Source organism: Acetivibrio mesophilus (assembly GCF_004102745.1).
Taxonomy (GTDB): Bacteria; Bacillota; Clostridia; order Acetivibrionales; family Acetivibrionaceae; genus Hungateiclostridium; species Hungateiclostridium mesophilum.
In genome coordinates this window covers 1-57671 of the sequence record NZ_RLII01000012.1, presented here as the reverse complement: position 1 = coordinate 57671, position 57671 = coordinate 1, and the positions used below count along the sequence as shown (strand labels likewise).

At 38.2% G+C, this 57671-nt stretch carries 57 protein-coding genes and 2 riboswitches (1 of these 59 running past the window's edge); of the genes, 52 read left to right on the top strand and 5 right to left on the bottom strand.

All coding sequences use genetic code 11. The features are described from left to right. The 38 genes from EFD62_RS10280 to EFD62_RS10095 all read left to right on the top strand — a co-directional run. On the top strand, window positions 1–173 hold the 3' portion of the coding sequence (locus tag EFD62_RS10280) for a thioesterase family protein (RefSeq protein ID WP_069195550.1). Its footprint begins 232 nt before the window's first position; the window shows 173 of its 405 coding nt (coding positions 233–405); the start codon falls outside the window, past its left edge; it ends in the stop codon at window positions 171–173. A gap of 102 nt (window positions 174–275) precedes the next feature. Beyond that, window positions 276–381, top strand: a riboswitch (SAM riboswitch). A 124-nt stretch (window positions 382–505) separates the two neighbouring features. Further along, a complete protein-coding gene (metK, locus tag EFD62_RS10275) occupies window positions 506–1699 on the top strand; it encodes a methionine adenosyltransferase (RefSeq protein WP_069195551.1) in 1194 nt (397 codons plus the stop codon). A gap of 231 nt (window positions 1700–1930) precedes the next feature. After that, window positions 1931–2335 (top strand): hypothetical protein, encoded by a 405-nt coding sequence (locus tag EFD62_RS10270; RefSeq protein ID WP_069195552.1) that lies wholly within the window; start codon window positions 1931–1933, stop codon window positions 2333–2335. A 104-nt stretch (window positions 2336–2439) separates the two neighbouring features. Beyond that, window positions 2440–4659: an SF1B family DNA helicase RecD2 gene (gene recD2, locus EFD62_RS10265; protein ID WP_128706071.1), complete on the top strand. Its 2220-nt coding sequence runs from the start codon at window positions 2440–2442 to the stop codon at window positions 4657–4659. Then, the gene (locus EFD62_RS10260; protein ID WP_235832631.1) at window positions 4635–5330 is read left to right on the top strand and encodes a ComF family protein; all 696 of its coding nucleotides are present in this window, start codon (window positions 4635–4637) and stop codon (window positions 5328–5330) included. Before recD2 ends, EFD62_RS10260 begins: the two co-directional genes overlap by 25 nt. 110 nt (window positions 5331–5440) lie before the next feature. Continuing rightward, window positions 5441–5875 (top strand): MerR family transcriptional regulator, encoded by a 435-nt coding sequence (locus tag EFD62_RS10255; protein ID WP_128706080.1) that lies wholly within the window; start codon window positions 5441–5443, stop codon window positions 5873–5875. 228 nt (window positions 5876–6103) lie between these two features. Then, a complete protein-coding gene (gene flgM, locus EFD62_RS10250; RefSeq protein WP_069195555.1) occupies window positions 6104–6391 on the top strand; it encodes a flagellar biosynthesis anti-sigma factor FlgM in 288 nt (95 codons plus the stop codon). Between the two features lie 125 nt (window positions 6392–6516). Further along, window positions 6517–7017 (top strand): flagellar protein FlgN, encoded by a 501-nt coding sequence (locus EFD62_RS10245; protein ID WP_069195556.1) that lies wholly within the window; start codon window positions 6517–6519, stop codon window positions 7015–7017. Between the two features lie 19 nt (window positions 7018–7036). Next, on the top strand, window positions 7037–8506 hold the full coding sequence (gene flgK, locus EFD62_RS10240) for a flagellar hook-associated protein FlgK (RefSeq protein ID WP_083225224.1): 1470 nt from the start codon (window positions 7037–7039) through the stop codon (window positions 8504–8506). Window positions 8507–8512: 6 nt separating this feature from the next. Beyond that, complete coding sequence (gene flgK, locus EFD62_RS10235) at window positions 8513–10072, top strand: flagellar hook-associated protein FlgK (RefSeq protein ID WP_069195558.1); 1560 nt, start codon at window positions 8513–8515, stop codon at window positions 10070–10072. Between the two features lie 39 nt (window positions 10073–10111). Beyond that, window positions 10112–11023 carry a flagellar hook-associated protein FlgL gene (gene flgL, locus EFD62_RS10230; RefSeq protein WP_128706070.1) on the top strand — a complete coding sequence of 304 codons (912 nt, stop codon included), beginning with the start codon at window positions 10112–10114 and terminating at the stop codon, window positions 11021–11023. A 51-nt stretch (window positions 11024–11074) separates the two neighbouring features. Next, entirely contained in the window at window positions 11075–11653 is a 579-nt protein-coding gene (locus EFD62_RS10225; RefSeq protein WP_069195560.1) for a DUF6470 family protein, read from the top strand. 27 nt (window positions 11654–11680) lie between these two features. Continuing rightward, window positions 11681–12160: a flagellar assembly protein FliW gene (fliW, locus tag EFD62_RS10220; protein ID WP_069195561.1), complete on the top strand. Its 480-nt coding sequence runs from the start codon at window positions 11681–11683 to the stop codon at window positions 12158–12160. After that, window positions 12132–12347, top strand: a complete 216-nt coding sequence (gene csrA / locus EFD62_RS10215) for a carbon storage regulator CsrA (protein WP_069195562.1) — start codon at window positions 12132–12134, stop codon at window positions 12345–12347. The genes fliW and csrA overlap by 29 nt, the downstream gene beginning before the upstream one ends. Window positions 12348–12616: 269 nt before the next feature. Then, window positions 12617–13438, top strand: a complete 822-nt coding sequence (locus tag EFD62_RS10210) for a flagellin N-terminal helical domain-containing protein (protein WP_069195564.1) — start codon at window positions 12617–12619, stop codon at window positions 13436–13438. Window positions 13439–13533: 95 nt separating this feature from the next. Next, window positions 13534–14352: a flagellin N-terminal helical domain-containing protein gene (locus EFD62_RS10205; protein ID WP_069195565.1), complete on the top strand. Its 819-nt coding sequence runs from the start codon at window positions 13534–13536 to the stop codon at window positions 14350–14352. Between the two features lie 93 nt (window positions 14353–14445). Beyond that, window positions 14446–16371: a motility associated factor glycosyltransferase family protein gene (locus EFD62_RS10200; RefSeq protein ID WP_128706069.1), complete on the top strand. Its 1926-nt coding sequence runs from the start codon at window positions 14446–14448 to the stop codon at window positions 16369–16371. Further along, window positions 16353–16736: a hypothetical protein gene (locus tag EFD62_RS10195; RefSeq protein ID WP_069195567.1), complete on the top strand. Its 384-nt coding sequence runs from the start codon at window positions 16353–16355 to the stop codon at window positions 16734–16736. The genes EFD62_RS10200 and EFD62_RS10195 overlap by 19 nt, the downstream gene beginning before the upstream one ends. Beyond that, entirely contained in the window at window positions 16717–18123 is a 1407-nt protein-coding gene (locus EFD62_RS10190) for a motility associated factor glycosyltransferase family protein (protein WP_128706068.1), read from the top strand. The genes EFD62_RS10195 and EFD62_RS10190 overlap by 20 nt, the downstream gene beginning before the upstream one ends. After that, window positions 18116–19114: a UDP-N-acetylglucosamine 4,6-dehydratase family protein gene (locus EFD62_RS10185; RefSeq protein ID WP_069195569.1), complete on the top strand. Its 999-nt coding sequence runs from the start codon at window positions 18116–18118 to the stop codon at window positions 19112–19114. Before EFD62_RS10190 ends, EFD62_RS10185 begins: the two co-directional genes overlap by 8 nt. A gap of 34 nt (window positions 19115–19148) precedes the next feature. Then, window positions 19149–20546: a B12-binding domain-containing radical SAM protein gene (locus EFD62_RS10180; RefSeq protein ID WP_162302509.1), complete on the top strand. Its 1398-nt coding sequence runs from the start codon at window positions 19149–19151 to the stop codon at window positions 20544–20546. 16 nt (window positions 20547–20562) lie between these two features. Beyond that, window positions 20563–21207: a pseudaminic acid biosynthesis-associated methylase gene (locus EFD62_RS10175; protein ID WP_128706066.1), complete on the top strand. Its 645-nt coding sequence runs from the start codon at window positions 20563–20565 to the stop codon at window positions 21205–21207. Between the two features lie 30 nt (window positions 21208–21237). Beyond that, window positions 21238–21978 carry a cytidylyltransferase domain-containing protein gene (locus tag EFD62_RS10170; RefSeq protein WP_069195572.1) on the top strand — a complete coding sequence of 247 codons (741 nt, stop codon included), beginning with the start codon at window positions 21238–21240 and terminating at the stop codon, window positions 21976–21978. 25 nt (window positions 21979–22003) lie between these two features. Next, window positions 22004–22861: a class I SAM-dependent methyltransferase gene (locus EFD62_RS10165; protein ID WP_128706065.1), complete on the top strand. Its 858-nt coding sequence runs from the start codon at window positions 22004–22006 to the stop codon at window positions 22859–22861. Between the two features lie 56 nt (window positions 22862–22917). After that, window positions 22918–23418 (top strand): hypothetical protein, encoded by a 501-nt coding sequence (locus EFD62_RS10160; RefSeq protein WP_235832630.1) that lies wholly within the window; start codon window positions 22918–22920, stop codon window positions 23416–23418. A 270-nt stretch (window positions 23419–23688) separates the two neighbouring features. After that, complete coding sequence (gene pseI / locus EFD62_RS10155) at window positions 23689–24741, top strand: pseudaminic acid synthase (protein WP_128706064.1); 1053 nt, start codon at window positions 23689–23691, stop codon at window positions 24739–24741. Continuing rightward, window positions 24723–25334, top strand: a complete 612-nt coding sequence (pseH, locus tag EFD62_RS10150; protein ID WP_069195576.1) for a UDP-4-amino-4,6-dideoxy-N-acetyl-beta-L-altrosamine N-acetyltransferase — start codon at window positions 24723–24725, stop codon at window positions 25332–25334. The genes pseI and pseH overlap by 19 nt, the downstream gene beginning before the upstream one ends. A gap of 5 nt (window positions 25335–25339) precedes the next feature. Further along, on the top strand, window positions 25340–25555 hold the full coding sequence (locus tag EFD62_RS10145; RefSeq protein ID WP_069195577.1) for an acyl carrier protein: 216 nt from the start codon (window positions 25340–25342) through the stop codon (window positions 25553–25555). Further along, window positions 25552–27207 (top strand): HAD-IIIC family phosphatase, encoded by a 1656-nt coding sequence (locus EFD62_RS10140; protein WP_407921090.1) that lies wholly within the window; start codon window positions 25552–25554, stop codon window positions 27205–27207. The genes EFD62_RS10145 and EFD62_RS10140 overlap by 4 nt, the downstream gene beginning before the upstream one ends. Continuing rightward, the gene (locus EFD62_RS10135; RefSeq protein ID WP_069195579.1) at window positions 27204–27608 is read left to right on the top strand and encodes a VOC family protein; all 405 of its coding nucleotides are present in this window, start codon (window positions 27204–27206) and stop codon (window positions 27606–27608) included. The genes EFD62_RS10140 and EFD62_RS10135 overlap by 4 nt, the downstream gene beginning before the upstream one ends. 112 nt (window positions 27609–27720) lie before the next feature. Next, window positions 27721–28785, top strand: coding sequence for a UDP-2,4-diacetamido-2,4,6-trideoxy-beta-L-altropyranose hydrolase (gene pseG / locus EFD62_RS10130; protein WP_069195580.1), 1065 nt, complete (start codon window positions 27721–27723; stop codon window positions 28783–28785). Between the two features lie 64 nt (window positions 28786–28849). Further along, window positions 28850–30013 (top strand): UDP-4-amino-4,6-dideoxy-N-acetyl-beta-L-altrosamine transaminase, encoded by a 1164-nt coding sequence (pseC, locus tag EFD62_RS10125; protein ID WP_069195581.1) that lies wholly within the window; start codon window positions 28850–28852, stop codon window positions 30011–30013. A 15-nt stretch (window positions 30014–30028) separates the two neighbouring features. Next, entirely contained in the window at window positions 30029–30973 is a 945-nt protein-coding gene (locus EFD62_RS10120; RefSeq protein ID WP_069195582.1) for a dTDP-glucose 4,6-dehydratase, read from the top strand. Window positions 30974–31036: 63 nt separating this feature from the next. Then, window positions 31037–31435: a flagellar protein FlaG gene (locus tag EFD62_RS10115; RefSeq protein ID WP_069195583.1), complete on the top strand. Its 399-nt coding sequence runs from the start codon at window positions 31037–31039 to the stop codon at window positions 31433–31435. Between the two features lie 5 nt (window positions 31436–31440). After that, window positions 31441–33960: a flagellar filament capping protein FliD gene (fliD, locus tag EFD62_RS10110; RefSeq protein ID WP_069195584.1), complete on the top strand. Its 2520-nt coding sequence runs from the start codon at window positions 31441–31443 to the stop codon at window positions 33958–33960. Between the two features lie 60 nt (window positions 33961–34020). Next, window positions 34021–34425, top strand: a complete 405-nt coding sequence (gene fliS, locus EFD62_RS10105; RefSeq protein ID WP_069195585.1) for a flagellar export chaperone FliS — start codon at window positions 34021–34023, stop codon at window positions 34423–34425. A gap of 11 nt (window positions 34426–34436) precedes the next feature. Further along, complete coding sequence (locus tag EFD62_RS10100) at window positions 34437–34925, top strand: flagellar protein FlgN (RefSeq protein WP_069195586.1); 489 nt, start codon at window positions 34437–34439, stop codon at window positions 34923–34925. A gap of 105 nt (window positions 34926–35030) precedes the next feature. Continuing rightward, a riboswitch (M-box (ykoK) riboswitch) is annotated at window positions 35031–35197 on the top strand. Between the two features lie 192 nt (window positions 35198–35389). Beyond that, complete coding sequence (locus EFD62_RS10095; protein ID WP_069195587.1) at window positions 35390–36343, top strand: magnesium transporter CorA family protein; 954 nt, start codon at window positions 35390–35392, stop codon at window positions 36341–36343. A gap of 6 nt (window positions 36344–36349) precedes the next feature. Here EFD62_RS10095 and EFD62_RS10090 read toward each other — a convergent pair whose 3' ends face one another. Beyond that, window positions 36350–37282 carry an alpha/beta hydrolase gene (locus EFD62_RS10090; RefSeq protein ID WP_128706063.1) on the bottom strand — a complete coding sequence of 311 codons (933 nt, stop codon included), beginning with the start codon at window positions 37280–37282 and terminating at the stop codon, window positions 36350–36352. Window positions 37283–37642: 360 nt separating this feature from the next. Between EFD62_RS10090 and EFD62_RS10085 the strand changes: the two genes are divergently transcribed. The 5 genes from EFD62_RS10085 (at window position 37643) to leuB (ending at window position 42259) form a co-directional block, all read left to right on the top strand. Then, entirely contained in the window at window positions 37643–38275 is a 633-nt protein-coding gene (locus tag EFD62_RS10085) for a DUF2179 domain-containing protein (RefSeq protein WP_069195589.1), read from the top strand. Between the two features lie 45 nt (window positions 38276–38320). Then, window positions 38321–39220, top strand: a complete 900-nt coding sequence (locus EFD62_RS10080) for an AraC family transcriptional regulator (protein WP_069195590.1) — start codon at window positions 38321–38323, stop codon at window positions 39218–39220. Between the two features lie 137 nt (window positions 39221–39357). After that, the gene (gene leuC, locus EFD62_RS10075) at window positions 39358–40617 is read left to right on the top strand and encodes a 3-isopropylmalate dehydratase large subunit (protein WP_128706062.1); all 1260 of its coding nucleotides are present in this window, start codon (window positions 39358–39360) and stop codon (window positions 40615–40617) included. Window positions 40618–40671: 54 nt separating this feature from the next. Then, window positions 40672–41175 carry a 3-isopropylmalate dehydratase small subunit gene (gene leuD / locus EFD62_RS10070; protein ID WP_069195592.1) on the top strand — a complete coding sequence of 168 codons (504 nt, stop codon included), beginning with the start codon at window positions 40672–40674 and terminating at the stop codon, window positions 41173–41175. Between the two features lies 1 nt (window position 41176). Then, window positions 41177–42259 (top strand): 3-isopropylmalate dehydrogenase, encoded by a 1083-nt coding sequence (gene leuB / locus EFD62_RS10065; RefSeq protein ID WP_069195593.1) that lies wholly within the window; start codon window positions 41177–41179, stop codon window positions 42257–42259. A 94-nt stretch (window positions 42260–42353) separates the two neighbouring features. On the opposite strand, the gene EFD62_RS10060 is transcribed toward leuB, so the two are convergent. After that, the gene (locus EFD62_RS10060) at window positions 42354–42998 is read right to left on the bottom strand and encodes a LexA family protein (protein ID WP_235832629.1); all 645 of its coding nucleotides are present in this window, start codon (window positions 42996–42998) and stop codon (window positions 42354–42356) included. Window positions 42999–43315: 317 nt separating this feature from the next. Between EFD62_RS10060 and iadA the strand changes: the two genes are divergently transcribed. The 6 genes from iadA to EFD62_RS10030 all read left to right on the top strand — a co-directional run bounded on the left by iadA (window position 43316) and on the right by EFD62_RS10030 (window position 49952). After that, window positions 43316–44482, top strand: a complete 1167-nt coding sequence (iadA, locus tag EFD62_RS10055; RefSeq protein ID WP_128706061.1) for a beta-aspartyl-peptidase — start codon at window positions 43316–43318, stop codon at window positions 44480–44482. A gap of 36 nt (window positions 44483–44518) precedes the next feature. Then, window positions 44519–44815: a hypothetical protein gene (locus tag EFD62_RS10050; RefSeq protein ID WP_069195595.1), complete on the top strand. Its 297-nt coding sequence runs from the start codon at window positions 44519–44521 to the stop codon at window positions 44813–44815. A gap of 108 nt (window positions 44816–44923) precedes the next feature. Continuing rightward, window positions 44924–45745, top strand: coding sequence for a cyanophycinase (locus tag EFD62_RS10045; protein WP_128706060.1), 822 nt, complete (start codon window positions 44924–44926; stop codon window positions 45743–45745). 27 nt (window positions 45746–45772) lie between these two features. After that, window positions 45773–48421, top strand: coding sequence for a cyanophycin synthetase (gene cphA / locus EFD62_RS10040; protein ID WP_069195597.1), 2649 nt, complete (start codon window positions 45773–45775; stop codon window positions 48419–48421). A gap of 102 nt (window positions 48422–48523) precedes the next feature. Continuing rightward, window positions 48524–49087, top strand: coding sequence for a GTP cyclohydrolase I FolE (gene folE / locus EFD62_RS10035; RefSeq protein ID WP_069195598.1), 564 nt, complete (start codon window positions 48524–48526; stop codon window positions 49085–49087). Between the two features lie 127 nt (window positions 49088–49214). Beyond that, complete coding sequence (locus EFD62_RS10030; RefSeq protein ID WP_069195599.1) at window positions 49215–49952, top strand: DUF3784 domain-containing protein; 738 nt, start codon at window positions 49215–49217, stop codon at window positions 49950–49952. A gap of 113 nt (window positions 49953–50065) precedes the next feature. On the opposite strand, the gene EFD62_RS10025 is transcribed toward EFD62_RS10030, so the two are convergent. From EFD62_RS10025 to EFD62_RS10015, 3 genes are read right to left on the bottom strand one after another with little or no spacing between them, the layout of a single operon-like run. Then, on the bottom strand, window positions 50066–50713 hold the full coding sequence (locus EFD62_RS10025; RefSeq protein ID WP_069195600.1) for a response regulator transcription factor: 648 nt from the start codon (window positions 50711–50713) through the stop codon (window positions 50066–50068). Beyond that, complete coding sequence (locus tag EFD62_RS10020; RefSeq protein WP_069195601.1) at window positions 50691–52319, bottom strand: sensor histidine kinase; 1629 nt, start codon at window positions 52317–52319, stop codon at window positions 50691–50693. The genes EFD62_RS10025 and EFD62_RS10020 overlap by 23 nt, the downstream gene beginning before the upstream one ends. A 55-nt stretch (window positions 52320–52374) precedes the next feature. After that, the gene (locus EFD62_RS10015) at window positions 52375–54015 is read right to left on the bottom strand and encodes a peptide ABC transporter substrate-binding protein (protein ID WP_069195602.1); all 1641 of its coding nucleotides are present in this window, start codon (window positions 54013–54015) and stop codon (window positions 52375–52377) included. 696 nt (window positions 54016–54711) lie between these two features. Here EFD62_RS10015 and EFD62_RS10010 point away from each other — a divergent pair. From EFD62_RS10010 to EFD62_RS10000, 3 genes are all read left to right on the top strand, one after another. Further along, window positions 54712–56202 (top strand): Ig-like domain-containing protein, encoded by a 1491-nt coding sequence (locus EFD62_RS10010; RefSeq protein ID WP_069195603.1) that lies wholly within the window; start codon window positions 54712–54714, stop codon window positions 56200–56202. A 388-nt stretch (window positions 56203–56590) separates the two neighbouring features. After that, window positions 56591–57154, top strand: coding sequence for a hypothetical protein (locus EFD62_RS10005; RefSeq protein ID WP_069195604.1), 564 nt, complete (start codon window positions 56591–56593; stop codon window positions 57152–57154). A 53-nt stretch (window positions 57155–57207) separates the two neighbouring features. Further along, window positions 57208–57591, top strand: a complete 384-nt coding sequence (locus EFD62_RS10000) for a hypothetical protein (RefSeq protein WP_128706059.1) — start codon at window positions 57208–57210, stop codon at window positions 57589–57591. Window positions 57592–57671 lie beyond the last annotated feature (80 nt).

Sequence of the window (57671 nt, the reverse complement as noted above, 5' to 3'; positions counted from 1 at the left end):
GAATGAAGGTAAAGGCTTCTGCAGAGTTAATAGCTGTTGAAGGAAGGAAGCTTACCTTTAAGGTGGAAGCTTTTGACGGTGTCGAAAAAATCGGAGAGGGATCTCATGAGAGGTATATAGTAATATCTCAAAATTTCAGGGACAAGGTATATAAAAAATCCGATAGTATTTAGTGTAAAATCTTAGGGGAAAATTTATATTAAGAAAAAATTTCATATTTATTGACTAAATATCAGGTATATGATACATTATACTATGACAAAATAATACAGGTAACCTTATCAAGAGAGGTGGAGGGAATGGGCCCTATGAAACCCGGCAACCGGCTTAACTGTATCGGTGCCAATTCCTACAGGAAGTACAAGTCCTGACAGATGAGGATAAGAATAGAATCCTCTTTTTGTAAAAGAGGTTTTTTTATGTATTTTGTTGGATTATAGATAAGTTTCAGTAAGGCTTTGTTGACTTAACTGTAAGGGAAAAAATTAATAAGGAGGTAACCTAAATGGCAAGAAAACTATTTACATCGGAATCTGTTACAGAGGGACATCCCGATAAAATATGCGATCAGATCTCCGATGCCGTTTTGGACGAAATTTTTTCACAGGATCCTATGGCAAGAGTAGCATGTGAGACTTCTGTTACTACAGGCCTTGTTTTGGTAGCCGGTGAAATAACAACGCAGTGTTATGTTGATATACCGAAGATTGTAAGAAATACAATTCGAGAAATAGGTTATGATAGAGCAAAGTATGGATTTGACTGTGATACGTGTGCAGTTCTGACTTCAATTGACGAGCAGTCTCCTGATATAGCTATGGGAGTTGATAAGGCCCTTGAAGCAAAGACAGGAGAAATGAGCGATGAGCAGATTGAAGCTATAGGAGCGGGCGATCAGGGAATGATGTTCGGCTTTGCATGCGACGAGACGCCGGAACTCATGCCAATGCCTATTTCATTGGCCCATAAGCTTGCCATGAGGTTAAGTGTCGTTAGGAAAAACGGAACATTGAATTACTTAAGACCTGACGGAAAGTCCCAAGTTACTGTTGAATATGACGGGGACAGGCCTGTAAGGGTGGATACAGTACTTATTTCCACACAGCATGGTCCGGAAGTGGATCACGATACTATAGAAAGAGATATCATTGAACATGTTATAAAGCCTGTTATACCGGCCAATCTTTTGGATGGCAACACCAAATACCTCGTTAATCCTACAGGAAGGTTTGTGGTTGGCGGTCCGCAGGGAGATTCCGGCCTCACCGGAAGAAAAATAATCGTAGATACTTATGGAGGCTATGCAAGACACGGCGGTGGAGCATTTTCCGGAAAAGACCCCACAAAGGTTGACCGTTCAGCTGCGTATGCTGCCCGTTATGTAGCCAAGAATATAGTGGCGGCAGGACTTGCTAAAAAGTGTGAAGTGCAGTTGGCGTATGCAATAGGTGTGGCAAGACCGGTTTCTGTCAGAGTAGACACCTTTGGCACCGGAACTATTCCTGAAGAGAAAATTGAAAGCTTGGTGAACAAGCATTTCGACCTAAGGCCTGCGGGAATCATTAAGAGCCTTGACTTAAGAAGACCGATTTACAAGCAGACAGCAGCTTACGGACACTTTGGAAGGACTGACGTTGAACTTCCTTGGGAGAAGACTGACAAGGCTGATGACTTAAGAAGAGAAGCGCAGGAAATTTAAATTTTAAACGCTTACTGAAAAATAAAAATCTTAAGATGAACTGTAAAAAAGGTATACATCAAAAAGTCAAAGCGGACGATAGAATTGTCTGCTTTGGCTTTTTTTGGCCTCTTGGAATGAAATGAAAGAGGCAAAAGAGAAGGAACTCGATGTCCTAAGCTTTTATTTAGGTAAACACCAGTAACAGTTGCATAGTCTGCTTCATAGACTGATAATTGGAGGTGTTTTACTATGATGGAGGTTATCTTTGAAGTACTTACATGTGTCCTTGCGGCTTATGGACTCATGACACTTATACATGAAATTCTAATATCTATAAAACAGCATAATAAGGGCTATAGAAACTCTCAGGTAAAGCTTGTGCTGATTGTCAAGAATCAGGGGGAGACCATTGAAGGAGTATTAAGAAACGTTTTGCCCAGGGATTTTATTAGAAAGCTTATGCCGGAGGGGAAGCTCTTAGTTCTCGATATGGACTCTAATGATGATACAATGGATATTCTCAGGAAGTTGGAAAAGGATTATGAGTGCCTTGAGGTACTAAGGAAAAGTGAGAAGGAACTGATATTCAGATATTTTGAAGAAACGGGTGATAATAACACTATCTTAGAGCATGCAAAAAGGAGGAATACATAGCAAATCCAAATATGAATATTTATCCTCGTTCTTTTCTAAACATTATATATAAGGTATACTTAAATATGTAATTCTCTAAATATACAAAGAATAAGGTGGATGCATTGGTCACTATTGAAGGCACCATTGAAGAAATTATTTTTTCCAATGAAGACAACGGATATACCGTTTGTGAGATAAAAAACGATAAAGAGGTCATTACTGCTGTAGGTTACATGCCTTTTGTAAATGTGGGGGAAACGCTGAAGGTTTCGGGTAAGTGGGTTACCCACCCCGACTATGGCGAACAGCTTAAAGTGGAGCTATATGAAAAGCTGCTTCCACAGACAACAGAGGCTATAGAGAAGTATCTTGCATCGGGGCTTATCAAAGGCGTGGGACCTGCAACTGCGAAAAAGATTGTAAAAAAGTTTGGAGATGAAGCTCTTCATATTATAAGCCATCATCCCCAGAGACTTTCTGAAATAAAGGGCATCAATATGGAAAAGGCTTTGAAAATAGGACAGGCCTTTGAAGAGCAAAGAGGCCTTCGGGATGTTGTGTTGTTTTTGCAAGAATATGGCATTAGCCCCACTTATTCTGCAAAGATTTACAAGGCTTTCGGGCCCGATACAATAGAAGAAATCAGAACAAACCCTTATCGGCTTTCAGATGAGATTTTCGGTATAAGCTTTAAGACAGCCGACGGCATAGCCAAAAGCCTTGGGATTGATCCTTACTCGAAATATAGAATTTCCAGCGGTATTAAATACGTGCTTTCCCAGGCGGCATCAGGGGGCCATACCTTTATTGAGGAAGAAGTGCTGAAGGATTATACATCAAAACTTCTGAATATAAACATTGAAAGCATAGAAGATGCTCTTATTTCCCTTGTGCTAAATAAGTCGGTGTATGTGGAGAGAAATGACGGTATATCGAGGATATACTTGAGTGCATTTTACAATGCGGAGTTGGGAGTATGCAAAAAGCTTGTAGAGCTTTCCCGTATTAGATTCAACGGTAATTTGGGAGACTTTGAAGAAAGGATAAAATCGGTTCAGAAAAAAGAAGGCATAATACTTGCGGACAAGCAAAAGGAAGCTATCCTTGAAGCAATGATTAATGGAGTGCTTGTCATAACCGGAGGCCCGGGCACAGGTAAGACAACCATAATTAAAAGCATTATAAGCCTTCTTAGAAGTGAAGGATATGAATTTGCTCTGGCAGCTCCGACAGGCAGGGCGGCAAAGAGAATGTCTGATGCAACGGGCTATGAAGCAAAGACCATTCACAGGCTCCTTGAAATCGGATATACGGCAAATGAGGATGAGCTTGTATTTATGAGGACAGAAGAGAATCCTATAGAGGCCGATGTGGTGATAATCGACGAGATGTCCATGGTGGATATAATTCTTATGAATCACTTGCTTAAGGCTATTGCTTGCGGGACAAGGCTTATACTTGTTGGGGATGTGGATCAGCTGCCTTCGGTAGGTGCGGGGAATGTTCTTATGGATATTATTAGAAGTGAGATGATTAAGACCGTAAAATTATCAGAGATATTCAGGCAGGCCGAGGAGAGTATGATAGTTGTCAATGCCCACAGGATAAACCGTGGTGAGAGCCCTGTATTAAATGACCGGGATAAAGATTTTTTCTTTGTAACGAGGAATTCTCAGGGGGATATTTCAAGAGCTGTAGTTGACCTCTGTATAAGAAGGATACCCGATACCTACGGATATGATCCCATGAAGCAGATACAGGTACTGACACCGATGAGAAAGGGTACAGTTGGAGTTGGAAATCTTAACATTGAGCTTCAGAAGGTTTTGAATCCTGAAGACAAGCAAAAGAAGCAAAAGACCTTCAGGGACTATGTATTCCGCGAAGGTGACCGGGTAATGCAAATAAAGAACAACTATAACCTCAAGTGGGAAAAAATCAATGACCCAAATCAGGAGGGGACAGGTGTATTTAACGGTGATATGGGGGTTATAGTTGAAATAGATGATGATGAGCAAAAAATAAAGGTTTGCTTTGATGATGAAAGGCTTGTCGGATATGATTTTACAATTTTAGACGAATTGGAACCGGCTTACGCTATTACTATCCATAAAAGTCAGGGAAGTGAGTTTCCTGTAGTGATACTTCCGATATTCCCCGGACCTTCGGTGCTAATGACCAGGAATCTTTTGTATACTGCAATTACAAGAGCAAGGGAGCTGGTAATACTTGTGGGTAATAGGGATTTTTTGGTTGAGATGATTATGAACGACCGTGAAACAAAAAGGAACTCAGACTTAGCTGAGAAGCTTAAAAAATGTATTATTGGAACGGGCTGGTGAAGATGATGATAAACTGGATTATAAATCTCATATTTCCACCTAAGTGTATATTCTGCAGGACGATTTTAAATACAAAGACCGAAATAGAAATATGCAAAGAATGCTATGAACAGATTAGCTTTAAGGAAGGAGCAAGCATTAATCCGGGAGGTAGATTTAACTACTATGATAGTGTTATCTGTGTATGCGATTACAGCGGTATTATAAAGGAAGCCATAAGAAGATATAAGTTTTATAACAAGCCTTCTTATTATAGAACCTTTGCACGACTTTTGGCACAGAGAATAAAGGAATTGACCCAGTGGCAGAAATTTGACATGATTTTAAGCGTTCCTCTTCATCCGGAAAGGGAGCGAAGCCGTGGATACAATCAATCTTACCTTATAGCTCGCCAGCTTAGCCGGGAACTGGGAATAAAGAATGAGTCCAAGCTTTTGGCAAGGGTTAAGAATACCCACAGTCAGAGCCTTTTGCAGAGGGATGACAGATTTATAAACGTAAAGGATGCTTTTAAGGTAACCAATGCATCAAAAGTTGAAGGCAGGGCAATGTTTCTGGTGGATGATATTTTGACTACCGGTACGACATTAAACGAATGCAGCAGAGTGTTGAAAGAGGCAGGAGCTAAAAAAATTGTGACAGCTGTTATTGCATCCGGAAGAAGGAATTAGGGATATAGTTAAATTCTATGGACAAAATGCCGAAATATATATCACAAGGATATTTGATACTGCTTTGTGGATTGACACTTCGTGATATTATTAGGCTAGGAGGAATTGGTATGCCGGATGTAAGGAACTGCAGACGGTGTGGTAGGCTTTTCAACTATATCGGAGGTCGGCCTATTTGCCATGATTGTAAAAGACAGGATGATGAGGAATTCAAAAAAGTAAAGGAATATCTTTATGAACATCCCAAAGCTTCGATTATTGAGGTGTCTAATGCGCTGGAAATTAGTGTGCCGAAAATAAAAGGCTATTTGAGGGAAGGCAGGCTTGAGATTGTTGGCGGCGATGGCAACGTGGTACTAGAGTGTGAGAGATGCGGCAAATCCATAAATACAGGACGGTTTTGCAATGAATGCTCCAGGGAGCTTACCGACGGATTAAAGTCCACTACAGAAGAAATGAATAAGTCGATACCCGACGATACCAGCAAAAAGAAGTCAGTGGGAATGAAATACCTAAATAAATACGATAAATGGAATTCAGATTAGTAATGTTAAAAGCTGTTAGGTTGACAATATTATACACTCGATAGAGTTTTAATGTCCTGTACAACTGTATTAAGCTTAATATTGTACTTGATAATAGTAATATTTATTTATTAATTAAATATTTTAAATGACGATATTATTAATGAGAGAAAGAATATAGAAACCAATGATAAAGTTAATACTTTAAGTGTTAATATAGAAAGATTTTTATGAAGGTGAGTGGTAGTTATGAAAATCTGGGAGGGGGTCCCAAAGGTTTCGGGCATTTATGATAGCCGCAGAAACATAAGCAAGATGGAGAAGACAGATAATGTGACTGGGAAAAAAGATGTAGTATCCATTTCAAATCAGGCAAAAGACATTCAGACAGCAATGAAAGCATTAAAAGACATACCGGACATACGAAAGGACAGAGTGGAGGAATTGACACAAAAGCTTGAAACGGGTGCTTACAAAGTCACAGAAGAGGATATCGCAGATAAGATTCTAAAGTCAATAATAGACGGAAAGGCTTAGGATGATTTGGTGTTTGCGGGGTAATTAGGAAAGGAAGTTCCGAGTTGTCCCGCAATAAATTTATTCAGGCTCTTATGCAAAATGTATGAATTCAACGATTTACAGACCAAAGGGGTGTGTACAATATGAACGACCAGTTGATAAATGATTTAATGGATGTACTTTTGCAGGAATCAAAAATATATGAAGACATTCTTGAAATTTCGAAGAATAAAACCGATGTAATTGTTAAAGGGAAAGTTAATGAGCTTGAGAATATTACAAATCTGGAGCAATCCCTAATATTTAAAATTGGAAAGCTGGAAGAATCTAGGGAAAGTCTTGTGGCTGAAATATCTGATGCCATTGGAGTTAATCCTTCGGAAATGACGGTATCGGAGTTGGAAAAACATGTGGACAAAAAGCAGGCTGATAGGCTTAAGGAACACAAAGAATATCTATCTTCGATTATTGGGGAAATTAAGAATATCAATGAAATTAATTCCAAATTAATAAAGAACTCAATTGATTTCATTGATTTTTCGATAAATATTTTATCCAGTATTAGTGCGGAAGGAAATAATTACAGCAAAGCAGGGCAAGTGGCCGATAACAAGAAAAAGAACTACTTTGATATAAAATTATAAGCGTCTGGAGGCGATATATTTGGGTTTCGCTGGCTTAGAAATTGCAAGATCCGGAATGCATGTAAACGAGCGTGCTTTGTCAGTAACCGGGCATAATATTTCCAACGTAAATACAAAAGGCTATGCGCGGCAGCAGGCAATGATTACTACAGGTCCATATCAGAATTGTGTAAATTATCAGCTTGGGCTTGGTGCAAGCATTCAAGAAACCAGGCAGATAAGACATCTGTTTTTAGACAATATTTATAGAAATGAGAATACTAGCTTTGGATACTGGGAGACAAGAAGCAAAACCTTTCAAGAGGTTCAGACCATTCTTGGAGATCCTATGGGAGATGGATTGCAAAACGTTTTAAATCAGTTCTGGGATTCATGGCAGGAGCTTTCGAAGGAACCGGATAGCCTTACTGTAAGGGCTTTGGTGAGACAGAGAGCAGAAGCTCTTGTACATCAAATAAATCATTTGGGTTCCCAGCTGGACAAGTTGCAAGAGGACCTTAACCAAGAAATATTGGTGAGAATAAAAGAGATAAATATAATAACAAGTCAAATAGCGGACTTAAACGTTAAAATAATGCAGGAAGAAGTTTGCGGGGACAATGCAAATGACTACCGAGACCAGAGAAATTTGCTGCTGGACAACCTTTCAAAGATTGCAAATTTTGAATTCACTGAGAAGCAGAACGGTGATGTAGAGGTAACCCTTGGGGGATATTTTCTAGTATCAAAGGGTGAGCACATGAACCTTGTTGCAGGAAAGAGCGCAACAAACAAAATGTTTTATGTGCCTCAAATTGAAGGAATGGATATCGAAATCCCCATAAGAGGCGGTATTCTCAAAGGACTTATGGAGTCAAGAGGAGATGTTTCTGGCTCGATTGAAGGGATTACTGACCCTACCTCAACGGCAGTTGCGAGCTCGGTAAATATTGTATCTGACTTGAAAATGCGGCTCAATGTACTTGTTAATTCACTGGTTACCCAGGTGAATGATCTCCATAAAAGCGGTAAGACTCTAGGGGTTCCGCCTTCTGACGGAGAGGATTTTTTTACAGCAATAAATCCTGCGTATCCATTGGAAATGGGAAATATAAAGCTGAATGACAACCTTGTGGACCTTGATAATATTGTTGCATCTCAAAGCGGAGCTAGCGGCGACAACACTATAGCACTGGCCATTGCAAATTTGAGGGATGTTCGAGCAATTACCGATACAAGTGGTGTTGTAAGTTTAGATGACTATTATCAAACCATAATACTCATTGTGGGTACTGGCGGATCTGAGGCGGAAAGGACAGCCGAAAACCAGAAGACTCTCGTGGCTTCGGCGGATTCGCAAAGACAATCAATTATGGGAGTTTCCATGGATGAAGAAATGTCTTATATGATGAAGTACAAATTTGCTTACAGCGCTTCATCCAGGACAATGAACGTTATAGATGATATGTTGGAAACAATTATTACAAAAATGGGATTGGTAGGTAGGTGATGAGATATGGCAAGCTTCTTTGGATTTAATGTAGCAGTAAGGGGATTGTATACAGCCCAAAGAAATATGGATGTGATAAATCACAATATTAATAATATCAATACACCGGGGTATTCCCGACAGGTAGCGGTTCAGTCAGCATCGAATCCCATATCGTTGTTTAATGGAACCGGTATGCTTGGGACGGGTTCGGAAGTACGTTCCATTGAGAGAATAAGGGATGAATATCTGGATTATAAGTACTGGAGCGAAAATGTTTCTTATGGAGAATGGAAAGCCAAAAAGTCCCTTCTTGCCGATATGGAGGTAACATTTAATGAACCATCGGACAGCGGCTTTAATGCTGTGATGAACAGCTTTTACAATTCTCTTCAGGAGCTTGCAAAGGATCCGGGTAGCGATGCGGTAAGAGCTTTGGTAAAAGAACAGGGAGTAACCTTGGCACGCTACTTTAACAATATTGCATCCCATTTTGAAGAACTTCAGTTTGACATAAACAACCAGGTTAAGACAATTGTTACTGAGATAAATTCACTGGGATCTCAGATTGCTCAGTTGAACAGGCAAATATACAATTCTGAGCTGGACGGCAATACGGCAAATGACCTAAGAGATCAAAGGACAGTTTTGATTGACAGTCTTTCTGGTCTTGTAAATATAGATGTTAATGAAATAGTGGTGGGCAAACTCCCCAATGGCAGAGATGATAAGCGTATGGTGATTACAATCAGTGGAAAGGCTTTTGTCGATAATTTTGACCTCAATAAGCTCAGTATCAGACAAAGGGCCGATAAACTGAATGAAAATGAGGATATCCCAAACCTGTACGAGGTGGAGTGGGAAGATGGCAACAGCCTTAGTGTTAGAGGCGGAGAGCTGCGCGGACTTCTTGATGTAAGGGATGGAAATGACGGGGAGAATGGCAGTCCAAAATATAAAGGCATACCCTTTTACATAAAGAAGTTGAATGAGTATGTCAGGACATTTGCAAAGGCATTTAACGAAGGAATAGTGGGGCACGAAAATGTAGCAGGTCATGCCCATGGATATGGTACTAACGGAAATACAGGAATAAGATTTTTTACCATGTTCGGTACAGACAACAAACCTGTATCCAGTGCTGATTTTATGGCTGCTGGAGACATTGATGCCTGCTATGAAAAAATGACTGCTAAAAATTTTACTGTAAGCAGTGATATTATTGATGATCCTAGGAATATTGCTACTTCTGATACTACGGGCGAGATTGGAAATATTGAGAATATAAACAGTATCATAAAAATGAGAAACAATGTTCATATGTTCAAAGAGGGTGCGCCGGAGGATTTTATGAAGTCTGTAATTGCTACTCTTGCGATAGACTCCCAACAGACTATCAGGCTCTCGTCAAACCATAAAAATATGGTCAATCAGATTACAAATCAGAGGTTATCTGACTCAGGGGTGTCCATGGACGAGGAAGTAGCGAATCTGGTAAAGCACTACCAGGCTTATTCGGCAGCTGCACAAATGATAAATACAATGGCAGAGGTTTACGATATACTAATTAACAGAGTTGGACTGTAGAATTAATGATATTTAATCCATACAGTGTGGAGGGGTAATATGAGGATAACCAATAATATACTTGTAAACAATATGATTAATCATATTGGCAAAAACCTGATAAGGATGGATAAGTACCAGCAGAAGTTGGCTTCCGGCAAGAAGATTACAGTGCCTTCAGATGACCCGGTAGTTGCAGCCCGGGCATTAAAGCTTCGTACCGATGTGGCTCAGATAGAGCAATATAAAACAAATGTAAAGGATGCTCTCTCTTGGTTGGAAATTACCGAGTCGGCAATTACCAACGTAGGAGATATATTGCAAAGGGCGAGGGAGCTGGCTGTGCAGGCAAGCAGTAGTGGTACTACCACTGCGGATGATACAAAAAAAATACAGCAAGAGGTAGAACAACTGAAAAACCAGTTGATTAAGCTAGGGAACTCAACATATGCAGGAAGATACGTATTTTCCGGTTTTAAAACAGATACCAAGCTAATGGATGATGATGGAAACTTTAATGTGGCTGTAAATAATACCGAAGCAATAATTTATCAGATAGGTATCAGTGACAGCATAAATATAAATGTAACAGGAGGAGACCTATTTAATGCCGGAAATAATACCACTATTGGTACAAAGGGTCAGCTCATTCAGGACTTTGAAGATTTTATGGCTGCACTAAACTCAGGGGATCATGATCTGATAAGTGATGCAATAGCAAATATTGATAATAATTTTAACCATGTGCTCCGAATAAGGGCAGATGTGGGTGCAAGATATAATCGTCTTGAGTTGACTTCCGACAGACTTGATATTGATTCGCTCAATTTTAAAAAGCTTATGAGTGAAAATGAGGACGTTGATGAGGCTGAGAACATATTGCTTCTAAAGAGTGAAGAAAATGTTTATAGGGCGTCATTATCCGGTGGAGCCAGAATAATACAAACTTCCCTTGTCGACTTTTTAAGATAAGACGTGAAATGTATTGTACTGGATTAATATAGGTTTAAAGTAGGTGGTAATATGGGTCTTATTATATCACAAACCTATGCTAAAATCGGAATTGACAGAATTTATTCCAGACTTGATATAGAGTCTCGAGATGCCCAACTAAATCTTCACCAGAATCATGCAAAAGTGAACATAGAAGCTGAGTTTCCGAAAGTGCAGATTGATCAGTATGAAGCTTTTGCAAGTGCTGGGCTCAAGAACCATCTGGATTTGAGAAGGGAAATATCTCAAAGAGGGCATCGACATGCTCTGGAACATATTGGGAAAGTGGCGGACGATGGGGATGCCATGGCTGCTATTGAAAATGGAGGAAATCTGATTCCTGAGATTGCAAAGAGGGATTCTTACACTGTGCGGGAATTTGATATTGATGCCATTCCCAAAGCGAGTCCTGAAGTCACTGTAACCGGAGAATTGGAAATTGATTTTGAGAAAAACTACTGGACAGTCATTCATAATGGTGTTGAAAGTACTTTTGTTCCAGCACGGTTTAATTTGAATTATACTCCTGAAAATATAAAAATATTTTTATCCCAATATGCATCAATAAAATTTGACTATGTTGAGAATAAAATAAATACATATGTATAAACTGTAATGATATATGGAGGAGATAAAATGCTTCTTAAAACCAAACATTTTGGGGAAATAGATATTGATGAGAGTAAAATTATTGATTTCAAGGATGGAATACCCGGATTTGAAGACTTGAAGCGATATATAGTATTGTATGATGGAGATGAGGCTTCACCGTTTAGATGGCTTCAGAATGTTGATGACGGACAGCTTGCTTTTGCAGTGGTCAATCCTTTTCTTATTTTGAAGGATTATGATATTGAGATACCCGGGGAGGCTGTTGACGGTCTCAATATTGAAAATATTGAAGATGTGATGGTTCTTTCGATAGTTGTCGTTCCGGAAGATATTTCAAAGATGACTATGAATTTGAAGGCTCCAGTGATTATAAACACAAAAAATAATAAAGGTATGCAGGTTGTCCTTGACACAGATAGATATAGTGTGAGACACTATATAGTAGAAGAGCTCCGTAGACAGGAGGTAAATGTGGGTGCTGGTTCTGACAAGAAAGAAAAATGAATCTATAGTTATAAATGATAATATTGAGATTACTATTGTCGATGTTCAAGGGGAGCAGGTGCGTATCGGTATTAACGCGCCAAAGAGTGTATCTATTTACAGGAAAGAGATATTCCTGGAGATACAGGCTGAGAACAAAAAGGCGGCAGAGATTAAGAGCGTGGACTTAAAGGATTTATTGAAATAGTAGTTATTGGAGAATACGGTTTTGACGAAGTGGTGGCGAAGCCACTTTTTTTATTTAGCCTCTTGGTTCGTACAATTCATAAATTTCCCATAAAAAAATAAGCAAATCTATTAAAGTAGAATTTGATTTTATCCGATAAATATCATGTACAGAGATAATGGCAATTTATCTATATGGGCGCCTAATAGATAAAATGCCATCCCCTGTACATAAAATTAACACGCTTAAAGGAAAGGATTCCAAAGCGAAAAATCAAGGAGGAATGATTTATGAGAATCAATAATAACATTATGGCGTATAACGCCCACAGGCAGTTAAAAGTGAATGCATCGTCACAGGAAAAGTCACTGGAGAAATTGTCATCAGGCTACAGAATCAATAGAGCTGGAGACGATGCAGCAGGTTTGTCCATTTCCGAAAAAATGAGAGCTCAGATCAGAGGTTTGACAATGGCTTCAAAAAATGCCCAAGACGGTATTTCATTGATACAAACAGCTGAAGGAGCATTGCAGGAGACTCACTCTATACTTCAAAGAATGAGAGAGCTTGCAGTACAGGCTGCAAACGATACCAACGTGTCTAAGGACAGAAGTGCCATAGCTCTTGAAATAGAGCAGTTGGCAGAAGAAGTAACCAGAATAGCTGAAAAAACCCAATTCAACACCAGAACACTTTTGGCTGGTGGAATGGCAGGTTCGAAAGCAATTACAGTTCAAATAGGTGCCAATAAAGGAGAGACCTTGGCAATAGCAGTAGGAACAATGACAGCTGCAAAGCTTTCGGTATCAGCTTTAAAGGTTTCCAGTTCTTTATTAGCTCAATCAGCCATTACAAAGATTAATGACGCAATCAACACAGTATCTACAGAAAGGGCAAAACTTGGAGCAAAACAGAACAGGTTAGAGCATACAATAAAGAATCTTGATACAGCAGCTGAGAACTTGCAGGCATCTGAATCAAGAATTAGAGACGTAGATATGGCCCAAGAAATGATGAACTTTACAAAGAATAATATTCTTAATCAGGCTGCTACGGCAATGCTGGCTCAAGCGAATCAGGTTCCGCAGGGAGTTCTTCAGTTATTGGGATAGTATATTATTAGTATATTAGTAGTATTTTGATTAATCAACCATTATTCGATGAAGAATATGGCAAGGATGCCATGAAAATCAAGGAGGAATGATTTATGAGAATCAATAATAACATTATGGCGTATAACGCCCACAGGCAGTTAAAAGTGAATGCATCGTCACAGGAAAAGTCACTGGAGAAATTGTCATCAGGCTACAGAATCAATAGAGCTGGAGACGATGCAGCAGGTTTGTCCATTTCCGAAAAAATGAGAGCTCAGATCAGAGGTTTGACAATGGCATCAAAAAATGCCCAAGACGGTATTTCATTGATACAAACAGCTGAAGGAGCATTGACAGAAACTCACTCCATACTTCAAAGAATGAGAGAGCTTGCAGTACAAGCTGCAAACGATACCAACGTAACAAAGGATAGAAGTGCTATCAAACTTGAGTTGAATGAGTTGGCTGCTGAAATCACAAGAATAGGTGAAAAGACTCAGTTCAATACTCAGAACTTGTTGACTGGAAGTTTAAGTGGAAAGTTACTGCAGATTGGAGCTAATAAAGGCGAGACTCTCTCAATTACAGTAAAAGATATGAGAGCTACGGCTTTAGGGGTAAAAGCATCTGCTTTATCTGTAGCATCATCCGGTTCAGCCCAAAACACTATTGCACTGGTCAATTCAGCGATCAGCAAAGTATCCGAAGAAAGGGCAAAACTTGGAGCTAAGCAGAACAGGTTGGAGCATACAATAAAGAACCTTGATACAGCAGCAGAGAACTTGCAGGCATCTGAATCAAGAATCAGAGACGTAGACATGGCTCAGGAAATGATGAACTTTACAAAGAATAATATTCTCAATCAGGCTGCTACGGCAATGTTGGCTCAGGCCAACCAGGTTCCGCAGGGAGTTCTTCAGTTATTGGGCTAAATTATAATGTAGAATTATAATTTAACTGGATAAAAAGGCCGGCAGAGATTCTTGCCGGCCTTTTTTAGAATATTTATCAGACGGGAGGATCTTATGGACGACATATTCAGACTTAATATTGAGGCTTTAAAGAAGAAAAGTCGATATTTGGCGCAGATTCTTGAAGATTTAAACACTAGGGATTTAGAGAGTAAGAATAACAATGATGACTGCAGCATTGTTACTCTTGAGAAGTCAAAAAACGGAATGCCAAACTTTAGAGTGAGAAAAGGGGAACACACATTTTTTGTGCATAGCACATATGATCCTCAAACAGAAGCGGTTAGATGGGCAGAAAGAATTGATTTAAAAGGTTTTGATACAATTGCGGTTTTAGGTATTGGATGCGGATATCATATAGAAGAGCTTGAAAAAAAATATCCGGACAAAAACAAAATTATTATTGAACCGGATAGGAATGTGTTCTTAAAGCTTCTTAACACAAGAGACATTACATCCTTGTTATTAAATGAGAATATATTGTTTGTAGTCAGTGAAGATACCGAAGAGATTGGAAGGATATTCTTATCTCTCAGGGAAGAAGGTCAGATAGACAGCGTAGAATTTAGTGAATTATTAAGTTATAGAAAAGTTTATGAGGACTGGTGGTTGGATTTAATAAGGGATTATGTAAAATTTGCAAGGTTGCATCAAATAAATATCAATACCAGTGTTTTTTTTGCGGAAACATGGTTAACCAATTTGTTTGAGGGAATGTGGCAGTTGACAAAAAGTGCGCACATCAAGGGATACAAATCTGCTTTTACCAACATCCCTGCGATTGTTGTTTCTGCAGGTCCGGCGTTGAATAAAAATGTACATCTCTTAAAAGATTTATACAATAAAGCTATTATCATTTCTGCCGGCTCTTCTCTTAATATTTTGGAAAGTAAGGGGATTACACCCCATATTATGGTTGGTGTGGATGGCGGCGAGGGAGAAAGTCGAATATTTAACAGCGTCAAATCCGATGAAATTTACTTTGCCTACACTCTTTCGGTTCATTATGACGGATTAAAGAACTATAAAGGACCAAAAATATATTTTAAGACCAATGTATTAGACTACGAAGACTGGCTTGACAAAGAAATGGGGGTAGAAGGCGCGGAATGCTTGCTCTCCGGTTCTTCCGTATCAAATTTATCTCTGGATATGGCAAGGTATATGGGATGCAATCCGATAATTGTTATAGGTCAAAATTTGTCCTATCCAAACATGGAAGGCTATGCAGAGGGTGCAGTATTAAAGCAGGAACAGGACAGGCATATCCGTGAGCATATAGAAAAACAGACCAAATATTATGTTCTTGAGAAAGATATTTATGGTAATGATGTATACACGACGGAGAGTATGCTTTCAATAAGGTATTATTTTGAGGAATATATAAGGAACTATTCGGACAGGTTATATTTGAATGGTTCCGAAGGCGGATTGCCCATAAAAGGAATGGAGAATAAGCCTTTAAAGGAAATTATAGATAGGTATTGTACAGAGGAATACGATATTAAAGAAATCCTGGATAAAAAATTTGAAGAGGTATTTGAAGCAGAAAAAGTAAAAGACAAAGAATCTAAAATTAAAAATATTTTAGAAAATATTCACAATCAAAGTAGTCAAATAAGAAAAAAAGCTATAAAGAGAGTAGATTTAATTCTCGATATATTAAATAATATCAAAGATACTCACCATGATAAGTGGAAAGAAATTGACAGGTTAACGGATGAAATTGAGAGCTGCGACCTGTATAAATATTTTGTTGAGCCTATAAGCAAGTATTTTATTCAGGCTATTAAGAATGAAAGGGAAAGAAAAATAGATAATATATCCGATATGCAGGAAAAATTAAAATACCTGTATGAGGGGTTGCTTATGCAGTATACCGATGTAAAGGAAAAAATTGTTTTGATAGACGATTTATCAAAGAAAATAATGGAAGATATTGACAAAAAGGAGGGGGTAAAATGTCTCAGTATGCCTTGAAAAGGGAAATTGTTGGTACGGCAGCTGAATATATTCTAAAAGCTTCCGAAGGAGTAGAGCAGATAATAGAATTTTTTCAGAGCGGAAGGGAAGATATAGCGACAAGAATGATGATTGACCTGGTAGAAGGGATTGAATGGCTTACTCAGGCCATAGATGGAACAAAGGATATACACGGAGATCATCCGATGGATATCTCGCAGGCAAATTCCGTATTGAGAGAAATATCAGAGGCCTATGAAAATATGGATTATGTTTTGCTTAGTGATTTGCTGGAATATGAGCTATTACCTATGGTGAACATATGGCGGAAACAACTTACGAGCATAAAGGGAGTATTGGACAATGACAATGCTACAGAATAATCTGGAGTTGCTGAAGAAAAGATATCCGGATATATATAATGAAATAAAGGATGTTCATGTTAATTCTAATACGTACCATATTGTAGAAAATAGCGAAGGTCAAAAGACTTTAAAGGTGACTCAAAGTTTATATGGAGAGAATAAAAGCTTTTTTTTGCACAGTAAATATCATCCGGATATTGAAGCAGAGAGATTTGCCCAAGAACAATATAAGCCGGAATTTTCAGTCCATATTCTGTACGGATTTGGATTGGGTTATCATTTGGAGAAAATTGCCGGACTTTTGGGGCCTGATAGCAGGCTGTATGTAGTAGAAAACAATTTGATGGTTTTTAGGTCAGCCTTGGAGAATATGGACTTAGTATCTATTCTGGAAAATCCATGCATTTCCCTGATTGTTTCAAAGGATGTTGTCCATATCTCGAAAAGAGTCAGGAGATTAATGGATGATAACTATAATAAATTTAATTTTATAACGCATCCCGCCTCATTGAAAGCAATTCCTGACGAAAATGAATATTTCAAATTTGTAATGGAAAATTGGAATCTTAAGAAGAGTCTTACCGATGATTATGATAATACCCTGCATAATAATGCAAGTGAGAACTTAAAGCTAAACAGTCCAAATGCAGGGATTCTTTTTGACAAGTTTAAGAATGTTCCAATAATTATTGTATCTACCGGACCTTCTCTTGAGAAAAATATAGATTTGCTGAAAGAAGCCAAGGATAGGGCGCTTATTATCTCAGCGGGTTCTGCCCTAAGACCCCTGCTAATGAGAAATATAGTGCCGGATTTCTTTGCCATTATTGACCCGCAAAAGGAAACCTACAACCAGATAAAGGGATACGAAAATATCGGAATTCCCCTTATTTATCTGGCTACAGCTGCCTCCTATACTATTTCGCACTATTTAGGCCCCAAATTGGTGGCTTATTATGGAAAGTATAATGATGGTTCGGAATATGTGGTGGATTCGGGAGGGTCGGTTGCGACCACCATACTGGATATAGCTATTAAAATGGGAGGAAATCCTATTATATTAGTGGGACAAGACTTAGCGTATGTGGATGGAAAAAACCATGCCCAGCATGGCAGCCATGCCAGTATTTACACGCAGGAGTTAAAAAACATGAGAAGGGTAAAAGGGCAAAATGGAGAGATACTGTATACATCCTTTGGATATTTGAGTTATAAATACTGGATTGAAAATAGGATAGAAAAAGAGCAAAGAATATTTATAAATGCAACCGAAGGTGGAGCTTATATAGAAGGAATGAAACATATCAAGTTAAGGGATGTAATTTCCGATTATCTAAAGAAGAGTTTTAATTTTGAAGAAGAAATTAAATCTATACTGAAAGAAAGCGGGAATCAATATGTTTAAAGACAAAAAGATATTGGTTATCGGAGGGACAGGGTCTATCGGACAGGCTCTGATTGAACGTATTCTAACTGAAAATCCTGCTGTAATCAGAGTTTACAGCAGAGATGAGTACAAGCAGTTTCTACTTGCAGAAAAGTTCAGGGATAATTCCAATATTAGATATCTCATCGGAGACGTTAGAGAAGAGGAACGATTGGACAGGGCGATGAACGGTGTCGATATTGTGTTTAATCTCGCTGCCCTAAAGCATGTGCCCGCATGCGAATATAATCCCTTTGAAGCTGTAAAGACTAATGTTATTGGAAGTCAGAATGTAATAGCCTGTGCTATGGCAAATAAGGTAAAAAAAGTTGTTTATACCAGCAGTGACAAAGCGGTTTCTCCAACCAACACGATGGGTGCGACAAAGCTCTTGGCAGAAAGGCTTATGTCCTCATCCTACTACGCAAAAGGGGACGCTGGTACTGTGTTTGCTTCAGTCAGATTTGGAAATGTAATGGGCTCAAGGGGCTCTGTTATTCCTCTTTTTAAGCAGCAGGTTTTGGAAAAGGGATATATAACAGTAACCGAGCCGGAAATGACCAGATTTATGATGTCCCTTTCACAGGCAGTGGAACTTACCATAAAAGCATGCAGCATTGCAAAAGGTGGAGAGGTTTTTGTGCTGAAAATGCCTGTAATCCGGTTGAAAGATTTGGCAGAGGTGGTTATTGAGGATGTCTGCAAAAAGAATAATCTTGATTCAAAAAAGATAGAGATTAAGAAAATTGGGTTAAGACCCGGTGAAAAGATGTACGAGGAACTTATGTCGGAGGATGAATCGACAAAAGCAATTGAACTGAATGATATGTATGTGATAAAACCGCCATTTGATGAAAATTCCTACACAAATGCCAGAAAGGCAGCCATAAGCAATTATAGCTCTGAACGAGAAAAGGTTCTCAGTAAATCTCAAGTAAAAGAGCTGCTTGTCAGAGAAAAATTAATTTAACTTCTTTAATAAAAAATAGCAAAGGGTGATAAAATTGAAGATACTGTTGATAAATATTTCATTAAGAGCTGAGTCACCGACTCTTTTGCCGCCTTTAGGACTGGCTTATATAGCTACGGCAATTTACAATGCCGGCTATGAGCTGGAAATACTTGATATCGATGCCCATCGCTACAGTGATGATGAAGTTGAAAGCATGATAAGAGAAAAAGATTATGATGTGGCTGCAATGGGCTGTATCGTAACAGGATATAAACAAGTAAAAAAACTGTGCAGTATGATTAAGAAATACAAAAATGTGCCTATAATTGTGGGAAATTCGGTGGCATCATCTGTACCTGAGCTCCTGCTTGAAAAGACTGAAGCAGATATTGCAGTTATAGGAGAGGGAGACATAACAGATATTGAAGTTTTAAAAGCTTTAGAAACTAACGAGGATCTCGCAAAGGTAAAAGGAATATATTATAAAAAGGACGGAAGGATTTTTAAGACACCCAAAAGGGAGGCAATAAGAGATGTCGACAGCATTCCTTTTATAAACTGGGATTTGTTTGATATAGATTTATATATTGAAAAAAGCAAGGTATACATGAATGAACCTTATCCGGTTCCGTATGAAGATCTCCGGTCGCTTCCTGTAAATACTGCTAGGGGTTGTGCATTCAACTGCACATTTTGCTATCACGTTTTTAAAGAAGACAAGTACAGAGTTCGTTCTCCCAAGTCAGTATGCGACGAAATGAAACTTCTCAAAGAAAAGTATGGGATAAACTATGTAAATCTATTTGATGAGCTTACCTTTTATTCAATAAAACAGTGTGAGGAGTTTGTGGATACTCTTCTGGAATATGACCTGGGTATATTCTGGAAGGCCTGCTGCAGAGGAAATCTATTTAAGGAGAAGGATATCGGCATTGCCAGAAAGTTAAAAGAAGCTGGATGTGTTGGACTCGGCTATTCCCTTGAATCTGCAAATCAAGAAATCTTAAGGGCTATGAATAAGAAGCTAAAAAAGGATGAATTTATTGAGCAGACGAGGGTGTTGAGGAAGGCGGGGCTGGCGGTTTGGACAAGCCTTGTAATAGGGTATCCTCAGGAGACGGAAAAGACTTTGCAAGAAACTTTTGATTGTTGCTATGATGCGGATATCTACCCAAGCGTAGGATATTTGATACCCCTTCCTGGCACCCCTGTATTTGAATATGCAAGGGAAACCAATGCCATCAAGGATGTAGAGGAATATCTTTTGAATTCTGGTGACAGGCAGGATTTTAGGATTAATCTTACCGGTATGGAACAGAGGACCATAGAAGATATAGTAAAAATAAATCTCAAGAGGATATCCAATAAATTGAAGCTTGGACTTGAGGATGAGAAGCTTATAAAAACAGTACATTATAAGCATAATGCTTTGAAAGTGGCAGCAAAATAAAAGGGAGGAAGAGAATATGAGGGATAATCTGCAGGAAAACACATGGTCAGGCCAGTTTGGTAAGGATTATACCGATAGGTGTACATTTGGTCCGGAAGAGCTTAACGGCTTCTATATAAGTGAATATGGCATAAGCAGGCTTGATATGAACAATAGCTTCTTATCAGGACTGGGGGTGGAGAATAAGAGAGTGCTGGAGGTCGGCTGCAACGTAGGCAACCAACTGAGAATGCTTCAGAATATGGGATTTAGCAATCTATATGGAATAGAGCTTCAGCAATATGCTGTGGAAAAGGCAAAGAGTCTCACCAAGGGGATAAATATCATTCAGGGAGTTGGGGATGATATACCTTTTAAAGATGGATATTTTGACATGGTGTTTACCAGCGGAGTATTAATCCATATTTCACCCGACAATATAAACCGAGTGCTTGATGAAATATACCGCTGTACTAATGAATATATCTGGGGACTTGAGTATTTTGCCGATGACTATACGGAAGTAAAGTATAGGGGCAACAATGACCTTCTCTGGAAAACCAATTTCTCAAAGCTATATCTTGATAGATACCCTGGACTAGAACTGGTAAAGGAAGAAAAATTTAAATACCTGAATAATGACAATGTAGATATAATGTTTTTACTTCGTAAAAAGAAATAATCATTACTTGATAGAAAATAGGAGGAGTATATGAAGATAGGGGCTATTGTACAAACAAGAATGGGCTCAACACGATTGCCCGGTAAGGTTATGCTGGATTTATGCGGCAAGCCGGTTATAGACCATGTAATAGATAGATTGAAGCAATCAAAGCTGCTGAATGAAATAATTATTGCAACTACTGCATTGGAGGCAGATAGGGTAATAGTGGACCAGGCGAAAAAAAATAAAGTAAAATGGTTTTGCGGCAGTGAAGATGATGTGTTGTCGAGGTATTATTACGCAGCTAAAGAAAACAACCTTGATACGGTGGTTCGTATTACTTCGGACTGTCCGCTAATTGATCCTGTGTTATTGGATAAGATAGTGGAATTTTATATTTCGAACAATTATACGTTAGTAACAAATGCAGGAAATAATTTGACTCAGAGAACATTTCCGAGGGGTCTTGATGTTGAGGTGTTTTCCTTCAGAGTATTGGAAGATGCCTTTTATAATGCTACTAAAAGTCATCAGAGAGAACATGTTACTCCTTATATGTATGAAAGCTACGGAAAAGATATATACTACTATAAAAATGATATGGATTATTCTAACCTTAGGTGGACGCTGGATACGAACGAAGACTTTGAGTTGATTGCTATAGTTTATGATAAATTGTATGACAGGTATGACGGAAAATTCGGATTTGAAGAGGTCCTAGATCTTATGAAAATGAATCCGGAGCTATGTCGGATTAATGCAAATGTTGAGCAGAAAAAGCTGGTATAAAAGCGCATAAGGAAGGATTTCATTTATGAAGAGTAGAAAACACGAATTTGACAATTATTATAGCATTAATAGCGAATACAAGGTTATTGAATGTAAAGACTGCGGCTTTTATCACGTTTATCCTTACCCGGACAGTGATTTTTTAAATACATTCTATTCTAAAGAATACAATGATGATTTAAGTAAAATAAATCTCAAAGAAAAAGTTACAAGGATAAAAACGCTAATAGAACCCAGAGAAATACTTGATATTGGATGCGGTACCGGCGAGCTCTTAAGAGAATTTGCAAAGCAAGGATTTGAGCCTTATGGTATAGAACCATCTGAAAGCAGAGCGAAGGAATGTATTGAGAAAGGGTTAAACGTTAAGAATGAATTTGCGGATAAAAACGGATTTGGTAAGAAATTTGACTTGGTAAATTTCAGTTTTGTATTGGAGCATATACAGAATCCTTATGACTTTATGGAAAAGATGAAGTCGGAATTTGTGTCAGAGAATGGATATTTATGTATTGAAGTTCCAAACGATTTTAACCTTTTGCAAAGGGTTTATACAGCTTACCATAAAACTGAACCGTACTGGATACATTTCCCGGACCATTTGAATTATTGGAACTTTGAGAGCTTCAAAGTCTTCCTTAACAGGGCAGGGTTTGAAATCATTTATCAAACATCTTCTTTCCCGCTAGAAATGTTTTTATTGATGGATGAAGACTATATAAAAGCAAAGGAACTTGGGAAGATAGCACACTCAAAAAGGCTGCAATTTGAGTCAAAGTTTAAGGAAATAGGGCGGACGGAAGACATTTTTATGATATATCAGAAGTTGTCTGAAATTAATATTGGAAGAGAGATACAAGTTGTTGCTAAAAGAGTACGCTAATGATATCTAAAGGATTGAAATGTATTCTAATCTAATAAATAGAGGTGATATGAGTTATGGCAACTGATTTCAATACAAGGGAACATAGCAGTAATAATGAGCGCGATATTAGAAAGTATTTCTACAACCTGTTTAAGGATAGCCCCATACCAGAAAATGAATTACTTTCAAATCTGGGACTTTACACAAGCAGACAAACCTTATCAAGGCAGCTGTTTATGCATGAATTATATAAGAAAATAATTAATGTCCATGGAGTAATTATGGAATTTGGTGTAAGATGGGGACAAAACCTTGCGTTGTTTGAGAATTTTAGAGGTATATATGAGCCATATAATTACAACAGAAAGATTATAGGATTCGACACTTTTGAGGGATTTCCATCAGTTACAAGCCTAGACAAAGGGCTTAGAAAAGGTGACTATAGTGTAACTGATGACTATGAGGTATATCTGGAAAAGGTGTTGGACTATCATGAGGCAGAAAGCCCTATTTCTCACATAAGAAAGTACGAGTTGATTAAAGGTGATGCGACCGTAACTCGAAAAACTATTTAGAGGACAATCCGCATACTATAATTGCATTAGCATATTTTGATTTTGATATTTATGAGCCTACAAAAGAGTGTTTGAAGTTAATAAAAGATCACATTACAAAAGGAACGATAATAGGATTTGACGAACTTAATGTCAGCGATTTTCCAGGAGAGACTATAGCGCTGAAAGAAATTTTAGGATTGAGCTCTTATAGAATCCAAAGGTTGCCGATAAGTCCTTTACAATCTTATATCGAAATTATTTAGATAAATAATTTCTGGGGTGATAAATATGCAAAGCAGAAGAATTAAAATCATGGATCGGGAAATTGGTGAGGGGTGCCCTTGTTATATTATTGCAGAAATGTCTGCAAACCATGCAGGAGATTTTAGCAGAGCAATCGAAATAATACATGTAGCAAAAGAAGCCGGTGCAGATTGCATAAAAATACAAACTTATACACCGGACACTATGACCATAAATTGTGATAAAAAATACTTTCATATAGATGGTGGCACCTGGAAAGGCGAAAATTTATACAGTCTGTATCAGAAGGCAAATACACCTTGGGAATGGCATGGACGGCTCAAAGAAGAAGCACAAAGGGTAGGAATTGATTTTTTGTCAACTCCTTTTGATAAATCGGCTGTGGATTTTTTGGAGGAGCTGGGAGTTGAGTTTTACAAAATAGCTTCTTTTGAGATTGTAGATATTCCCTTAATAAAATATATTGCGTCAAAGAAAAAGCCTATTATTATGTCGACAGGCATGGCAACTTTGGCAGAAATTGAAGAAGCTGTGGAAACCATTAAGGCGCAGGGGAATGATAATTTTTGTCTTTTGAAATGCTCCAGTGCATATCCGGCAGTGCCGGAGCAAATGAATTTGAAAACTATAACCCATTTGAAGGATACATTTAATGTCCCCGTGGGCTTGTCCGATCATTCTTTAGGTTCGATTTCTGCGATTATGGCGGTTGCCATGGGAGCAAGCATTATTGAAAAACATTTTTGCTTAAGTAGAAGAATTAAAAATCCCGATTCATCCTTTTCCATGGAGCCGGACGAGTTTAGAAAGATGGTTGAAGATGTAAGGGCGGCGGAAAAATCAATTGGAAAGGTCAGCTACAGTATTTCAGAAAATGAAGCTGTCAGCCGCAGCCACAGAAGATCGATTTTTGTTGTGAAAGATATTAAAAAAGGGGAGGTCTTTACAGAGGAAAACATAAAGGTAATTAGGCCTGCAGACGGTTTAGAGCCAAAATACTTTGAACAGGTTTTAAACCGGAAAGCATCGGAGGATATTGAGAGGGGGACACCGCTGAAGTGGACAATGATAGGCTAAAAGAAGGCTATGTTAATTACATAAATGTTCTTGAGCTTGACGATATATACATAAAAAAATTGCGGGATTGGCGCAATCAGGATTTTGTAAGACGGAGAATGTTTAACCAGGAAATTATTACAGAAGAGGAACATGCCGGATTTATTGAGCATTTGAAAAATAACAGTGAAAAAAATTATTATATATGCTTTTTGGGAAGCAGATCCTTTGGTGTATTGTGCTATGATTTCGACAGAAAAAACAATAATCTTGAATTCGGGTATTACCTGGTTGAGCAGGAGTTTATAAATAGCGGGCTTGGGATAGTTATGGAATATTCGTTATTAAATCATGCGTTTTATGATTTGAAGGTAAATAAAGTGTTTTGCAGGACAATTTCGAGCAATGAAAAGGTTGTGAGTTTACATACGAACTTTGGTTTTGAGACGGAAGGCATATTGAAGCAACATGTCAAAATGAACGATAGTTATGAGGATATAACATTTCAGGCTATAACCGAAAGCATCTGGGCTCAAAACAGGGCAAAGATCGAGAAGTATATGAGAGTAATAGTGGATATTGATAAAATAGGTCCGATAACCGGGAGGAGCTGATTTGAATGGAAAAATTGATTGAACTGGTGTCTGAAATATTAAACCTTGATAAAGAGAGTATAAGTCTTGAAACTTCAAGGGAAAAAACTTCAGCATGGGATTCATTAAATCACATCAGATTGGTGGCTGAGGTTGAAGAGCAGCTAAACATAAAAATTCCTTTTGAGAAGGTACCGGATATTAAAAAAGTAGGTGACTTTTTAGATTACGTTAAGGAGTGATTGCTTTGAAACTGTCGATACTTTCCAACATAAACTTAGATTCTCTTATTGGCAGGTTGTCGAAGCTATATGATGTATATAAGACGGAAGGGTATGGAGCGTGGATACAAGAGATAATAAACCCTGATTCGGGATTGTATTCTTTTGGTCCGGATATGGTCTTTATTATTATTGACGGAGAAGAAATGTGCAACGGCCAGAGTAAAAGTAACAGTACTATTGATACGAATATAAGTTATATTGAAGAAGCAGTAAAAAATAATCCTGATATAACTTTTTTTGTGAGCAATATTGATTTGTGGACGAGAAAGATTGAAAGTGTAAAGTCTGGTGCAAAGGAAAGAAGGCTAGAATTCTTGTGGGAAGGCGGCCTTTTTTTGCTGAGCAGCAAATATAGAAATGTCTATGTTTTTGATTTGAAAAGCATTGTCGAGGATAAAGGAAGGGAACAGTTTTATTCCAAGAAGTTGTGGTATCTAGGCGGAATAAAATATTCAATGAAGGCGGAAAAATTGCTGGAGCAGCAAATTAATAGATGTATTGCCTCTGCTAAAGGCATAAGAAAAAAGTGCCTAGTTCTAGATCTCGATAACACCTTATGGGGTGGTGTTGTGGGGGAAGGTGGTCTTGAAGGAATAGAGCTGTCGGACTACAAAGAAGGTGCCAGATATAAGGATTTTCAAAGAAGGCTGAAGGAAATAAAAGATTTAGGGATAATACTTGCTATTGCATCCAAAAACAATTTTAATGATGCAATAAAGGTTATTAGAGAACATAAACACATGGTGCTAAGAGAGGAAGACTTTGTTGCATTGAAAATAAATTGGGATTTGAAATCCCAAAATATAAGGAATTTATCCCAAGAACTCAATATTGGACTTGATTCCATGGTATTTATTGACGATAATCCGATAGAAAGGGAAAGTGTAAAAAGGGAGCTTCCTGAAGTAACTGTTCCGGATTTTCCGCAAGATACTTCGGAACTTGTGGATTTTGCGATTGAACTTTATAATGATTATTTTTATACATTAAATACAACTGATGAAGATACTGTGAAAACCGAAAAATATCGTCAGAATATGAAGCGAAGGGACGCACAAAAATCCAGTGCTTCTTATGAAGACTTTTTATTATCTTTGGAAACCAAGATAGAGATTCGCAGGCTAAGCGCAGAAAATGTTCAAAGGGCTGCGCAGCTTACTCAAAAAACCAATCAATTCAATTTGACTACAAAGAGGTATAGTGAACAAGAACTTTTGGCAATGATAGGCGAGCGGGGATTTGAAGGCTTTGTAGCTTACGTCAGTGACAGATTCGGGGATAACGGCATGGTCAGCGTGGTAATAACAAAACATAAGACCGACAGTGAAGTTGAGTTGGACACGTTTCTACTAAGCTGCAGGGTTATGGGAAGATTTATTGAAGATCAAATAATAGGTTTTATCGAAGATTTACATAAAAAATCCGGGTACAAAAAGTTGATTACATATTACAAACCAACGGAAAAAAATGTCCCGGTAAAGGATTTATTTGAAAGGCTAGGCTATACGCTTTTAGATGTAGATTCAACAGGCAACAAAAAATATGTTTTAAATTTGGGAAAATCAAGTACATGTTCTAGAAAGGAATTCGGGGAGCTGAGAGCATTATGAGGATACACCATTTGGGCTATGCGGTTAGAAGTATGGAAGCTTCTATTAAGGAATTTTTAGCAATTGGATATGAAAAGCTCGGGGAAACCGTGCCTGACGAGTCAAGAAGGGTTTTAATCCAATTTATGAGACTTGGAAATTATTGCATAGAGCTGGTTGCACCAATGGATGCCGATTCTTCAATAAACGGCATTATTACCAAGTCAGGCAACACTCCATATCATATATGTTATAGTGTCGATAATATAGACGAGGCAGTTGGAAGACTGAAAAACGAAGGGTATGTTTTGATGGAAAGACCCTCCTGTGCAGTTGCTATCAATTCCTGTAAAGTTGCATTCTTGTACAATAGGAATATGGGGATAATTGAACTGGTAGAAGAAAACACAAGTAATAAATAAGCTTGTAGGGAAAGATGGGTATTGTACCATGATTGTTGTAACCTAAAAGTGGTAAACAAAGAATATGCCAAAGCCTTTGAATTGAACAGAAAAATTTGGCTGAGAGGTTGATATGCTGAATATAGGAATTAGAGTTGATGGAAGTGCCAATATCGGTATGGGGCATATAATGCGTTGTCTGTCGCTGGCAAAAGGATTTAGAAACGCGGGAGCTAATGTTTTTTTCTTAAGCCGATTTGAACAGGGGATTTCAAGGATACGACAGGACGAATTTGAAGTGATAGAAATGCCACATCGAGAGGGCAGGCATTCGGAAGGCTTCTTCTATGGAGATATTTCGGAGCTTGGAGAGGATGCAAAAGAAATAATTTGCCAGATTAAAGCACTTAATCTGGATGTACTGATTATTGACTCCTATAACGTTAGTCGGGAGTTTTTTTTGAAGCTGAAGCCTCATGTAAAAAAGCTTTGTTACATTGATGATGTCAATAAGTTTGTATATCCTGTGGATGTGCTGTTAAACGGAAATATTACAGCTACAGCCTTTAACTACACCAAATTCAGCAGTGACGAACTTATGCTTTTGGGCTTGAAATATAATCTCATAAGAGATGAATTTAAAGACTTGCCCGGGAGAATAATAAACAGGGATGTGCAGGAAATATTGATAACGACTGGAGGCGCAGATCCTTTTAATTTAAGCTTGAGGCTTGCTGATATTATTCTGTCGGAGGAAGAATTCAAAGATATAAGGATTAATATTGTTGTAGGAAGCGGTTTTACCAATGTGGATAACCTTAGAGAACTGTGCGGAAAAAATACAAATGTTATACTGCATGAGAATGTATCCAGAATGTCGGAGCTAATGCTAAAGTCCGATATTGCGATATCGGCAGGAGGTAGTACATTGTACGAGCTATGTGCCTGCGGGACGCCAACCTTGGCAATCGTTATTGCCGACAACCAGAGGGAAATGGTAGATATGATGTCTTCCGAAGGCTATATAATCAGTTTGGGATGGCATGAGGAACTTAGCGACAGGGAGCTGTTGCAAAAGATTAAGCTTTTATGTGGAGATTATAATAAAAGAGCATCCCTCAGCAGAAAAATGCAAAAGTTGGTAGATGGAGAAGGAGTAAGGCGTGTAGTTGAAGAAATAATGAAAATAATTTCATGAAATTATCAATTCTATAAACTGAAACTGCGTTTAATTAAACTACATTTTACAGGGAGAAATACATATGGATAAAGAGCAGAAATTCATACCTTATGGACGTCAGTGGATTGATGAGGATGACATTAATGCCGTAGTAGAGGTATTGAGAGGGGATTATTTAACCACAGGCCCCAAAATAAAGGAATTTGAAGAGAATTTAGCGAAGTATACCGGTGCAAAATATGCGGTTGCTATATCCAATGGAACTGCGGCACTTCACGCGGCATGTTTTGCTGCGGGGATAAAAGAGGGGGACGAAGTAATTACGACACCCATTACTTTTGCCGCTTCTGCCAACTGTTTGCTATATATGGGGGCAAAGCCCGTATTTGCCGATATTGATCCGGATACCTACAATATTGATCCAAAGGAAATTAGGGCTAAGATTACCGAGAAAACCAAGGCAATTATACCGGTGCATTTTACCGGGCAGCCCTGTGATATGGATGAAATATTAAGGATTGCAAAAGAGTATAATCTTTTGGTAATAGAGGACGGAGCTCATGCCATTGGAGCTGAGTATAAAGGCAGAAAAATCGGAATCTTGGGAGATATGACCACCTTTAGCTTTCACCCGGTAAAGCATATCACGACCGGTGAGGGTGGAGCAATTACAACAAATAGTGAAGAATTGTATAAAAAACTCACACTTTTTAGAACCCACGGAATAACAAGGGAAAAGGAAGAACTGTTAGAAAATCATGGTTCGTGGTATTATGAACAACAGTATCTGGGCTATAATTACAGAATGACTGATATTCAGGCTGCATTGGGTATAAGTCAGCTTAAGAAATCCGACAGATTCCTGCAATTAAGAAGAGATTATGCGAAACTTTATACTGAAGCTTTTGAGTCTATTAATGAGTTGGTTGTTCCATACCAGCTAGACGGCACAAACTCCTCATGGCATTTGTACATTTTAAAGTTGAAGCCGGAAAGACTGGATTGCGACAGAAAGAAGATATTTGAAGAACTTCAAGCAAGAAAGATAGGAGTAAATGTCCATTACATTCCTGTATATTATCATCCGTTTTACAAAAAGCTTGGATATATAAAGGGTTTGTGTCCTCAGGCTGAAGATTTTTATGAGAGAATAATAACCCTTCCGCTGTTCCCCAAAATGGAGAGGGAAGATGTTCGGTATGTGATTTCAAATGTTAAGGATGTTCTTCAAAAACATATTATATAGAGAGGATGATTGAATTTGAATATTCTAGTAACAGGTGGAGCGGGATTTATAGGACGTTGGGTGGTTAGAAAGCTTTTAGAGGACGGACATAAGGTGTGGGTATTGGACGACCTTTCAAACGGTCAGCGTACAAATATTGAAGAATTCATGCACAACCCCAATTTTGCCGGATTTGCTGAAGGAGACATCAAAAACATTTCTGTTCTTGAAGAGCTTTTTGAGAACAAATTTGAAATATGCTATCACCTGGCGGCAAGTATTAACGTGCAGGATAGCATTGACGATCCGGGGACAACATTTCAAAATGATGCAGTGGGCACCTTTAACGTACTGGAGCAGTGCAGAAAGTGCAACACCAAAATCGTTTTCATGAGTACCTGTATGGTATATGACAGGGCAAATGATGAAAAGGGCATAACCGAAGCACATCCCACAAAGCCGGCTTCACCATACGCGGGGAGCAAGATTGCAGGAGAGAATATGGTTTTATCCTACTGGTACGCCTATAAGCTGCCGGCAGTGGTTATACGGCCCTTCAACACCTATGGCCCTATGCAAAAATCCAGCGGCGAGGGCGGTGTTGTGGCTATTTTCATAAAAAGAAATTTACAAGGACTTCCTCTCAATATATATGGGGATGGTTTCCAGACTAGGGATCTGCTCTATGTTGAGGACTGTGCGGAATTTGTTGTGCAGGCCGGCTACTCTGACAGGGTAAACGGGGAAATAGTAAATGCCGGGCTGGGCAAGGATATAAGCATAAATGATCTTGCTCTTTTGATAGCTCAGGACAAAGAAAAAATAGTACATGTTCCCCATATTCACCCCCAGAGCGAGATATCGAAGCTTCTTTGCAACTACGAAAAGGCTAGAGAGCTTTTAGGATGGGCTCCTAAAGTTTCTTTAGAGGAAGGCATAAGAAGGACTGCCCAATGGATAAAAAGTACACTTGAAACTTAATACTAAATTAATTTTGTTAATACTCCGATAATCATAATAAGAAAGATTCACGGAGGGATTTTTATGAAGATTCAAAGCATGGATGCTGCGAGCTTACAGATTTCGGGAATGCGGAACAATGACCATCGGACTAATACCATAAATTCCGGTAACAATCTCGCTAAAGAAGCATCGAATACAAAGAAAGTATACGGAGATGCATCTTTAGCGGAACGTGAAAAAAACGAAAAGAATTTGTCGGAGAAGACGATTATAGAGGCAATTGAGAAAGCGAATAAGGCAATAACCGGTAACCATACACAACTAGAGTTTTCTATACACGAAAAAAGCAAAGAAATCATGGTGAAAGTTATTGATTCGGAAACTCAGGAGGTTATAAGGGAGATACCGCCGGAAAAAATACTGGATATGGTGGCGGCAATGTTGGAGATGGCGGGAATCATAGTGGATGAGAGGGGTTGAGGTGAATGGCGGTTAATGGACTTTCGAATTTGATTAATAGCAGAGTGAGATTGACAGGTATGTCTTCAGGTCTTGATACTGACAGTATTATAAAGCAACTTATGAGTATTGAAAATGCAAAGGTTGACAAGATAAAGCAGGAAAGGCAGATATTGGAGTGGAAGCGGGATACATATAGAGACGTAATAAGTAAATTGAGAAGTATTACAGATGAGTATTTCAATGTCTTGAAGCCTGCAACAAATTTTACCTCTACAAGTGCCTTTGCATCCTATAAAATAAATTCAAGCAAGGAATCCGCCGTTACAGCAACTGCTAATGCGGGAGCAGCTTCTAAGTCCCACACCATAACAGTGAGCTCCTTGGCATCCGCAGCAAAAATTGTAGGCACATCGGGATTGGTTGACGGTATTAAAGGAAGCAATACAGTAAGTAGCTTTTCCCTTCAGGGCAGAGAATTAAATGTTACCTTGGACGGAGTAACGAAGAAAATATCTCTGGAAGATTATGCCGATATCGATGACCTTGAAACGAAACTTGAATCGGCGTTGGCAAAAGCTTTCGGTTCAGGAAAAATCGATGTTGTGACAACAGGGGGCAACATAGAGTTTAAAACCCTTATCAATGGTAGTACGTTAAGTATAAGTGAACCGACAAATAATTACATTTCATCATTAGGTTTTTCAAATGGACAGAAAAACTATATTACAGGAAACTCGGATGTAAACTCCGATTATTCATTATACACCAATGGCAGCTTTAAAATAACAGTTGGAAGCGGCGAGGCACAGACTATAAATATTTCCGACGCAACTGATATAGATGATCTTACTGCCAAAATTCAGCAAGCTATTGACGGTAATTCAGAGCTTAGCGGTAAAATACATGTGAGCAATGATGGAAGCAAACTAAGCTTTACAACTATTTCGGGAGAGGCAGTGAAGTTAACTTCCGGAGACTCCAAGAATGTGCTGGATAAGCTGGGATTTTCCAATGGTTCGACTATAACTGCAACAAGTTCGAGTGCTATAGACTTAAGCGGAAATGAAAAGGGCAAGACCTTTATTATAAATGTTAATGGAGTTGACAAAACTATTGAAATAGATAAGGACTATAGTGATTTGGATGAACTGGCATCGTACCTTCAGACCCAGTTGGGTGGTACTGTAAACGTAACGAAGGATCCTTCAAGCAACAAGCTGGTTTTTTCAAGCAGCGGAACAGATAAGCTGATATTTAAAAAGGGTCCCGAAGACGGACTGGAGAAGCTGGGGTTTGCTGCCGAGGACAACAAGAGCAATAAGATATCTTTGTCGGCAAAGCTTGACTCCTTTAAGGAAAACTTCAAAAATGATTTGAATGTGGCAGATCCGAATGCTAATATTACCTTTACCATAAACGATATAACCATAGATGTGGGCAAGACTTATGCCAATGCTACAGTGAATGATGTAATCAATGCTATTAATTCCAGCAATGCAGGGGTCAAGGTAAGCTATGATTCCCTAAATGACAGATTTATTATGGAATCGAAGACCCAAGGGGCGGCTTCAACGATATCAATCACTGATACAGACCCTTCAAATGGAGTGCTTAGAGCCATGGGACTGGTGGGTGGAACCTATACTGCCGGTACAGATGCCGAGTTTTCCCTGGACGGGGTTGAAGGCATGAAACGAAGTACCAATGAATTTACTATAGACGGAGTTACCTACTCTCTTAAGGGAATTTCTACCGAAGCTGTGACGATTGACGTTAATGCAGATATGGATGCTGTTGTTAATAATATAAAGAATTTTGTAAACAGCTATAATGAAATGATTGGGAAAATCAACTCTGTGCTCACAGAAGAAAGAGACAGGAAGTACCCACCTCTTACAGATGACCAAAAGAGGGCAATGAGTGAGGATGAGATAAAGAAATGGGAAGAAAAGGCCAAATCCGGTTTACTCAGAAACGACAGTATATTGGAGAATATTGTAACAAATCTTAGGAGAGCTTTATATGACAAGGTGGAAGGAAGCTCGCTAAGCCTTTACCAAATAGGGATTACAACAGGAACATATCAGGAAAAGGGCAAACTTGTTATAGATGAGACAAAGCTTAAGGCTGCTCTGAATGATAATTTTGATGCTGTGGTTCAGCTTTTTACCCAGAGTTCACAATATACATACAGTGAATCTATAAATGATTCGGGAAAAAGGTCAACAAGATATAATGAATCAGGGATTGCGCAGAGAATTAATGATATACTCCAAGACAATATAAGAATAACAAGAAATTCAAACGGCCAGAAAGGTATCTTGCTTGAAAAAGCCGGACTGGTGGGGGATATGACAGAATATGACAATCTATTGGTGAATGAAATTAAGGCAAAGGACACCTTGATCGACAAAATGCTGGCGAAACTCTATGAAAAGGAGGAATACTACTACAGCAAGTTTGCAGCAATGGAGCAATTGCTGGGCTCGATGGAAAGCCAGTCAGCATGGTTATCGCAGCAATTTGGAGGATCTTCATCATAATTTATTGATACAAATAAACAGAACATATGGGTTAATACTATAAACCTTGGAGGGATTTTAATGGCATTAAAAAATGCATATGATCAGTATAAGGAGAATTCAGTGTATACTGCGTCTCCTGAAGATCTGACATTAATGCTGTATAATGGCCTTATAAAGTTTTTGATGCAGGCTCAAATGGCCATAAATGATAATAATATTGAGAAGGCAAGCAAAAGCATTATAAAGGCTCAGGATATTATTTCAGAATTCCGCTGTACGCTGGATATGAAATATGATATTTCGCATCAGCTGGAGCTTTTGTATGATTATATGTACAGAAGACTTTTGGATGCAAATATTAAGAAGGACAGCGCGATTGTTGAAGAAGTACTGGGCTTTGCAAAGGAACTTCGGGACACATGGGAACAGGCAATGAAAATTGCAAGGCAACAAAATTCAAGAACAGCTCAAGTGGCTAAATAGGAGAGATTTTAATGAACAATACTCCTGAAGGGTATATTCAAAGACTTACTGAAATATCTGAAAAAAAGATTAATTATCTTAAGGACATGGTTTCTCTGACCAAGGCTCAGACTGAGTCGATAAGCGAAGAGGGCATGGATGGGCTACGGAAGCTTATTAATGAAAAGCAGACTAAAATTGATGAAATCAACAGTGCAGATGAAGAGTTCAATGCATGTTTTGCAGCATTTAAGCAAAAGCTTGGTGTCAAGAGTTTAGAAGAAGCTGGGGCACTAGGCATAAAGGGTGTGAAGGAGCTGCAGGAGCTCATTTGCAGGATAATGGATCTGCTGACAGAAATAAGCGAAATCGAGAAGCAGAATAAAGAAAAGGCAAACAGCCTTTTGGATAATCTTGGAGCCAAAATAAGAGAAATAAGAGAAGGCAGAAGAGTAAGCTCTGCCTATAGCCCAGTTGCTTCGTTAAGTCCGCCTTCGTACTTTATTGATAAAAAGAAGTAGTTCAAAAGCCTCGGATTATTTCCGGGGTTTTTATTTTGATTTCATATAAATTATGTTGACGGTTGACATTAGTATACTCTATTGAATATAATATTAGTGGCAATTGAATATCTTTGTTAGGTGAGGCTCCTATACAGAAAGACGCTGCTGCCCGGAAACGTCGAAAGACGCCAATGGGTTAACAAGCACTACCGGATTAAGGTTTTGTTTAACGCAGCTGGCTTATTAACCTAAGCTGTATAGTGCTAAAGCTCAACGAGGGAAAGATATATTAAAATTATACTTTAATATGTTATATAACTTCCACTCGTCTGGAAGTTTTTTGTTTTGGCCTCTTGGAATGGAATGGGAGAGGCAAAAGCGAAGGGACTCGATGTTGCGAGCTTTTATTTGTAACAATAGTAGAAAATATAAAAACTTCTGTTTTTTTGTCTCTTTATGTGAAATGAAAGGAATGATTTACGGTGATAGAAATATATAAATCCTACGATACAGAACAATTCCCCGTTAAAATCGATACTTTTGAAAAAGGGTGCTGGATAAACATTGTATCTCCTACGGAGCAGGAATTGAACTTTATTGAAAGCAGCCTTGATATATATTCCAATTTTCTGAGAGACCCTCTTGACGAAGAGGAAAAACCAAGAATAGACGTAGAGGATAACCAAACTCTGGTAGTCGTTGACGTTCCATACGTATATGAAGACGAAAAACAAAAAAATATAAAGTATGAGACTATACCTTTAGGTATTATCATATTGGATGACTATTTTATTACCATATGCAGCAAGGATACTTTTTTGATTCAAAACTTTAAGAGCAAAAAGGTAAAAGACTATTTTACTTTTAAGAAGACAAGGTTTACGCTCCAGATTTTATTTTTGATTGCAAAGGATTTTCTAAAGTACTTAAGGCATATTGACAAAAGATCTTATGAAGCAGAGACTTCATTGCATAAGTCTCTCCAAAACAAAGAGCTTTTCAAGCTGCTGGAATTAGAAAAAAGCCTTGTGTTTTTTACTACGTCATTAAAATCAAATGAGGTAGTTATGGAAAAGCTACTGAGAGGCAAGTATATAAAACTCTATGAAGAAGATCAGGATCTTCTTGAGGATGTAATTATAGAAAACAAGCAGGCCATTGAAATGGCTAATATTTACAGCTCTATTTTGAGTGGGACAATGGACACATTTGCTTCAATAATATCAAATAACCTAAATGTTGTGATGAAATTCTTGACATCGATAACCATAATAATGGCTATACCCACCATGGTAGCCAGTTTCTTTGGGATGAACGTACAACTTCCCTTTGGTTTGGAGTCCAATACTCCCTACGCCTTTTGGGGGATACTTGGGGTTTCGGCGGTTATTTCTGTTGTTGCAGGAATATTCCTTTACAAAAAAGACATGTTTTAAGGCATATTACAGCTTTTCAAGAAAGTCTGTCACCCTTTTGACATACTCTTTGGGATTGGCCAGATATATTTCTTCATGCTCGGCGCCGCTTGTTTCCCAGAATGTAATTGTGGAGGAAGCGGATGCTTTGTATATTGAACGGCTGTTCTCAACCGGCACTTTGCTGTCATCCTTACTGTGGATTAGAAGTATCGGTCTTGGGTTAATAGCCTGTACGGCCTTTACCGGACTGGCCTCGTCAGGATCAATACCCGATAGGAGGAATGTTGCAAGTGTTGTGGGTTTATTAAATGGTAATGCCGGAAGTCCACTCAAGCTATTTATGTTTTGCTCAAAGTAAGTGTTTAGATCAGAATAGGGGCTTTCTGCTATTACTGCATCAACGTCATTGCTATCGGCGGTAGCCAGGATACATGTTGATGCACCCGTCGAAAAGCCCATAAGCACTATAGTTTCCGAGCCTTTGCCTTTTACGTATTGAATCGCGCCGAGCAGGTCATCCTTTTCATAAACCCCGAAGGTAGTTATATCTCCCTCGGATTCGCCGCAGTTTCTAAAATCAAAGGCAAGCACATTATATCCTTTATCAAGAAGACTTTTTATAAGATGTATGGTTTCTTCACCGAAATGCATTCTGTTTTTTCCGTATCCATGGGCAAGAATTATGGTCTTATTGCTTCCGGTTACATTAAAGTACCATCCCTTCAATGTAAGATTTCCGTTTATGTCCTTGAAAGAGACATCGTTATAGGAAGGCACAATATTGGCGGAAAAGTCCAAAATGCTTAATCTTTCAGGATGAATTAGGTTCCACCCTGCAAAAGCTGAGAGAGCCGAAATTGTCGCGGTGGAAATTAATGCTAGCAAAATAATGAGAAATATAAATTTTTTTATCAAATGACTTTTTCGGCGTGAATAAGTCAAAACGGTAATTCTCATAGACTTTTCCTCCAAAATCTTTTGCTTTTCGTCTTATGTTTAGATATCGAAAAGGATATATTATCAAGTAAGAAGATATACTGAATCATATAGGTATTGGAACACTAAACTAGGAGCATTGTGCGTATGTAGTACATCTATTATTGTTTTATTAGTATTATTAATTTATATATTCATTTACTTTTATTATATATTTTAATTATACAAAAAACAAATTTTATTTTTGAACTATAATTTTGAACTATAATTAAGAAGACATCTATTGCTTCGTTATACCTCGGAGTTTGTTCTGGAAGTAATAGATTGTTGACCTCTATGTCGCATATAAGATAGAATTATATGTAATATAAAGTTGAGAGGATGATAGAGATTAATATAGCGAAATTAATTAGCCCTGAACTGTTTAGTTGGTTTGTCCTTCCCTTGCTTATATTTTGCTCAAGAATTATCGACGTTACTATAGGAACTATCCGTATTATATTTGTTTCAAGGGGCAAGAAGCATCTAGCTCCGATTCTGGGTTTTTTTGAAGTACTGGTATGGATTGTGGCAATAAGTCAGGTCATGCAGAACCTAAGCAATTTTGTATGTTATTTTGCTTATGCAGCGGGTTTTGCAACAGGTACCTATGTGGGAATTATTATTGAAGAAAAGCTTGCTATAGGAACTCTTGTTGTAAGGACTATCGTTGATAAAAACGAATTTGAACTTAAAGAACAGCTTGCAAATTCCGGATTCGGTGTTACAGTTGTCGATGCTGAGGGTAAAAATGGTGATGTAAAAATAATTTATACAGTTATTAAACGCAAGGAATTGCAGGAAGTGATTCGAATAATAGAGGGATGCAATTCAAAAGCCTTTTATTCAATTGAGGATGCCAGAAAAGTCAGTCAGGGTATTTTTAGATCAGGCACGTCAAGTGGTGATAGGACTAGTATTTTTAACCTGTTTCGGATTCACAGAATGTCCGGACTCAACAAGAAGATGAAGTAGGATACTGTTAATACCTGATTTTAAAAGCTAGTGGGGGTGGGGAAATTGGATAATAATATTCTTCCAAAGGCATGGGAGAGTCTTCTCAGTTCATCAACTTTTATTCCGGTCATAGTGAAGACCATAGAGAGGTTTCATGATACCAGTTGGCATATGGAGCCCAACATTCATGAATGCTTTGAGATGGTATATATAAAAAGGGGCCATGCGGTTTTTGAAATAGCAGGCTACCCTGCTGAGATTGGTCCTAATGACATTATTATTATAAAGCCCAACCAGCCCCACAAATTTATTGTAAAGTCCGAATCGGGATGCGAGTTTATAGTTTTGAGCTTCAAATTTGTAAACAGGTTTGACGGTCAGTATTCCGATGTGTCGCTGGAGAACTTTTTGGATTTTGTGAGCAGCAAGGAAACAGGAGCTTTTATAACCCTAAAGGTCAGCCAGAAGAATGACATTATAGTACTTCTAAACAGGATACTCAAAGAAAAGGAGAATCCTGATATAGGAAGTGAATTAATTAACTATCTTCTGGTTATGGAGCTCTTTGTGCTTATTTCCCGTGCCTTAAAGATGGAATGGGAAAACAGCATAAAGAACAAGAGCCCAAAGCTCAAGGAGCTTATACAGGCTTCTGTGAACTATATAAACAATAATTATGAGAGGGATATTTCCCTTAAGGACATAGCACGGTATGTTTTTCTAAGCACGAGTTACTTTACCCGAGCATTTAAGGAGGAGATGGGCATAAGTCCGATAAATTACCTGTTACAAGTCAGGGTAGAAAGGGCAAAGGAGCTTCTCAAGGATACGGACAGCAGGATAAGCGACATTGCTCTGAGTGTCGGATTTTCCAATCAGCAAAGGTTCAATGATATTTTCAAAAAGTATGTAAAGCTCACACCACTTCAGTACCGAAAGAATGTACAAGTCAAAAAACATTAAAAATAGTCGGGGAATTAGGATAAATAACAGGAAGAAAATGAAATTAAGATGACTTATAATTAGTATTATTATATGGTAAGGGAGAAGAAGACATCAATGAAATTCCGCTTATCATATTTCAAAGGAGGTAGTAGATTATGGGAATGACTATGACGCAGAAAATACTTGCAGATCACGCAGGACTTGATAAGGTTGTGGCGGGCCAGCTCATAAAGGCAAAGCTTGATATGGTTTTAGGAAATGATATAACAACGCCTGTAGCTGTGAATGAATTTAAAAAGATTGGTGTCGACAAGGTGTTTGATGTAAATAAAATAGCAATTGTTCCGGATCACTTTACACCAAACAAGGACATTAAGTCCGCGGAACAGGTCAAGTATATCAGGGAGTTTGCAAAGGAAAAGGGAATAGTGAATTTCTTTGAAGTAGGACAAATGGGTGTGGAGCATGCTCTGCTTCCGGAAAAGGGACTTGTAGTACCGGGAGATGTGGTGATTGGTGCCGATTCTCATACATGTACCTATGGAGCTTTAGGAGCTTTCTCTACAGGAATAGGAAGTACGGATATGGCAGCGGGAATGGCAACCGGAGAAGCATGGTTCAAGGTGCCTGAGGCTATCAAATTTGTATTGAAAGGAAAGCCGGGAAAATGGGTAGGCGGTAAGGATGTAATTCTTCACATAATTGGCATGATAGGGGTGGATGGTGCTCTGTACCGCTCCATGGAGTTCACAGGGGATGGCGTATCCCACCTCTCAATGGATGACAGGTTTGCAATGGCAAATATGGCTATTGAGGCAGGAGGAAAGAACGGGATTTTTGAAGTTGACGAAAAAACCATTGAGTATGTAAAAGAACATTCCACAAAGCCGTACAAGGTATACAAGGCGGATGATGACGCAGAATATGTGGCCACCTATGAGATTGACCTTTCGCAGGTAAAGCCTACAGTTGCGTTTCCACACTTGCCGTCCAATACAAGAACCATTGACAATGTGGGTGACGTCAAAATCGATCAGGTGGTAATAGGTTCATGTACCAACGGAAGAATTGAGGATTTGCGAGTGGCCTCAGAAGTCCTCAAGGGCAGAAAGGTGCATGAGGATGTGAGATGTATAATCATTCCTGCCACGCAGAAAATATGGAAGCAGGCGATGAGCGAAGGACTGTTTGATATATTTATTGATGCGGGAGCTGCAGTAAGTACTCCTACCTGCGGACCATGTCTTGGAGGCCATATGGGTATTCTTGCAAAGGGAGAAAGAGCCGTGGCAACCACCAACAGAAACTTTGTAGGCAGGATGGGACATCCCGAGAGTGAGATTTATCTGGCAGGTCCGGCTATAGCGGCAGCATCGGCTGTTTTAGGTAAGATAGGTTCACCGGAGGAAATATAAGTCTAAACTATGTAGCAGAGAGTAGAATATGTTGAGATAAAGGAGCGTGGCAAAATGAAAGCACAGGGAAAAGCAATAAAATACGGCGATAATGTGGATACGGACGTAATCATACCTGCAAGGTATTTAAATACTTCAGACCCTAATGAGCTTGCAAAGCACTGCATGGAAGATATTGATACGGAATTTGTATCAAAGGTTCAAAAGGGAGATATTATGGTTGGAGGCAAAAACTTCGGATGCGGATCCTCCAGGGAGCATGCACCTATTGCCATTAAGGCATCGGGAATATCCTGCGTTATTGCCGAGACCTTTGCAAGAATTTTTTATAGGAATTCGATAAATATTGGACTTCCGATTATTGAGTGTCCTGAAGCTGCCATGGATATATCCGATGGCGATACGGTAAGTATTGATTTTGATACCGGAAAGATTGTGAATGTGACAAAGAACAAGGAATATGTGGGAGTTCCTTTCCCGGAATTTATGCAGGAAATAATAGCTGCCGACGGACTGATTGGATATATTAAGAAACAGCAGGGAAACAAGGAGGCATAATATGGGGAAGTATAATATAGCAGTACTTCCGGGGGATGGTATAGGACCGGAAGTTATTGAACAGGCGATAAAGGTAATTGAAGCTGTTGGTGAGAAATACAACCATAGTTTTGAATTAAAAGAGGGCTTGCTGGGAGGGTGTGCCATTGATTCCACTGGGGAACCCTTTCCCAAAGAGACACTAGAGCTTTGTAAGTCTTCTGATGCAGTCCTGTTAGGGGCAGTAGGAGGACCGAAGTGGGACAATCTCCCGGGAGACAAAAGGCCTGAGGCCGGTCTTCTTGGTATACGCGGAGCCTTGGGATTATATGCAAACTTAAGACCTGCGGTTATCTATCAGGCCTTAAAAGGTGCATCGCCTTTGCGTTCCGATATCGTAAAAGACGGTATTGACATAATGGTGGTAAGGGAGCTTACCGGCGGTATGTACTTCGGAGAAAGAGGAAGAGTACAGACAGAAAATATGGGTCAAGCCGCGTTTGATACAGAAAAGTACAGTGAGTTTGAGATAGAAAGAATTGCACGACTGGCGTTTGAGACAGCCATGAAGAGAAATAAAAAGCTAATGTCCGTGGATAAGGCCAATGTACTGGAGAGCTCAAGACTTTGGAGAGAAGTAGTTATAAGGGTGTCTAAGGACTATCCTGAAGTGGAGCTTAATCATATGTATGTGGACAATGCCGCTATGCAGCTGGTAAGAAATCCTGCACAGTTTGATGTTATAGTTACATCAAATATGTTTGGAGACATTCTCTCCGATGAGGCATCCATGATTACCGGATCAATAGGAATGCTTCCTTCGGCAAGTCTTGGAGAAGGTTCTTTGGGATTGTATGAACCGATACATGGTTCTGCACCGGATATAGCAGGACAGGATAAGGCAAACCCTATTGCTACGATATTGTCGGTAGCTATGATGATGAAGTACTCCTTTGGACTTGGAGAGGTTTCTGATGCTATTGAAAATGCTGTGATAAGTGTGCTTGACATGGGATACAGGACAGCGGATATTGCTTCTGCAGATACTGCTAATGTAGTTGGCACCAAGGAAATGGGCAGATTAATAATCTCAAAGTTAAAGTAAGTCTGGAAGTAACTAGAAAATTTCTTTGAACGGAGATGCTATAGTATAAAGAGTCTAAATAACTTATTTAGACCCTTTATACTATGCAAGAATTTCAATATTGGGTATATTTACCGACTAATTTTCCGATTATTGTAACTTCATTCCTGTCGAATACTTCTTTACCCAGCAGTTCACTGTCAGCCTTTAAAATGACTAAATCAGGATTTTCATGATGGGTGTAGTATCTTAAAAGGACATGAGTTTCATACAATACCAAAACGATATCGCCGTCTTTTAATTCGTAATTTCTGTTTATTACAAGCGTATCCTCGTACCTTATTCCACTTTCTAAGAGGCTGTTGTCCGGGCAATTAATTACAAAGCAATCGCTTCCTTCCTGAAACAGGCTGGAAGGGACCGGAACATAATTGATAATATTGTAGATGTTAAGCAAATCATTAACATTGCGCTGGGTTACTTTTTTAATTTGCGGTAAATATACGTGGGGTGCATATTGGGAGTTGTTATTAACAAGCTGTATGGATCTTGCCATACCTACCTCTCTTTTGATGACTCCTTTTTGCTCTAAACGGTTAAGTATTCCCTGTACTGCACCGGGCGTTTTTTCACCTACCAGTTCTCCGATTTCTCTTACGGTAGGAGGTATACCTTTGGACTTAATGAAAGACTCAATTACCATGTATACCTTTTTTTGTTTTGAGGTTAAGAAATTAAAATCTGAAGACACATTGACCATCCTTTTACACTTATATTATTTAAACACGCTGTACCATATGGTACCCTCTTTTCAAGTTATACCCTCCAAAAAAAGGAGGGAAACAAGAAAGCAATATGATTTACATAAAACATTAAAACTAGTTTAGCAAATATAAATCAATATATCAACTTTAATTAATAGAATTGCAGGCAATAATATGAAAAAATGTCGAATACGTGTTAACTTTTCGACAAAAAATTTTGCCCATATGAATAATTTTCAAATAAAAATTAAGTATTTTCTCAATAAAATTGCATATTATACCTTTAAAAACATGCAGAAAAGGCTTTTGGATAATGGAAAAGAAAATATTTAAGCTCTTAAAAAACGGCATATGCTATGCTCCGAAATTTGTCGGAAAAAAGGATATTTTGGTAGTTCAGAATAGAATATATAAGGTGGAAAACCATATAGATGAATCGGTTATTCCTGAACTTCAGATTGTAGATTGCAGTGAAAGAATAGTATGCCCCGGTTTTATTGACCAGCATATTCATATTATAGGAGGCGGTGGAGAGGAAGGGCCCGGAAGTAGAATACCCGAAATTATGCTGTCTCAATGCTTGAACGCAGGGATTACAACAGTCGTAGGAGTATTGGGGGCTGACAGCATAACCAGAAGCATATCAAACCTTTTGGCAAAGGCAAGGGCACTGGAAGAAGAAGGGCTGAATACCTATATATATACCGGAAGCTATAGAGTTCCTACAGCCACCCTTACAGAAAGTGTCATGTCCGATATAGCTTTGGTGGATAAGATTATTGGGGTTGGTGAAATAGCTGTTTCGGACCACAGGTCCTCCCACCCTTCGTTGGATGCCCTCAGGGCCATTTCCAGTGAAGCCCGAATTGGAGGGTTGATTGGGAAAAAGGCTGGAGTTGTTCATATACATGTGGGCGATGGGAAAAAGGGACTTGAGCCTGTTATTGAGTTTGTAGAGAATTCTGATTTTCCCATGGAGATGTTTGTGCCTACCCATTTAAACAGAAACAGGCCCTTGTTTTCCCAGGCAATAGAATATGCCAAGAAGGGCGGAAACGTAGACTTAACGGCAGGAGAGACCATTGAGACTGGGTATACGGTGCCGGATGCACTAAAACTTCTTTCAGATACCGGTATAAACATGGACAGGGTTACTGTGTCATCGGATGCCAATGGCAGCATTCCGGCAAAGGACGGGAATGAGCTTGGGGTTGGCAGTACAGACCAGTTTATTGATGACATAAGAAACAGTATTCTGATTAATGAATTGAGTATGGAGCAGGTCCTTAAAACCGTCACGGTGAATGTGGCAAAGGTACTGAAGCTCTATCCGAAAAAGGGTGTTATAAGACCGGGAAGCGATGCGGATATACTTGTCCTGAGAAAAGAAGGCCTTAAGATAGACAAGGTATTTGTAAACGGTGAGCAGTTTGTGGATAATGGGAGGGTGTGCAAAAAGGGACGGTATGAAAAGAAATAGCTTCGCAATGTAAAAAGCATGGGATAATGAATATCCATATTGAAACATGCAAATACTAACTTGGGTGATGTTATGGAAAGAATAAATGCTCATAAGACGAGTGCCAGAGGCAATATAGTCTTGCTGGCAATAGGATGGATTTCGGCTTTGTTATCCTTGTTCATATATCCGTTTATTTTTGGAGTTGTAGGAGTAATAACGGGTATACTGGCAACCAAAAACGGAAGCAGGGCCGGACTGCCTTTAATAGTGTCAAGTATTATCCTCATGGGTATAGGTCTTATATTCAGTGGAGTAATAATGAACTATGCCAGACGCTATCTAGGCATATAGTCCGTAATAAAAGAGCAAGGGTATAATATAAAAGCCTTGCTTTTTTATTGATGACATTTGCGACGGAATTTGAATCAAATAGTTTATTTGAAAGTATTGGAGGAAATAATGGGTGAGAAAGTAAGGGGAAATTTGATTATAATTGGCGGTGCGGAGGACAAAGTCGGAAAAAAGACTATATTAAAGCATGTTGCTGACATCGTCAGGGAAAAGAAAGGCGGCTTGGTGGTATTGACTACAGCCACCCAAAAGCCTCAAGAGGTCGGAAACAACTACAGACAAGTATTTGAAACACTCGGATTAAAGGATATTGATGTATTGAATATAAATTCGCGGAATGAGGCAAACTTGGACGAGAATGCCGACAGGATTAAAAATTCCGGAGGGATTTTCTTTACCGGAGGAGATCAGCTCAGAATAACAAGCATTCTGGGAGGGACAAAGGCATACCAAGCTCTGCATGAGGTTTATGCAAAAGGTGTGGTGATTGTTGGGACAAGCGCAGGAGCCTCTGTCATGAGCAATACAATGGTAGTAGAAGGAAAAGATAATGAGCCGGCAAGAAAATGCACAATGAAAATGGCTCCGGGACTGGGGCTTCTTGAAGAAGCTATAATTGATCAGCATTTTGATCAAAGGGGCAGAATTGGAAGACTCCTTTGCGGTGTGGCAGAGAACCCCTTTATGCTGGGAATAGGCATAGACGAGGATACAGCTATAAGAGTATATCCTGACGCCCATTTTGAAGTATTGGGAAGTAATGCCGTCACAGTGATTGACGGCAGCACTATAAAGAGCTCTAATGTATCTGAGTTGAATCCTGATGAGATACTGGCAATTTCCGGAGTAACGATGCATGTTTTGCCCTGTGGCTATGGATTTGATATGAAAAAAAGAGAAGTAATACGTGTTGCTAATAGAAAAATTTAATTGCGTGTTTATTTAGGAGGAAGGAAAGTGCAAATACAAAGTATTCAGTGCTTTACAGGAAGAAATATTCACAGTCATAAGCCAGTTATTAAGATAACGTTGGATATAGGGGAATTGTACAAATCACCTACAAAGGACTTGGGAAATTTCAACGACAGACTCCTTGCTTTGTTTCCCGGATTAAAAAAGCATTATTGCTCCTTGGGATTTGAGGGTGGATTTGTAGAACGCCTGAAGGAAGAAACATATATCGGTCATGTGACGGAGCATTTGATTATAGAGCTTCAAAATATATTGGGATATGAGGTAAATTACGGCAAAACACGGGTTGTTGAGGAACCATCACTGTACGACGTAGTGTTTGAATATAAAAACGAAAAGTGTGCGGTTGAGTGTGCAAGGTCGGCAGTAAACATTGTTTCAAGGCTGACAGACAACAAAGAGGTTGATACTGAACCAATTATAAATAATTTAAGGTCTATTGCAGTGGAGACGGAGATGGGGCCGAGTACAAAAGCTATTTATGAAGAGGCCCAAAAGAGGGGAATACCTGTTATGAGGATAGGAAACGGCAGTATTCTAAGGCTGGGATACGGCAAATATTCTCGGGTCATTCAGGCTTCTTTGACGGACCTTCCGAGCTGTATCAATGTTGATATAGCAGGAAATAAGCAGCTCACAAAACGTCTTTTGATGGAAAGCAAAATTCCTGTCCCGGACGGAGATACGGCTTATAGCTTTGAAGGTGCTTTGCAAATAGCACGAGAGATAGGATTCCCGGTTGTAATAAAGCCGGTGGACAGCAATCAGGGGAAAGGAGTTACTCTGAATGTCAAAAATGAACAGGAGATAGAGACTGCGTATAATGAAGCTAAAAAATATTCAAGAGTGATACTGGTGGAGAAATATGTAAAAGGTAAAGACTACCGAGTTCTGGTAATTGGAAATAGGGTTGCGGCAGTTTCCGAAAGAAGACCTCCTTTTATACTGGGGGATGGCATCCATACGGTGAAGGAGCTTATTGAAATTGAGAATTCCAGTAACTTAAGAGGAGATGATCATGAGAGACCTCTTACAAAAATCAAATTGGATGCTGCAGCACTAAAGGTTTTGAAGGATCAGGATATCGACAAGGATCACATTCCTCCTTTCGGCGAAAGAATATATCTAAGATACAATGGAAACCTCAGCACAGGAGGGACTGCTAGAGAATGCACCGATGAGATACATCCATATAATGCAGATATAGCAGTTAGAGCGGCCCAAATTATCGGGCTTGATATCGCAGGAGTGGATATAACTACTGAAGATATATCCACTCCAATATATGACAATGATGGTGCTGTAATTGAAATAAACGCGGCACCAGGACTTAGGATGCATATGTTCCCATCGGAGGGAAAGGCTAAAAATGTAGCGGGAGATATACTGGATATGATGTTTCCGGAAACATATCCCCACTCAATTCCCATTGTATCGGTTACGGGGACCAACGGAAAGACAACCACTACGCGGTTGATCAGGCATACTCTTACTTGTTTGGGAAAAAAGGTCGGAATGACATCTACCAGCGGTGTGTATATTGGCGATGAGTGTGTGCTAAGGGGAGACAACACAGGACCGACAAGTGCTGGAATGGTATTGTCATCGAAAGAAGTTGAAGTTGCGGTGTTGGAGACTGCGAGAGGAGGAATTGTAAGAAAAGGCCTCGGATATGACCTTGCCGATGTAGGAGTTATAACTAATATCGCAGAAGATCATATTGGCATTGATGGAATGAATACTCTTGAGGATCTGGCATTTGCAAAATCGTTGGTAATTGAGGCGGTGAAGTCTGAAGGATATTCTGTATTGAATGCCGATGACAGGTTCGTACGGTATTTTATGGAGAGAGCAAAAAGTGATATTATCTTATTTTCGAAGAAAAGCAATAATCCCATTGTCCGGGAGCATATGCAAAAAGGCAAAAAGGCGTTGTATGTAGAGGAAGATTCAATTTTTATTTTCAATGGTAAAAGTTCCATGGCCCTTATGAATGTCAGTGAAATTCCCATAACCTACGGAGGAATAGTTGAATGCAATATTGAAAACTCCCTTGCAGCCGCTTCTGCATTGTATGGCTTAAACCTTTCTGTTGAGTCCATTCGGGAGGGGCTGGCAACCTTTAGACCGGATGTGGAATCAAATCCGGGAAGATTTAATATTATGGATATGGGCAATTTCAAGGTAATGCTTGATTACAGCCATAACCCGGCAGGATACAGTGAGGTCATGAAGTTTTTGGACAGAATTGATGCAAAAAGGCTTGTGGGAATTATAGGCATGCCAGGTGACAGGGATGATTCCAGCATATACAAGGCAGGAGAAATATGCAGTAAGTATTTCTCTAAAATTTATATAAAGGAAGATAATGATCTAAGAGGAAGAGAGCCGGGAGAGGTGGCTGCAATTTTCTACGATGCAGTTATTAGCAATGGAAGCAAAAAGGAAAATGTAGAAATAGTCTATTCTGAAGATAGAGCTCTTGAAAAGGCAATTATGGATGCAGAGCCCGGAGATTTTATAGTTATGTTTTATGAAGACTTTGAAAGATCGGTAGAGGTAGTGGAACGGATTCGCAATGAGCTTGCAGAGAATACTGTGACCACTGGGGCCGTAATTCAGAGCGTGGGATAAAAGGTTTTGTCCTTTTTCTATTTATGAAGTATAATGTTATAAAGAAAAGTAATGAAAGGATAAACAACTGCTAAATTACAATAAATAGAAAGAGGTATTGCCATGATAGATAAAGAACGTATAAAAGCAGCCGTGAGGGAAATATTGATTGGAATCGGAGAAGATCCCGACCGCGAAGGGGTGCTGGAGACTCCGGACCGGGTGGCAAGGATGTGTGAAGAAATATTTGCCGGACTTCATCAGGATCCAAAGTCGGTGGTAAAGGTGTTTCAGGAGGAAAGTCATGAGGAGATGGTAATGGTGAAGGATATTCCCATCTACTCGGTTTGCGAGCATCATCTTCTTCCCTTTGTAGGAGTGGCACATGTGGTTTATATTCCGAAGAAGGGCAGAATTATGGGACTTAGCAAGCTTGCCAGAATAGTTGACCTTATCGCCAAGAAGCCGCAGCTTCAGGAGAGACTTGGCAGCGAAGTTGCCAATGTAATAATGGAGTCTATAAATCCTTTGGGAGTGGCAGTGGTGGTAGAGGCTGAACACTTATGCATGACGATGAGGGGAATAAAAAAGCCCGGTTCAAAAACTGTAACTTCGGCACTTAGGGGTATTATTAAGACTGATGCCCGAACCAGGGCAGAGGTTATGGCTCTCATAAACGGAAGATGAGTCAAAGGGGAGGTTTCCTCTTTGCTCATCCATGTATTTTTCAATAAAGATTTTACATTGCTTTTAGATATTGAAAAATATATGCATTGTTCTATATGCTGTGAAAATTATTAGTGGGAGGTCTGTTATGTGGGCTTTTATACTAGTCGGGGTGCTATTTATTGCTATGGGGCTGGCGATTCACGTATTTAAGTGGCATTTTCTAATCTCGGGCTATAACACTATGCCCAAAAAGAAAAAGGCAAATGTAGATACAGAAGGTCTTGGACGCCTGATAGGTATATACTCCTATGTCAACGGTGGTATATCTATTGCAGCCGGTGTGTTTTATGTTTTGGGGCTAGAAATAATCTTGCTTCCGGTTATTGTGTTTTTTATCATCTCAACAGTTTATTTGTTGATTAAGGCTCAAAAGTATGACGGGAATATTTATGACGAGAATGGAAAGCTTAGAAAGGGTGCATGGAAGCAACTTGTGCTGCCTGGGGTTATTTGTGTTGTGACATTAATCTTTGTTTCTATTGTAATGTATTTTTCATTTCAGCCAACAAAGGTAAGTTTTCTTGAAGAAGGTATACAAATCCATGGTATGTATGGGGAAGCTTACACATGGCAATCCATTGAGAATGTCAGTCTGAAGGAAGAATTGCCAACTATTGAAGTACGTACTAATGGGTCAGCTCTAGGTTCAAAATTAAAGGGGCATTTTAGGACGAAAGAACTGGGTTCAGTGAAATTGCTTGTTAATACCAAAAATCCTCCCTTCATTTATATTGAAACCGATGACGGTGTTACTATTTTTAATATGAATGACAGAGACGAAACCCAGGAGATTTTCAGGGAAATTTTAAAGCAAATAGAATAAGTGGGGGAGTATAACGCCGGCTTTGCCCGAAGCGCTAAATGAACATTACGGTCCTTTGTTGAAGAACCGCCATTGCACAAGGATTCGGGCATCGCTCAGAGTAATTCAAAGCTTTATACAAGATCGTTCTTAACAGCAAGGATGCCTAATTGAGTCCTATCCTTAAGATCAAGTTTTTTTAGAATCCCGGAAACTATATTTCTTACACTCCCCTCGGTGAGATGGACAATTTGGGCCATCTCATTTGTGCTCTTGCCATCAACAATAAGTCTTATGATACTTAGCTCTCTATCGGATAAGTATACTTTTAAACCCTTATTTTCAATTATTGATATCTTCGAACAAGAATTTGCCTTCTTCACAACATTGTTATATGTGTCCTTGTGCATAACTCCCAACCCGGCAGCTACACCTTTGACGGTTAGAATAAGTTTCTCTTGATCTATATCTTTTAGTATATATCCATCAGCCCCATAATTTAATGCGCTCTGTATTTTTTCATCATCATTAAATACTGTTAGGATGATAACTTTTGTATTTTTGCACTGGGTTTTTATTAGCCGGGTTCCTTCTACTCCATCACATATTGGCATCTCCACATCCATTAATACTACATGGGGAAGAAACTGCTCGCATAGTTTTAAAGCTGCTCTACCGTTTCCCGCACATCCGACAACTCTAATTTCTTTATCCTGCTCAAGAAGCTTTTTAATCCCTTCCCTAAATATTGGTTGGTCGTCAACTAACACAACTTTTATCATATACACTCACGCTCCCCTGTTCGGATTTTTCTATGGGTATTTCAACATGAATGTTGAAGCCATTCTGATCGCCGGAACCAAATTTAATTTCTCCTTTGAGTTTTTGAACCCTTTGCTTCATTCCCTGAAGGCCAAATCCTTTTCCTTCAGATTTTCTCTTACATCCTATTCCATCATCAAAAATAAAAAGCTTTATGCAACTATCGGTAAATTTAATTATTATGGTGGCTTTGGTTGCTCTTCCGTGTTTAACCGAATTTGTAAGGGCTTCTTGGCAGATTCTGTATATTGTTTCTTTGTACTCTGTATCTACACTTTTGTCAAACTTATTTACCGAAAGCTCGACCTTCATTCCCAAACACTCGAAATCATTGATAAGCTTTTCTAAAGCATCAAATAAATTATTTTGCTCCAACTTCTCCGGAACTAAACCTGAAATTGACCGCCTTACCTCATTTAAACCTTGTCCGGTAATTTTAATTGCATTCTTCAGATTTTCTTCAGTTTCTTTAATGTCTTTTTTGCACGACATCAAACTTAACTGCAGGAGTGTTATTAGTATGCTAAGGGTTTGACCGAGAGTATCATGTACGTCTCTGGCTAAACGATTTCGTTCCCTTAGAACTGCAATTTCCTCTACGGTAGATGCATACTCCTTTAACTTTTCATTGGCATTTTTAAGCTCTCTGTTCGAATTTTCAGTTATTCTATTCTTTGAATACATCATAAAAGCTATTACTAGACTGGCCATACTAAAGAAAAAAAACAAAAATACATAACTTATTATGCTGTAGGTAATTTCACTGGCAGGAATTGTATTGATAATTTTCCACGGAAGTTCTTCAAGCTGGTATACAATGCATTTACTTTTCTGTCCGGATATTTTTGATATAAAGCTTCTTTTACTATAATTATTGATTGCATTATTAAGGTTATTATCTTGGATACTATGTCCAAGGTACTTATTATCTGGAGTAGCTATGATTTTATTTTCAGCATCCAGTATCATAAAATACCCATTATTAGCTATCTTTACATCTTTAACTAATTTGGATAGTTTAAACAATTCAATATCAAGCCCTATTACACCTATAGGATTATTATATTTATCTACTACCTTCTTCAAGCAGCTGATGACGTCATCATTGGTAAAATCACTTTTATGTGAAACCCAGGTAAATGGTGTCTTTGCCTCCAATGCTTTTTTAAACCAGCTTTTATCAGTTAAATCAGTATTAGAGTCGATAAACTTGTATGAAATGACTTCCTTGTCCATTGGAACATAGTATATATTACTTATTCTAGAATCAGGAACAATAACCGATTCAAACAATGACAATATATCAGCCCGCAAAAATCTATCCTTTTCTTCATACATAGACAAATCTTTGTTTTGAGACAAAATATTGATTATGTTTTCCGGATATCTGAAAAAATCTTCTACAACTGCCAGCTGTTGAGTCATGCTTTGTTCTAAAAGAACTTCAAACCTATTGTTAGTTATTATTATTGAAATAAAGACGAAAGCCACATTCAATAGAATAAATAACAGCACTATTAAATTTCTAATTAATAAACTATTATTGGCTTCAATAAATTTTTTCATTATATTCCCCTATTGAGTTACTCTATTCGGTTTTTTTTAAGCAATTATTGATTGACTATTTTTTTGTACTGTCTTTTTTTTCTATATAGGCATTTCTAAAATAAATTTCTGCTAAAGGTGTTTTTAAATAATCTTTTACATAAGGCTGAACATAATAAGCGTCCTTATCAAAAAATAGAGGAATCACAGTGTAAGAGTCCATTAATGTTTTTTCCGCCTCATGCAAAAGTTCAATTCTAATAGTATTATCAGCGGTTTGGGTCGAGCTATTTACAAAATCGTAATACTGAGATGGAAGTAAACCTTTAAAGGCATTCTCACTAGCCAAAAACCCTAAAAAGTTTATTGGATCAGCAAGGTCTGCAATCCAGCTATTGATTATAATGTCAAATTCTTGATTGTCCTTTTTTTGAGCGAATAATACATCTTTACATACATCCAGTTCTACATTAATTCCAAGATTATTTTCCCAAGATTCTTCAATATAACTAGATAAAATGGAGCCTCTAGTTAGTATTACAATTGTTGGGAATTTACTTAAATCGTCATATCCAGCTTCCCTAAGCAGTTTTTTGGCCTTATTTACATTCTCCTCAGTAAACTCTTTGCTCATATATTCTCCACCCATCGACCTGAAATCGCTACCTGGCTCTACATCGGGTATGCCATGGGGAACAAATCCTGTAGCTACTTCTTCAGTTCTTTCACGTTGTTTCACAATGTGGTTTCTGTTAAGGGCAAGTTCTAAAGCTTGTCTAACCCTTATATCGTTAAAAGGCTCTTTTTTGGAATTAATACATAGGTAAGTAGTTGTCAGCGAATTATCGACATTCACGTTATTCTTTTTTGAGGCAATTTCATCTGCAATGTTCACTATTTTTGGAATTACATACCCAAAGTCTATCTTTCCTTCGGTATATCTTGTCCATATTGCTTCATCCTCAATTCTTTCTATAAGAAATTTAATGGAATTAAGTTTTACACTATCCCTATCCCAATAATGGGGATTTTTTTTTGCTTTAATCTGCTTATTTTCTTCCCACTCCTCTAAGCAGAAAGGTCCATTACTCACCATCATATATGGCTTTCTATACCATGAGTTTGGGTCTTCTTCGATGATATCCTGTCTTACGGGGTAATAAGTATGGTAATTAAGTATTTCCAGAAAGTATGGTGTGGGATTTTGGAGTGTAACTTCGAGAGTATAGTCGTCTATAGCCTTAACTCCCACATCATCTTTTTGGCATTTATTCTTATTGTAAGCTTCAGCGTTCCTAAGATAATACATCATAAATACAATAGCAGAATCTTTGCTAGGGTCTAAAGCCCGTTTCCATGCATACTCAAAATCATATGCTGTAACAGGTTTGCCATCACTCCAAAGGGCATTTCTCCTTAGTTTAAATGTATACATCAAGCCATCCTGAGATATTTTCCAACTTTCCGCTATACCTGGTTCAATTGAACCGTCAAGATCCTTTCTTACAAGTCCCTCCCATAGATTACAAGCTATATATTGCTCATTCAGCAACCGTAGGAATGCGGGATCTAGAGTTGTGACTCCATGCTGTACTGCTACCACCAGATTCTGTTCGTCTTTAACTTCTTGTGAGCATCCTGAAGTTAAAGCTGTGATTAGCAAAATAAGAATTATGACATTTTTCCTCACTATAGTATTAATATTATGGTTTTTCATACGTTTCCCCCAGAAATCGCCTTTTTTAATAATATAATACCATATTTTAAGTCAAATGCAATTTATTTTACATTTTTATTGCCTTTTTGAGAAGATTTAGATTATGACATCTGTAATATCCGGACAAAAGCGTATGACAAGTGTAATGATTCTGATGACAATAAACATGTTGTTTATAATTTTAAATATTATATACTGAAATTGTAAAACATCTCTGCAAATCATAGGAATAAAATCAAAATAAATTTAACTTTAAATATAATTTGACTAAAAGTCCGCACTTGAATAATCGCATATAAATTTGAAAATTTAGTATTTTGGAAAGTGTAATTAACAGAAAGGGGGGATTAAGAAAAAGTACTGATGTTCTATCTATTTGAAAGATTAGATTGACTGGAAGGGGGGGGAGTTTGTACGAGGAAATAGGGGAGTGTAGTTTTTAATTGACTTTACTTTATTTTGGTATTAGAGAGCGATAAAAATAACAGAAGAGACGGAGATTATATAATTACAGATATCAATGTTCATAAGGTTTACAATGCTTAGAATGGATCAACAGGCTGATTGGCAGTTTATACATCTTATTGGGATGAGTCCATTTCTATAATTCGCAGACGGGCAAGTAGATATTATTCGATAAGTACGTTTTTTATGAAAATCAGAGGCGATAAATTATAAAGAAATGGGGGGCACAAAATGAAGTATAAAGTAAGATTATGTTCTTTGTGTACCATTATAACGGTACTGTCAATACTATTATCAATATTACCTTTAAATACTTTTGCAGCAAGTGTGTCGGTGAGCATGACATCACCATCTGCCGGCAGTACCTATACAGTAGGTCAAAGTGTTACACTATCTGCAAGAGTATCGGGAACCGGATACAAAACCACCAAGTTTTTTGTAAAAACATCACCGAGTCAAGCCGGACAAGTATATGGAAATAACCCGAAGACCGGAAGTACACCGTCGGATACATGGAATACAACCGGAAGTGCAGCGGCAACATATTATATCTATGCAGTAGTATATGATGCCAAGGGAAATGAACTTGCTCGAGATAGTAGGACAATAAAGCTAACTGCACCAAATGCAAAAGTAACAATAACTGCACCAGTCAATAACAGTAGCTATACAGTTGGAGATAAAGTAACGTTGTCTGCAAGTGTAACGGGAAGCGGCTATAGTACAACTAAGTTTTATGTAAAAACATCATTGGATGAAAAGGATCATATATATGGCAATTATCCACATAGCGGAAGTGAACCTTTGGAAGTTTGGAATACGACTGGGGTTGAAGCAGGAACATACTATGTTTGGGCAGTGGTTTATGATGCTAATGGTAATATACTGGATAAGCAATACAGTGCATTTACACTGAATCCTCCTGAGTCTATAAAAATAGAAATAGGCGAACCTTCTGAGTATATGACTAAAAATGGCCCGATAACATATATAGTTAGCAGTAATAAAGAAATAGAAATAGATGAATCAAATATTGAACTGAAAAAAGAAGGAAATGCAGATGGTTCGATACTTGTTAACAAAATTGATAGTACGTCATGGGAAGTAATTGTGTCGGAAATAAGTGGTGTTGGATGGTTGGGTATTACTGTAAGTATAGAAGGAGATTCTGGAGAGAGAATTATTGAATATGGAGCAAAATTCCAAGTAGATAACGCGACGCCAGATGAAGGAGTTAAGCTTTCAGGTTATATATCAACTGATTTCCGTTTTTCATCTGAAGCAGCTCCATATATAAAATCAGGTTTCATAGTAGAATTAATCCCTCAGACTTCCATTATGGAGAATATCCTGCAAGCCGAAACTGATGAAAGTGGATACTTTGAGATTAAAGACATTCCTTTGCTTGATGAAGGATACAGAATGGAAATCAAGAAGAATTATTACATGAGTAGATATATTAATAATTTAGTATTAACGGAAGATACGGAAATATCAAGCCAGGAGTCTCCAATTATCCTTTGGGCGGGTGATTTCAATGGAGACAATGCTATAAATATGCAGGATGTATTCCAGGTACTAAAAGTGATGAATTCCTATAGAGGAGATGATAAGTATATTGAGGAATACGACCTAGACAAAGATAACGCTATAAATATGAAGGATCTTATGATTATTGTAGTAAATTTCAATTCAACACCGGATGACTATGAACAACAATAATACTATAATCAGGGATGCTAAATAGATCTTTTTAATATATAAACTGGAATGGGCTGGAAATCAAGGCTTATTCCAGTTTTTGTTTTAGCCTCTTGGAGTGAAATGAAAGAGGCAAAAGCGAAGGGACTCGATGTTCCGAGCTTTTATTATTTCTCTTGCAATACTTATGAACGCGGTTTTCCAAAAAGCACCACTTGCTTTATTGGCCTTTTCTTGATGGATACCCTACGTAAAGGCTCTGAGTGGTATATTTGTCCAGGGTGTTGCATAATACTTTCCAAATAGTATGTTTTGAGTTAAAATGTTGAGGAAGGAAGATTAAAGGAGGAGTAAGATCGCCAAAAGTTATGAGCAAAAGCGATTTTCAAGATAGAGAGGGGTCGTGAAGGTGTCTAAATTCGAGATTCTAATGGATGAACCCAAAAAAGGAAAGATAAGAATAAAGCAAGGTCTGGCGGACAGAGTAAATTATACTTTTGGTTTTATCATATTGGTTATAATCTCAATTGCATTTTTAGTTTTTGGGTTTATACAATTATTTGTAGATGGAACTAATGGAATTGAGGAAATTATTCATATATCTTCCAAACAAATATTATATACCGTTTTTTTAACTATTATTTATTCTCACTTCATTACCATTTTATTTTTAGAATTATATAATTCAAAAGATTCGCTTAAAAAAGTAATTTACGGTGGTGAAATATATGAATTTAATAGAGAGAAGAATGTATTATTAATAAACAATAGAGAAGAATTTTCATTGGATGATATAAAGAGAATACATTTAAGAACTTTTCACTTAAGCTCAGAGAATGATTTGTACAGGTTATATATAAAAACCTCTAATGGAGGCAAAAAGTTTATTTGTCAGTACGAAAACTATGAAGATATCCATGCGTTAGCAATGTTCATTAGTAGGTACTTGACTATTCCCATTACAATAAAATAGAACTGCCAAGACAGGATTATTACTTTAAAATCAATTATGGGGGTTGCGCAAATATGAGTGATATTGGAGGTTTTACCAATCCATTTTTCGGTCCTAAATATGAGCTGATAGAAAAAAGCGAAGATATAAGAGAAATAAAAATCATAAAACTAACTTCGTTTAAGGAGATTATTGGAATTTTTCTAGTCGGAGTTTTTATGTCATTTATCTTTAAATATTTTCTGAATATGAATTCTCAAATCTTTGACAGAAAAATAACATATATAGTTTTAGTAATCAGTTGTGTGTTAATTAATATTGCATTGAGTACATTATTCAGGGTTCTTAGAAAAAACAGTATAATACTCAAACATGATTCGTTTATACTTGATAAAAATATTGATTTATTTTATTTGACTTGTGCAGTAAAATGTAAAACTTTATGCAGCGACCCCTAATTTGGCAACTACATCATCAAGACTTACCCCTTTTTCTGCACAAGAGTATGCAAACTTGGCAATACAGACCATATATTGTT

What these genes read in the sequence shown, in the direction of transcription:
- metK (WP_069195551.1), top strand. Translation starts at nt 506, where the DNA reads ATGGCAAGAAAACTATTTACATCGGAATCTGTTACAGAGGGACATCCC.
- EFD62_RS10270 (WP_069195552.1), top strand. Translation starts at nt 1,931, where the DNA reads ATGATGGAGGTTATCTTTGAAGTACTTACATGTGTCCTTGCGGCTTAT.
- EFD62_RS10260 (WP_235832631.1), top strand. Translation starts at nt 4,635, where the DNA reads ATGTATTATTGGAACGGGCTGGTGAAGATGATGATAAACTGGATTATA.
- EFD62_RS10255 (WP_128706080.1), top strand. Translation starts at nt 5,441, where the DNA reads ATGCCGGATGTAAGGAACTGCAGACGGTGTGGTAGGCTTTTCAACTAT.
- flgM (WP_069195555.1), top strand. Translation starts at nt 6,104, where the DNA reads ATGAAAATCTGGGAGGGGGTCCCAAAGGTTTCGGGCATTTATGATAGC.
- EFD62_RS10245 (WP_069195556.1), top strand. Translation starts at nt 6,517, where the DNA reads ATGAACGACCAGTTGATAAATGATTTAATGGATGTACTTTTGCAGGAA.
- flgK (WP_069195558.1), top strand. Translation starts at nt 8,513, where the DNA reads ATGGCAAGCTTCTTTGGATTTAATGTAGCAGTAAGGGGATTGTATACA.
- flgL (WP_128706070.1), top strand. Translation starts at nt 10,112, where the DNA reads ATGAGGATAACCAATAATATACTTGTAAACAATATGATTAATCATATT.
- EFD62_RS10225 (WP_069195560.1), top strand. Translation starts at nt 11,075, where the DNA reads ATGGGTCTTATTATATCACAAACCTATGCTAAAATCGGAATTGACAGA.
- fliW (WP_069195561.1), top strand. Translation starts at nt 11,681, where the DNA reads ATGCTTCTTAAAACCAAACATTTTGGGGAAATAGATATTGATGAGAGT.
- EFD62_RS10210 (WP_069195564.1), top strand. Translation starts at nt 12,617, where the DNA reads ATGAGAATCAATAATAACATTATGGCGTATAACGCCCACAGGCAGTTA.
- EFD62_RS10205 (WP_069195565.1), top strand. Translation starts at nt 13,534, where the DNA reads ATGAGAATCAATAATAACATTATGGCGTATAACGCCCACAGGCAGTTA.
- EFD62_RS10200 (WP_128706069.1), top strand. Translation starts at nt 14,446, where the DNA reads ATGGACGACATATTCAGACTTAATATTGAGGCTTTAAAGAAGAAAAGT.
- EFD62_RS10195 (WP_069195567.1), top strand. Translation starts at nt 16,353, where the DNA reads ATGTCTCAGTATGCCTTGAAAAGGGAAATTGTTGGTACGGCAGCTGAA.
- EFD62_RS10190 (WP_128706068.1), top strand. Translation starts at nt 16,717, where the DNA reads ATGACAATGCTACAGAATAATCTGGAGTTGCTGAAGAAAAGATATCCG.
- EFD62_RS10185 (WP_069195569.1), top strand. Translation starts at nt 18,116, where the DNA reads ATGTTTAAAGACAAAAAGATATTGGTTATCGGAGGGACAGGGTCTATC.
- EFD62_RS10175 (WP_128706066.1), top strand. Translation starts at nt 20,563, where the DNA reads ATGAGGGATAATCTGCAGGAAAACACATGGTCAGGCCAGTTTGGTAAG.
- EFD62_RS10170 (WP_069195572.1), top strand. Translation starts at nt 21,238, where the DNA reads ATGAAGATAGGGGCTATTGTACAAACAAGAATGGGCTCAACACGATTG.
- EFD62_RS10165 (WP_128706065.1), top strand. Translation starts at nt 22,004, where the DNA reads ATGAAGAGTAGAAAACACGAATTTGACAATTATTATAGCATTAATAGC.
- EFD62_RS10160 (WP_235832630.1), top strand. Translation starts at nt 22,918, where the DNA reads ATGGCAACTGATTTCAATACAAGGGAACATAGCAGTAATAATGAGCGC.
- pseI (WP_128706064.1), top strand. Translation starts at nt 23,689, where the DNA reads ATGCAAAGCAGAAGAATTAAAATCATGGATCGGGAAATTGGTGAGGGG.
- EFD62_RS10145 (WP_069195577.1), top strand. Translation starts at nt 25,340, where the DNA reads ATGGAAAAATTGATTGAACTGGTGTCTGAAATATTAAACCTTGATAAA.
- EFD62_RS10135 (WP_069195579.1), top strand. Translation starts at nt 27,204, where the DNA reads ATGAGGATACACCATTTGGGCTATGCGGTTAGAAGTATGGAAGCTTCT.
- pseG (WP_069195580.1), top strand. Translation starts at nt 27,721, where the DNA reads ATGCTGAATATAGGAATTAGAGTTGATGGAAGTGCCAATATCGGTATG.
- pseC (WP_069195581.1), top strand. Translation starts at nt 28,850, where the DNA reads ATGGATAAAGAGCAGAAATTCATACCTTATGGACGTCAGTGGATTGAT.
- EFD62_RS10115 (WP_069195583.1), top strand. Translation starts at nt 31,037, where the DNA reads ATGAAGATTCAAAGCATGGATGCTGCGAGCTTACAGATTTCGGGAATG.
- fliD (WP_069195584.1), top strand. Translation starts at nt 31,441, where the DNA reads ATGGCGGTTAATGGACTTTCGAATTTGATTAATAGCAGAGTGAGATTG.
- fliS (WP_069195585.1), top strand. Translation starts at nt 34,021, where the DNA reads ATGGCATTAAAAAATGCATATGATCAGTATAAGGAGAATTCAGTGTAT.
- EFD62_RS10100 (WP_069195586.1), top strand. Translation starts at nt 34,437, where the DNA reads ATGAACAATACTCCTGAAGGGTATATTCAAAGACTTACTGAAATATCT.
- EFD62_RS10090 (WP_128706063.1), bottom strand. Translation starts at nt 37,282, where the DNA reads ATGAGAATTACCGTTTTGACTTATTCACGCCGAAAAAGTCATTTGATA.
- EFD62_RS10085 (WP_069195589.1), top strand. Translation starts at nt 37,643, where the DNA reads ATGATAGAGATTAATATAGCGAAATTAATTAGCCCTGAACTGTTTAGT.
- leuC (WP_128706062.1), top strand. Translation starts at nt 39,358, where the DNA reads ATGGGAATGACTATGACGCAGAAAATACTTGCAGATCACGCAGGACTT.
- leuD (WP_069195592.1), top strand. Translation starts at nt 40,672, where the DNA reads ATGAAAGCACAGGGAAAAGCAATAAAATACGGCGATAATGTGGATACG.
- leuB (WP_069195593.1), top strand. Translation starts at nt 41,177, where the DNA reads ATGGGGAAGTATAATATAGCAGTACTTCCGGGGGATGGTATAGGACCG.
- EFD62_RS10060 (WP_235832629.1), bottom strand. Translation starts at nt 42,998, where the DNA reads ATGGTCAATGTGTCTTCAGATTTTAATTTCTTAACCTCAAAACAAAAA.
- iadA (WP_128706061.1), top strand. Translation starts at nt 43,316, where the DNA reads ATGGAAAAGAAAATATTTAAGCTCTTAAAAAACGGCATATGCTATGCT.
- EFD62_RS10045 (WP_128706060.1), top strand. Translation starts at nt 44,924, where the DNA reads ATGGGTGAGAAAGTAAGGGGAAATTTGATTATAATTGGCGGTGCGGAG.
- folE (WP_069195598.1), top strand. Translation starts at nt 48,524, where the DNA reads ATGATAGATAAAGAACGTATAAAAGCAGCCGTGAGGGAAATATTGATT.
- EFD62_RS10030 (WP_069195599.1), top strand. Translation starts at nt 49,215, where the DNA reads ATGTGGGCTTTTATACTAGTCGGGGTGCTATTTATTGCTATGGGGCTG.
- EFD62_RS10025 (WP_069195600.1), bottom strand. Translation starts at nt 50,713, where the DNA reads ATGATAAAAGTTGTGTTAGTTGACGACCAACCAATATTTAGGGAAGGG.
- EFD62_RS10020 (WP_069195601.1), bottom strand. Translation starts at nt 52,319, where the DNA reads ATGAAAAAATTTATTGAAGCCAATAATAGTTTATTAATTAGAAATTTA.
- EFD62_RS10015 (WP_069195602.1), bottom strand. Translation starts at nt 54,015, where the DNA reads ATGAAAAACCATAATATTAATACTATAGTGAGGAAAAATGTCATAATT.
- EFD62_RS10010 (WP_069195603.1), top strand. Translation starts at nt 54,712, where the DNA reads ATGAAGTATAAAGTAAGATTATGTTCTTTGTGTACCATTATAACGGTA.
- EFD62_RS10000 (WP_128706059.1), top strand. Translation starts at nt 57,208, where the DNA reads ATGAGTGATATTGGAGGTTTTACCAATCCATTTTTCGGTCCTAAATAT.